This is a genomic window from Cronobacter sp. HA18006, assembly GCF_011605445.1.
Taxonomy (GTDB): Bacteria; Pseudomonadota; Gammaproteobacteria; order Enterobacterales; family Enterobacteriaceae; genus Cronobacter; species Cronobacter sakazakii.
Map to the genome: position 1 here is coordinate 57,672 of NZ_JAANQB010000023.1, position 55,820 is coordinate 113,491.

General features: G+C 55.7%; 58 protein-coding genes and 2 pseudogenes (2 of these 60 cut by a window edge). 32 read left to right on the forward strand and 28 right to left on the reverse strand.

What is annotated here, in order from left to right; all coding sequences use genetic code 11:
• A protein-coding gene (gene coaBC, locus G9X48_RS16620; protein WP_097641143.1) for a bifunctional phosphopantothenoylcysteine decarboxylase/phosphopantothenate--cysteine ligase CoaBC crosses the window boundary here: on the reverse strand, positions 1-886 show its 5' portion. It extends 326 nt beyond the left edge of the window; only the first 886 of its 1,212 coding nucleotides appear in the window; its start codon is at positions 884-886; the stop codon falls past the left edge of the window.
• 182 nt (positions 887-1,068) lie between these two features.
• Between coaBC and radC the strand changes: the two genes are divergently transcribed.
• The 4 genes from radC (at position 1,069) to mutM (ending at position 3,283) form a co-directional block, all read left to right on the forward strand.
• Positions 1,069-1,722 (forward strand): DNA repair protein RadC, encoded by a 654-nt coding sequence (gene radC, locus G9X48_RS16625; protein WP_029464270.1) that lies wholly within the window; start codon positions 1,069-1,071, stop codon positions 1,720-1,722.
• Between the two features lie 214 nt (positions 1,723-1,936).
• Entirely contained in the window at positions 1,937-2,173 is a 237-nt protein-coding gene (rpmB, locus tag G9X48_RS16630; RefSeq protein WP_004388471.1) for a 50S ribosomal protein L28, read from the forward strand.
• A 20-nt stretch (positions 2,174-2,193) separates the two neighbouring features.
• A complete protein-coding gene (gene rpmG / locus G9X48_RS16635) occupies positions 2,194-2,361 on the forward strand; it encodes a 50S ribosomal protein L33 (RefSeq protein ID WP_003024094.1) in 168 nt (55 codons plus the stop codon).
• A 112-nt stretch (positions 2,362-2,473) separates the two neighbouring features.
• Positions 2,474-3,283 carry a bifunctional DNA-formamidopyrimidine glycosylase/DNA-(apurinic or apyrimidinic site) lyase gene (gene mutM, locus G9X48_RS16640; RefSeq protein WP_004388472.1) on the forward strand — a complete coding sequence of 270 codons (810 nt, stop codon included), beginning with the start codon at positions 2,474-2,476 and terminating at the stop codon, positions 3,281-3,283.
• Here mutM and coaD read toward each other — a convergent pair whose 3' ends face one another.
• The 7 genes from coaD to G9X48_RS16675 all read right to left on the reverse strand — a co-directional run bounded on the left by coaD (position 3,284) and on the right by G9X48_RS16675 (position 11,056).
• Complete coding sequence (gene coaD / locus G9X48_RS16645; RefSeq protein ID WP_038879047.1) at positions 3,284-3,763, reverse strand: pantetheine-phosphate adenylyltransferase; 480 nt, start codon at positions 3,761-3,763, stop codon at positions 3,284-3,286.
• A gap of 4 nt (positions 3,764-3,767) precedes the next feature.
• A complete protein-coding gene (locus G9X48_RS16650; protein WP_012126245.1) occupies positions 3,768-4,535 on the reverse strand; it encodes a glycosyltransferase family 2 protein in 768 nt (255 codons plus the stop codon).
• Positions 4,535-5,809: a lipid IV(A) 3-deoxy-D-manno-octulosonic acid transferase gene (gene waaA, locus G9X48_RS16655; protein WP_041460651.1), complete on the reverse strand. Its 1,275-nt coding sequence runs from the start codon at positions 5,807-5,809 to the stop codon at positions 4,535-4,537. The genes G9X48_RS16650 and waaA overlap by 1 nt, the downstream gene beginning before the upstream one ends.
• A 177-nt stretch (positions 5,810-5,986) precedes the next feature.
• The gene (locus tag G9X48_RS16660) at positions 5,987-7,621 is read right to left on the reverse strand and encodes a sulfatase-like hydrolase/transferase (protein ID WP_007894817.1); all 1,635 of its coding nucleotides are present in this window, start codon (positions 7,619-7,621) and stop codon (positions 5,987-5,989) included.
• 22 nt (positions 7,622-7,643) lie between these two features.
• A complete protein-coding gene (locus tag G9X48_RS16665; protein WP_166499966.1) occupies positions 7,644-8,615 on the reverse strand; it encodes a glycosyltransferase family 4 protein in 972 nt (323 codons plus the stop codon).
• On the reverse strand, positions 8,615-9,607 hold the full coding sequence (locus G9X48_RS16670) for a glycosyltransferase (protein ID WP_007894811.1): 993 nt from the start codon (positions 9,605-9,607) through the stop codon (positions 8,615-8,617). Before G9X48_RS16670 ends, G9X48_RS16665 begins: the two co-directional genes overlap by 1 nt.
• Before the next feature lie 159 nt (positions 9,608-9,766).
• Complete coding sequence (locus tag G9X48_RS16675; RefSeq protein WP_004388479.1) at positions 9,767-11,056, reverse strand: O-antigen ligase family protein; 1,290 nt, start codon at positions 11,054-11,056, stop codon at positions 9,767-9,769.
• A 289-nt stretch (positions 11,057-11,345) separates the two neighbouring features.
• Between G9X48_RS16675 and G9X48_RS16680 the strand changes: the two genes are divergently transcribed.
• Positions 11,346-12,452 carry a glycosyltransferase family 4 protein gene (locus G9X48_RS16680; protein WP_237728427.1) on the forward strand — a complete coding sequence of 369 codons (1,107 nt, stop codon included), beginning with the start codon at positions 11,346-11,348 and terminating at the stop codon, positions 12,450-12,452.
• Here the strand turns inward: G9X48_RS16680 and G9X48_RS16685 are convergent.
• From G9X48_RS16685 to rfaD, 5 genes are read right to left on the reverse strand one after another with little or no spacing between them, the layout of a single operon-like run.
• Complete coding sequence (locus G9X48_RS16685) at positions 12,431-13,540, reverse strand: glycosyltransferase family 4 protein (RefSeq protein ID WP_007871911.1); 1,110 nt, start codon at positions 13,538-13,540, stop codon at positions 12,431-12,433. The genes G9X48_RS16680 and G9X48_RS16685 overlap by 22 nt on opposite strands.
• Positions 13,537-14,640: a putative lipopolysaccharide heptosyltransferase III gene (gene rfaQ / locus G9X48_RS16690; RefSeq protein WP_038879036.1), complete on the reverse strand. Its 1,104-nt coding sequence runs from the start codon at positions 14,638-14,640 to the stop codon at positions 13,537-13,539. The genes G9X48_RS16685 and rfaQ overlap by 4 nt, the downstream gene beginning before the upstream one ends.
• Positions 14,633-15,634: a lipopolysaccharide heptosyltransferase RfaC gene (gene rfaC / locus G9X48_RS16695; protein WP_085045725.1), complete on the reverse strand. Its 1,002-nt coding sequence runs from the start codon at positions 15,632-15,634 to the stop codon at positions 14,633-14,635. Before rfaC ends, rfaQ begins: the two co-directional genes overlap by 8 nt.
• Before the next feature lie 3 nt (positions 15,635-15,637).
• Positions 15,638-16,684, reverse strand: a complete 1,047-nt coding sequence (gene rfaF / locus G9X48_RS16700; protein ID WP_007895439.1) for an ADP-heptose--LPS heptosyltransferase RfaF — start codon at positions 16,682-16,684, stop codon at positions 15,638-15,640.
• Positions 16,685-16,696: 12 nt separating this feature from the next.
• Positions 16,697-17,629, reverse strand: coding sequence for an ADP-glyceromanno-heptose 6-epimerase (gene rfaD / locus G9X48_RS16705; RefSeq protein ID WP_004388484.1), 933 nt, complete (start codon positions 17,627-17,629; stop codon positions 16,697-16,699).
• A gap of 228 nt (positions 17,630-17,857) precedes the next feature.
• On the opposite strand from rfaD, the gene kbl reads away from it, so the two are divergent.
• The 3 genes from kbl (at position 17,858) to G9X48_RS16720 (ending at position 21,416) form a co-directional block, all read left to right on the forward strand.
• A complete protein-coding gene (gene kbl, locus G9X48_RS16710) occupies positions 17,858-19,054 on the forward strand; it encodes a glycine C-acetyltransferase (RefSeq protein WP_004388485.1) in 1,197 nt (398 codons plus the stop codon).
• 9 nt (positions 19,055-19,063) lie between these two features.
• Positions 19,064-20,089 carry an L-threonine 3-dehydrogenase gene (gene tdh / locus G9X48_RS16715; protein ID WP_085662014.1) on the forward strand — a complete coding sequence of 342 codons (1,026 nt, stop codon included), beginning with the start codon at positions 19,064-19,066 and terminating at the stop codon, positions 20,087-20,089.
• A gap of 526 nt (positions 20,090-20,615) precedes the next feature.
• Positions 20,616-21,416: a glycosyltransferase family 2 protein gene (locus G9X48_RS16720; protein WP_004388487.1), complete on the forward strand. Its 801-nt coding sequence runs from the start codon at positions 20,616-20,618 to the stop codon at positions 21,414-21,416.
• Between the two features lie 31 nt (positions 21,417-21,447).
• On the opposite strand, the gene G9X48_RS16725 is transcribed toward G9X48_RS16720, so the two are convergent.
• From G9X48_RS16725 to gpmM, 3 genes are read right to left on the reverse strand one after another with little or no spacing between them, the layout of a single operon-like run.
• Positions 21,448-22,389, reverse strand: coding sequence for a divergent polysaccharide deacetylase family protein (locus G9X48_RS16725; RefSeq protein ID WP_097641141.1), 942 nt, complete (start codon positions 22,387-22,389; stop codon positions 21,448-21,450).
• A gap of 3 nt (positions 22,390-22,392) precedes the next feature.
• Positions 22,393-23,652 carry a murein hydrolase activator EnvC gene (envC, locus tag G9X48_RS16730; protein WP_234005266.1) on the reverse strand — a complete coding sequence of 420 codons (1,260 nt, stop codon included), beginning with the start codon at positions 23,650-23,652 and terminating at the stop codon, positions 22,393-22,395.
• Positions 23,653-23,685: 33 nt separating this feature from the next.
• Positions 23,686-25,233: a 2,3-bisphosphoglycerate-independent phosphoglycerate mutase gene (gene gpmM, locus G9X48_RS16735; RefSeq protein WP_097570958.1), complete on the reverse strand. Its 1,548-nt coding sequence runs from the start codon at positions 25,231-25,233 to the stop codon at positions 23,686-23,688.
• Positions 25,234-25,476: 243 nt separating this feature from the next.
• On the opposite strand from gpmM, the gene G9X48_RS16740 reads away from it, so the two are divergent.
• The 5 genes from G9X48_RS16740 (at position 25,477) to cysE (ending at position 28,621) form a co-directional block, all read left to right on the forward strand.
• Positions 25,477-25,908, forward strand: coding sequence for a rhodanese-like domain-containing protein (locus G9X48_RS16740; RefSeq protein WP_004388491.1), 432 nt, complete (start codon positions 25,477-25,479; stop codon positions 25,906-25,908).
• Between the two features lie 20 nt (positions 25,909-25,928).
• Positions 25,929-26,180, forward strand: a complete 252-nt coding sequence (gene grxC / locus G9X48_RS16745) for a glutaredoxin 3 (RefSeq protein ID WP_004388492.1) — start codon at positions 25,929-25,931, stop codon at positions 26,178-26,180.
• Positions 26,181-26,236: 56 nt separating this feature from the next.
• Positions 26,237-26,704: a protein-export chaperone SecB gene (gene secB / locus G9X48_RS16750; protein WP_004388493.1), complete on the forward strand. Its 468-nt coding sequence runs from the start codon at positions 26,237-26,239 to the stop codon at positions 26,702-26,704.
• Entirely contained in the window at positions 26,704-27,723 is a 1,020-nt protein-coding gene (gpsA, locus tag G9X48_RS16755; RefSeq protein WP_004388494.1) for an NAD(P)H-dependent glycerol-3-phosphate dehydrogenase, read from the forward strand. The genes secB and gpsA overlap by 1 nt, the downstream gene beginning before the upstream one ends.
• Before the next feature lie 76 nt (positions 27,724-27,799).
• Positions 27,800-28,621 carry a serine O-acetyltransferase gene (gene cysE, locus G9X48_RS16760; RefSeq protein WP_004388495.1) on the forward strand — a complete coding sequence of 274 codons (822 nt, stop codon included), beginning with the start codon at positions 27,800-27,802 and terminating at the stop codon, positions 28,619-28,621.
• A 63-nt stretch (positions 28,622-28,684) separates the two neighbouring features.
• Here the strand turns inward: cysE and trmL are convergent, their stop codons facing one another.
• The 3 genes from trmL to cpxR all read right to left on the reverse strand — a co-directional run bounded on the left by trmL (position 28,685) and on the right by cpxR (position 31,329).
• Positions 28,685-29,158 (reverse strand): tRNA (uridine(34)/cytosine(34)/5-carboxymethylaminomethyluridine(34)-2'-O)-methyltransferase TrmL, encoded by a 474-nt coding sequence (gene trmL / locus G9X48_RS16765; protein ID WP_007895451.1) that lies wholly within the window; start codon positions 29,156-29,158, stop codon positions 28,685-28,687.
• A 102-nt stretch (positions 29,159-29,260) separates the two neighbouring features.
• On the reverse strand, positions 29,261-30,634 hold the full coding sequence (gene cpxA / locus G9X48_RS16770) for an envelope stress sensor histidine kinase CpxA (protein ID WP_007797501.1): 1,374 nt from the start codon (positions 30,632-30,634) through the stop codon (positions 29,261-29,263).
• Positions 30,631-31,329, reverse strand: coding sequence for an envelope stress response regulator transcription factor CpxR (cpxR, locus tag G9X48_RS16775; RefSeq protein ID WP_007895453.1), 699 nt, complete (start codon positions 31,327-31,329; stop codon positions 30,631-30,633). Before cpxR ends, cpxA begins: the two co-directional genes overlap by 4 nt.
• 148 nt (positions 31,330-31,477) lie before the next feature.
• Between cpxR and cpxP the strand changes: the two genes are divergently transcribed.
• The 7 genes from cpxP to G9X48_RS16810 all read left to right on the forward strand — a co-directional run bounded on the left by cpxP (position 31,478) and on the right by G9X48_RS16810 (position 38,026).
• A complete protein-coding gene (gene cpxP, locus G9X48_RS16780) occupies positions 31,478-31,987 on the forward strand; it encodes a cell-envelope stress modulator CpxP (RefSeq protein WP_004388498.1) in 510 nt (169 codons plus the stop codon).
• A gap of 178 nt (positions 31,988-32,165) precedes the next feature.
• Positions 32,166-33,068: a CDF family cation-efflux transporter FieF gene (gene fieF / locus G9X48_RS16785; RefSeq protein ID WP_004388499.1), complete on the forward strand. Its 903-nt coding sequence runs from the start codon at positions 32,166-32,168 to the stop codon at positions 33,066-33,068.
• Positions 33,069-33,257: 189 nt separating this feature from the next.
• A complete protein-coding gene (gene pfkA, locus G9X48_RS16790) occupies positions 33,258-34,220 on the forward strand; it encodes a 6-phosphofructokinase (protein ID WP_004388500.1) in 963 nt (320 codons plus the stop codon).
• A 165-nt stretch (positions 34,221-34,385) separates the two neighbouring features.
• A complete protein-coding gene (locus G9X48_RS16795) occupies positions 34,386-35,375 on the forward strand; it encodes a sulfate ABC transporter substrate-binding protein (RefSeq protein ID WP_097641140.1) in 990 nt (329 codons plus the stop codon).
• A gap of 104 nt (positions 35,376-35,479) precedes the next feature.
• Positions 35,480-36,247, forward strand: a complete 768-nt coding sequence (locus tag G9X48_RS16800; RefSeq protein WP_097641139.1) for a CDP-diacylglycerol diphosphatase — start codon at positions 35,480-35,482, stop codon at positions 36,245-36,247.
• A gap of 58 nt (positions 36,248-36,305) precedes the next feature.
• On the forward strand, positions 36,306-37,610 hold the full coding sequence (locus G9X48_RS16805; RefSeq protein ID WP_054628457.1) for an SLC13 family permease: 1,305 nt from the start codon (positions 36,306-36,308) through the stop codon (positions 37,608-37,610).
• Positions 37,611-37,633: 23 nt separating this feature from the next.
• Positions 37,634-38,026, forward strand: a complete 393-nt coding sequence (locus tag G9X48_RS16810; RefSeq protein WP_007853015.1) for a hypothetical protein — start codon at positions 37,634-37,636, stop codon at positions 38,024-38,026.
• Here G9X48_RS16810 and uraH read toward each other — a convergent pair.
• Positions 38,011-38,418 carry a hydroxyisourate hydrolase gene (gene uraH, locus G9X48_RS16815; protein WP_007895493.1) on the reverse strand — a complete coding sequence of 136 codons (408 nt, stop codon included), beginning with the start codon at positions 38,416-38,418 and terminating at the stop codon, positions 38,011-38,013. The two genes, G9X48_RS16810 and uraH, sit on opposite strands and share 16 nt — an antisense overlap.
• A gap of 135 nt (positions 38,419-38,553) precedes the next feature.
• Here uraH and hprR point away from each other — a divergent pair, with 135 nt between their 5' ends.
• Together hprR and G9X48_RS16825 are read left to right on the forward strand one after the other, a co-directional pair.
• Positions 38,554-39,234 (forward strand): response regulator transcription factor HprR, encoded by a 681-nt coding sequence (gene hprR, locus G9X48_RS16820; RefSeq protein WP_012126265.1) that lies wholly within the window; start codon positions 38,554-38,556, stop codon positions 39,232-39,234.
• Positions 39,227-40,588, forward strand: a complete 1,362-nt coding sequence (locus tag G9X48_RS16825) for a heavy metal sensor histidine kinase (protein WP_097641138.1) — start codon at positions 39,227-39,229, stop codon at positions 40,586-40,588. Before hprR ends, G9X48_RS16825 begins: the two co-directional genes overlap by 8 nt.
• Here G9X48_RS16825 and G9X48_RS16830 read toward each other — a convergent pair whose 3' ends face one another.
• Entirely contained in the window at positions 40,589-41,239 is a 651-nt protein-coding gene (locus G9X48_RS16830; RefSeq protein ID WP_054625539.1) for a type II CAAX endopeptidase family protein, read from the reverse strand.
• Between the two features lie 131 nt (positions 41,240-41,370).
• Positions 41,371-42,420 carry a glycosyltransferase family 2 protein gene (locus tag G9X48_RS16835; RefSeq protein ID WP_054625538.1) on the reverse strand — a complete coding sequence of 350 codons (1,050 nt, stop codon included), beginning with the start codon at positions 42,418-42,420 and terminating at the stop codon, positions 41,371-41,373.
• A gap of 185 nt (positions 42,421-42,605) precedes the next feature.
• Here G9X48_RS16835 and paoA point away from each other — a divergent pair, with 185 nt between their 5' ends.
• From paoA to G9X48_RS16860, 5 genes are all read left to right on the forward strand, one after another.
• Positions 42,606-43,184: an aldehyde dehydrogenase iron-sulfur subunit PaoA gene (gene paoA / locus G9X48_RS16840; RefSeq protein WP_038879021.1), complete on the forward strand. Its 579-nt coding sequence runs from the start codon at positions 42,606-42,608 to the stop codon at positions 43,182-43,184.
• Positions 43,181-44,134 carry a xanthine dehydrogenase family protein subunit M gene (locus G9X48_RS16845; protein WP_085045736.1) on the forward strand — a complete coding sequence of 318 codons (954 nt, stop codon included), beginning with the start codon at positions 43,181-43,183 and terminating at the stop codon, positions 44,132-44,134. Before paoA ends, G9X48_RS16845 begins: the two co-directional genes overlap by 4 nt.
• Entirely contained in the window at positions 44,134-46,332 is a 2,199-nt protein-coding gene (paoC, locus tag G9X48_RS16850; RefSeq protein ID WP_097641137.1) for an aldehyde oxidoreductase molybdenum-binding subunit PaoC, read from the forward strand. The genes G9X48_RS16845 and paoC overlap by 1 nt, the downstream gene beginning before the upstream one ends.
• 70 nt (positions 46,333-46,402) lie before the next feature.
• Positions 46,403-47,338, forward strand: a complete 936-nt coding sequence (locus G9X48_RS16855) for an XdhC family protein (RefSeq protein WP_097641136.1) — start codon at positions 46,403-46,405, stop codon at positions 47,336-47,338.
• Positions 47,338-47,916: a nucleotidyltransferase family protein gene (locus G9X48_RS16860; RefSeq protein WP_097641135.1), complete on the forward strand. Its 579-nt coding sequence runs from the start codon at positions 47,338-47,340 to the stop codon at positions 47,914-47,916. The genes G9X48_RS16855 and G9X48_RS16860 overlap by 1 nt, the downstream gene beginning before the upstream one ends.
• A 29-nt stretch (positions 47,917-47,945) precedes the next feature.
• Here G9X48_RS16860 and G9X48_RS16865 read toward each other — a convergent pair whose 3' ends face one another.
• On the reverse strand, positions 47,946-48,812 hold the full coding sequence (locus G9X48_RS16865) for an aldo/keto reductase family oxidoreductase (RefSeq protein WP_105629618.1): 867 nt from the start codon (positions 48,810-48,812) through the stop codon (positions 47,946-47,948).
• Positions 48,813-48,888: 76 nt separating this feature from the next.
• Here G9X48_RS16865 and G9X48_RS16870 point away from each other — a divergent pair, with 76 nt between their 5' ends.
• From G9X48_RS16870 to G9X48_RS16885, 4 genes are all read left to right on the forward strand, one after another.
• Positions 48,889-49,506, forward strand: coding sequence for a TetR/AcrR family transcriptional regulator (locus G9X48_RS16870; RefSeq protein ID WP_097641133.1), 618 nt, complete (start codon positions 48,889-48,891; stop codon positions 49,504-49,506).
• Positions 49,507-49,730: 224 nt separating this feature from the next.
• Entirely contained in the window at positions 49,731-50,222 is a 492-nt protein-coding gene (gene tssD, locus G9X48_RS16875; protein ID WP_097641132.1) for a type VI secretion system tube protein TssD, read from the forward strand.
• 9 nt (positions 50,223-50,231) lie between these two features.
• The gene (locus G9X48_RS16880; RefSeq protein ID WP_097641131.1) at positions 50,232-50,747 is read left to right on the forward strand and encodes a DUF2778 domain-containing protein; all 516 of its coding nucleotides are present in this window, start codon (positions 50,232-50,234) and stop codon (positions 50,745-50,747) included.
• On the forward strand, positions 50,731-51,216 hold the full coding sequence (locus G9X48_RS16885) for a hypothetical protein (protein ID WP_097647508.1): 486 nt from the start codon (positions 50,731-50,733) through the stop codon (positions 51,214-51,216). The genes G9X48_RS16880 and G9X48_RS16885 overlap by 17 nt, the downstream gene beginning before the upstream one ends.
• A gap of 142 nt (positions 51,217-51,358) precedes the next feature.
• Here the strand turns inward: G9X48_RS16885 and G9X48_RS16890 are convergent, their stop codons facing one another.
• The 4 genes and pseudogenes from G9X48_RS16890 to G9X48_RS21545 form a co-directional block, all read right to left on the reverse strand.
• A complete protein-coding gene (locus G9X48_RS16890; protein WP_166499967.1) occupies positions 51,359-51,796 on the reverse strand; it encodes a hypothetical protein in 438 nt (145 codons plus the stop codon).
• Positions 51,789-52,232 (reverse strand): hypothetical protein, encoded by a 444-nt coding sequence (locus tag G9X48_RS16895; RefSeq protein ID WP_097641543.1) that lies wholly within the window; start codon positions 52,230-52,232, stop codon positions 51,789-51,791. Before G9X48_RS16895 ends, G9X48_RS16890 begins: the two co-directional genes overlap by 8 nt.
• Positions 52,219-52,878: a nucleotidyltransferase domain-containing protein gene (locus G9X48_RS16900; RefSeq protein WP_097641542.1), complete on the reverse strand. Its 660-nt coding sequence runs from the start codon at positions 52,876-52,878 to the stop codon at positions 52,219-52,221. The genes G9X48_RS16895 and G9X48_RS16900 overlap by 14 nt, the downstream gene beginning before the upstream one ends.
• A 438-nt stretch (positions 52,879-53,316) precedes the next feature.
• A pseudogene (locus G9X48_RS21545) lies at positions 53,317-53,772 on the reverse strand (primase-like DNA-binding domain-containing protein); the annotation flags it as partial.
• Positions 53,773-53,790: 18 nt separating this feature from the next.
• On the opposite strand from G9X48_RS21545, the pseudogene G9X48_RS16910 reads away from it, so the two are divergent.
• Positions 53,791-54,363, forward strand: a pseudogene (locus G9X48_RS16910) (phage polarity suppression protein).
• A gap of 517 nt (positions 54,364-54,880) precedes the next feature.
• Here G9X48_RS16910 and G9X48_RS16915 read toward each other — a convergent pair.
• Positions 54,881-55,820, reverse strand: partial view of an AAA-like domain-containing protein gene (locus G9X48_RS16915; RefSeq protein WP_097641541.1) — the final stretch only. It continues 1,064 nt past the right edge of the window; only the last 940 of its 2,004 coding nucleotides appear in the window; the start codon falls outside the window, past its right edge; its stop codon occupies positions 54,881-54,883.

Sequence of the window (55,820 nt, forward strand, 5' to 3'; positions counted from 1 at the left end):
CATCGCCCTGTTTTTTTATTTTTTCGGAAGAAATCGTCTCGGCCCGGTAGTCCGCCACGGCTGCGCAACCGATGAAAATCTGCTGCTGCTGGGCGCGCTGCTGCACGGCGGCTTCCATCTCCAGCGCGCTCTCGACGTCGATTCTCTCAACCCCTGGCGGCGTCGGCAGGGCGACTGGCCCTGCGACCAGCGTAACGCGCGCGCCGCGGGCGCTCGCCGCTGCTGCAATCGCGAACCCCATTTTGCCGGAGCTGTCGTTGGTGATATAGCGCACCGGATCCAGCCGCTCACGGGTCGGGCCCGCGGTAATCATGATGTTGAGATGTTGCAGATCGTTGACAGGCGCGAAGTGCTTAACGGCGAGCTCCACAATCTCCAGCGGGTCGAGCATACGGCCTGGCCCCACATCGCCGCAGGCCTGGCTGCCGCTGTCCGGCCCCCAGATGCGCAGGCCGCGCGAGGCGAGCAATTCAATATTCTGTTGCGTCGCGATATTACGGTACATCTGCTGATTCATCGCCGGGACGACCGCGACAGGCGACGGTGTAGCGAGGCAAATTGTCGTCACCAGATCGTTCGCCATACCCGCGGCGACACGCGCGATGAGATCGGCGGTGGCAGGCGCAAGAATCACTAAATCCGCCCATTTGCCGAGTTCAATATGGCCCATCGCGGCTTCGGCAGCCGGGTCGAGCAGGCTGTCTGACACCGGGTAGCCGGAAACGGCCTGCAGGCTCAGCGGCGTTATAAACGCTTTTGCGGCTTCGGTCATTGCGACGCGCACTTCCGCGCCGCGCTCGCGCAGACGGCGTACCAGTTCCGGCGTTTTATACGCCGCAATGCCGCCGCTGACGCCCAGAACGATTTTTTTACCGGCAAGGCCCATGGTCTTCTCTTCCTGTCACTTTCTGGAAAGCGGGCATTTTATCACAATCCCAAAACCTGCGCGGCGGTATGAAATTTAAACTTTGCGAGACGTCGCGCAGGGATGAAAACCTGCTGTCGCCAGCCTCTGACCACAAGCGGATAATGGCGGCGCGACACAGGGCAGGGAAGACCATAGTGAAAATGGACAACGGGCCGCGGGAAAAGCTGATGCGTTATGGCGCGGCCGATTTAAGCGACGAAGAATTGCTGGCGATTTTCTTGCGTACCGGGACGCCAGGCATGGATGTTATGACGCTGGCAAAACGGCTGCTGGCGCATTTCGGTTCGCTCTACGGGCTATTGTCGGCGGATATCCGGCCATTTCGGGATATCGGCGGCGTCGGCATGGCGAAATATGCGCAGCTTAAAGCCATCGGCGAACTGGCGCGCCGCTACTATCGCTCGCGCCCTTGCGAAGAGACAGCGCTGTTGAGCCCGACCATTACGCGCGACTTTCTGGAAAGCCAGCTTGCAGAGCAGGAGCGCGAAGTGTTTCTGGTGATTTTTCTCGACAGCCAGAACCGCATCATCAGGCAGAATACGCTGTTCACCGGCACGCTCAGCCATGTGGAAGTGCATCCACGTGAAATCGTCCGTGAAGCGGTGCGGCTCAACGCCGCCGGGATTATCCTGGCGCACAATCACCCTTCCGGGCGCGCCGAGCCCAGCCGGGCGGATAAAATGGTGACCGAGCGCATCGTGAAAAGCTGCCAGCTGGTGGACATTCGGGTACTTGACCATCTGGTCATTGGGCGTGGAGAATACGTTTCTTTCGCCGAACGTGGGTGGATATAAGCCAGACGTGGCGATCCTTAGCGATCTTTATCTGTTCGGGACTTGAGCAGACGGCCCCGGCAGCGTATACTACGCCACCTTTGAGAATCTCGGGTTTGGCATGTGGGCCTGGCAATGCGAGTTCCATTGAACCGCCAGACTGGGCCATCAGGCCTGACGAGGCTGCCAACACCCTATACGAAGCTCGAGCTAATTTGATTTTTGGAGAATAGACATGTCCCGAGTCTGCCAAGTAACTGGCAAGCGTCCGGTGACCGGTAACAACCGTTCCCACGCACTGAACGCGACTAAACGCCGTTTTCTGCCGAACCTGCACTCTCACCGTTTCTGGGTTGAGAGCGAAAAGCGTTTCGTTACTCTGCGCGTATCTGCTAAAGGTATGCGTGTAATTGATAAAAAAGGCATCGATGTAGTTCTTTCTGAACTGCGTGCCCGTGGCGAAAAGTACTAAGTACTTAGAGGAAATAAATCATGGCTAAAGGTATTCGCGAGAAAATCAAGCTGGTTTCTTCTGCTGGTACTGGTCACTTCTATACCACCACGAAGAACAAACGTACTAAGCCGGAAAAACTGGAACTGAAGAAATTCGATCCGGTTGTCCGTCAGCACGTTCTCTACAAAGAAGCTAAAATCAAATAAGATTTTTGTCTGATTTGTACAAAAACCCCGCTCCGGCGGGGTTTTTTGTTTTCCGAACCGCCCTCATATCTTCTGTTACGCTCCCTGTTAATGAACTCACGCGAGAGACGCTATGCCTGAATTACCTGAGGTGGAAACCAGCCGTCGCGGGATTGAACCGCATCTGGTTGGCGAAACAATATTGCACGCCGTTGTGCGTAATGGCCGCCTGCGCTGGCCGGTGTCCGACGAAATCCACGCGCTAAGCGATAAACCCATTCTCAGCGTGCAGCGTCGCGCCAAATACCTGCTGCTCGAACTGCCGGATGGCTGGATAATCATCCACCTTGGCATGTCCGGCAGCCTGCGCATCCTGCCGGAGGAGCGCCCGGCCGAGAAGCACGATCATGTTGACCTCGTGATGAGCAACGGCAAAGTGCTGCGCTACACCGATCCGCGCCGTTTCGGCGCCTGGCTGTGGACGCGTGAACTCGAAGGCCATAATGTGCTGGCGCATCTGGGGCCGGAGCCGCTAAGCGATGCCTTTAACGGCGCGTACCTGCGTGAAAAATGTGCGAAAAAGAAAGTCGCGATTAAGCCCTGGCTGATGGATAACAAGCTGGTGGTGGGTGTCGGCAACATCTACGCCAGCGAGTCGCTGTTTGCGGCCGGGATCCACCCCGATCGGCTGGCTTCGTCGCTGTCAGAAAAAGAGTGCGAACTGCTGGCGCAGGCGATCAAAGCGGTGCTGTTACGATCGATTGAGCAGGGCGGCACCACGCTTCGCGATTTTCTGCAAAGCGATGGTAAGCCCGGCTATTTCGCGCAGGAGTTGCAGGTCTACGGGCGCGAAGGCGAACCGTGCCGGGTGTGCGGCACGCCGATTCTGGCGGGGAAACATGCCCAGCGCCGCACCTACTGGTGCCGACGCTGTCAGAAGTGATTAACGCAGCTTTTCGAGCAGCGCCTGATGAACATGCGCAGGCAGGAAGTGGGAGACGTCGCCCTGGTGACGCGCCACTTCCTTCACCAGGCTTGAGGAGATAAACGACCACTCCTTCGACGGCATCAGAAAAACGCTTTCAAGCGTTGGCATCAGATGACGGTTCATATGCGCCAGCTGCATCTCATATTCGAAATCGCCCGCGGTACGTAAACCGCGCACCAGAACATTTGCCTGCTGCGCCTGCGCAAAGTTCGCCATCAGATCGCTAAAGCCGGTCACGCTGACATTTTGCAGATGCGCCGCGGCTTGCTGCGCCAGCGCTACGCGTTCATCCAGCGAAAACATCGTCTTTTTATGCGGGCTGGCCGCGACCGCCAGGATCAGCTCGTCAAACATGCTGGCCGCACGGGTGATGATATCGAGGTGACCGTTGGTTATCGGGTCGAAAGTACCGGGGTAAATCGCGCGAGTGGTCATAGCGTTACTTTTCCGTAAAGCCGCGGTTCAGCGCCCACAGCTCGGTATATTTGTTGAAGGTGTACTGCGCGTTAACAACCGCCAGCAGCCAGCCCTGGCGGCCATCCAGCACGCCGGCGCGCAGGATAAGCGTTTTGCAGAATGCCGCCAGCGTGCGCCCGAAAATGCCAGGCACCGAAACCTTTTTACCTTGCTGATGGCGCTCCTGCGCCCAGGCGGTGGCGTAATTGAGCTGTTTGCGCTGGAAGCTCGCGAAATCGCGGCAGGTCAGGTGCAGCAGATCGCCGGAAAGTGTCACCACGCGCGCACCTGGCGCATCGAGCGATTCATGCACCTGATTGTCATTATAGCGATAGCGCTCGCGCGCATAGAGGCGGGTGACGCGATCGGGATACCAGCCGCTGTGGCGCATAAAGCGGCCCAGAAACAGATTGCGGCGGGCGATGCTGTACACCGCCTGCGGGTCGGGCTGCTCCAGCACCTGACGAATCGCCTGCGCCAGCTCGGGCGTTACGCGCTCGTCAGTATCGATCATCAAAATGTAGTCGCCGCTGGCGTATTGCTGGGCACGCTGACGCTGAATGCCGTAGCCCTGCCAGTCGCTTTCGGTAAAGACTTTTGCACCGGCGGCGGTGGCCACGGCGACCGTGTCATCACTGCTGCCGGAATCCAGCACCACAATTTCATCGGCCCAGGCCACGGAAGCGAGACAATCCGGCAGCAGCGACGCCGCGTTTTTGGCGATCATCACCACCGAGAGGCGTGCGCGCATCAGTGGCTCCGCTGCGGAAGGTAAGGCTGCAGTAACTGCAACAGGCGCTGTAGCGCGCCCTGATTCTGGTGCAGCACTTCCACCGCGTGACGGCCATACCAGAGGCGATAATCTTCGTCAGTCAGCAGTGTGGAAATCTCTTTTACCAGCGAATCGGCGTCGGTCACGGTGATAAGCCCGTCGGCTTCCTGCAATTTGGCGCAGATATCTTTGAAGTTAAAGGTATGCGGACCCATCAGCACCGGAATGGCGTGCGCGGCAGGCTCCAGCGGGTTGTGGCCGCCGCGTTCGACAAGGCTACCGCCGACAAACGCCAGATCGGCGATGCCATACAGGAGCATCAGTTCGCCCATCGTATCGCCAATCACCACCTGCGTGCCGCCGGATGGAATTTCGCCGGTACTGCGCATCGTAAAGCTAAAGCCTGCTTTCTGTACCATATCGCGCGCATCTTTGAAGCGCTCCGGGTGGCGAGGCACCAGAATCAACAGAAGATCGGGAAACGTTTCCAGCAACTGGCGGTGCGCCTGCAGAATAATCGCCTCTTCACCGTCGTGAGTGCTGGTCGCGATCCAGACCTGGCGACGCGGTGCCCACTGGCGGCGCAGCGTAATCGCGCGTGCCGCAAGCTCAGGCGTTACGGAGATATCGAATTTCAGGCTGCCGGTGACCGCCAGCTGGTTGCGTTTCAGACCCAGCGCGGTAAAACGGCTGGCGTCTTCATCGTTTTGCGCGGCGATGAGCGTAATTTTCGCAAGCAGGCGGCGCATAAACCCGCCAAGCTTTTGATAGCCTTTAGCGGAGCGTTCGGAAAGGCGGGCATTGGCGATAACCAGCGGAATTTTGCGCTGATGCAGCGCGGAAATCATATTCGGCCACAGTTCGGTTTCCATGACGATCACCAGTTTCGGGCGCACGGTTTCCAGAAAACGGTTCATGGCGCAGGGCAAATCGTAAGGCAGATAAACGTGATGCACGTCTTTGCCGAACGCCGACTGTACGCGCTCAGAGCCTGTTGGCGTCATCGTGGTAACGGTAATCGGCAGCGACGGATAGCGGTGGCGCAGCGCGCGCACCAGCGGAATGGCCGCAAGGGTTTCGCCCACCGACACCGAGTGCAGCAGGATACCGTCCGGCAACACTTTTCCCTGACAAAAGCCATAGCGCTCCCCCCATCGTTTGCGATAGGCAGGGGCTTTACGGCTGCGGAGTAAAAGCCGCACCCAGACAAAAGGCTGTATCAGGTAGAGCAGAGCGGTATACAACGATTCCAAGCTAATATCCGTTATTTTCTTTATCGGCGGGCAAATTCTAAGCATTTCACCGGGGTAAAGCTATTGTTTTGGCGCCAACAGGAGAGTTTTGCCTGCGTGAAGTATACAGATAAGCCTGGAGAGGAAGAAGCGGGCGGCGGCCACCGCCCGCAGTGTCAGGATCTGACAGGAAAAAGATCAGTGCGCAGGCGGTGCTACTGCATCCAGATGGTAGGTAATACGTTCCGAAAGACCGCGAATGTCGCCCCCCGTAATGAAAAAGCTGTCATCGGTTTGATTCGGGTTCGTTACAGTAAATCCGAGCGCTTTGTTAATCAGTGTCGCCAGTTGGTAGTGGTTACGCGGGGGTTGCGTGGTGAGCGCATTCAACCGATAAGCCGGATCGTTGCTGAAATAGATAAAAGGCACCTGCGCAATAGGCATCTCTACCACTGAGTGACCAAACAGGCCGCCATCGCCCACACGTTCACCGTGATCCGAAGTAATGAAGACCAGAACGGGTAACTTCGATTTTGCCATCACGGTGCGGATAGCTGATGCCAGTTCTTTATCGTAATAGCGTACCGCGTCGTCGTACTCGTTTTTCTTTTGCGCGACATCATCGCTAAGCTTCGGTGTGGAGAATTTTGCAAAACCCTGCGGAATGTTTCTTTCATAGGGAATATGCGGCGCGCGACTGTTAAGCACCATCAAAAATGGCTTCGTGTAATCCACAGGTGAGGCTTCTACAGAAGGCGTCAGTACGCGATCGGCACCGACATCCGGCGCCGGGCGGATCTGCGTATCTTCCCAGTGATCAATATTATGAATACCGATCCAGTTGCTCAGGCCTTCCAGCCCTTGCGCGGAAATAAATGCCGTCTGATAGCCTTGCTTTTTCGCATTGGCGAACAGATTTGCTGCTTTTGATTTGTAAGCAAAATAGTTATCCGGCTCGCGCAGGTTATTCACCAGCATGGGAATAGCAACACGTGTCGACACCGCATTGGAAATCAAAATGCTTGAGGAGCCCTGATACTGTTTCATCAGTGCGGAAAGCTCTGGTGTGGTATCACGTTCGTAACCCAGGGCGCTGACATGATGAGGGTTCAGACTTTCGCCAATCGCCAGAATGACGGAATATTTACCTTGCTGATAACCCGGTACCGGCGTCACCTGATACGGCTCGTAATGCGCTATTTGCTGATTTTCGCCGGAAATCGCCTCCGGAATGAGACGAATGGAGCTAAAGCTCATCGCAGAGAGGCCGTTACGTAGCAAAGAGTGGCGCAGATCCGGGTTAAATTTATACATCTGCCCGTTAATCGCTTTGTAAAACTGCCCGCCAAACATCACTACAATAATCAGCAGGCAAGGCAAGGCTTGCCACTTTTTCCATTCCGGTGCCAGGCGGCGTGCTGCAAAGAGCGAGAACAGCACGGCTACCAGCATAATAAGAAAATAAATCCCTAACGAACTGAGGCTGTCGCTAATGCCGCTGGCGATATCTTTGGTTTCGACGAAAGCGAGCCAGACTTCGCTTGGGCCATAAAACTGCCCGTAGAAGGTGTAATAAATCGCCTCGCTGATTTGCACGATAAAGGTTACTGCGAGCAGCAACCGCGTAACGAAAAAGCGGGCGCTGGCAGCCGCCAGTAACGCAATAATGAGGTATAACGCCATATCATCCGCTTTAGGGCGATAGACATTATCTTTCATCAGGATGGCGATTTCTGATAGTGAAAACAGAACAAGAATTATCGCTGCCAGTACCAGCGTGCGCACGATATTACGCGGCGACACCGGACGAGCTCCAGAAAGAATAGAGAGCATGAAAAAGAACCTTAGGCCGTCATTACATCTTTTTGGTTAAAGGGCGAATGGCTTTACCGAACGCAAAGCGAAGCGCACGTAAGGCCGTGGGGCGCTGGTGAACGCCTTTCTGCCAGATCTCCTCAAACAGGCTGTACCAACGCGCCGCAACAGCCTGACGAGAATAAACCTCAAGGCGTTTCTCACCCTGCTCCAGCATACGCCGGAAGAGCTCAGGATCATTTTTCAGACGCATAATGGCGTTGAAAGCCTCGTCCGGCGTTTTGGCAATCAGGTAGTCCAGCTCGCTTTCGCGGATAGCGTTGAAGGAGGGTTCGTCATCGCAAATCATGACGGTTTTTCCGAGCCAGCCGTTAATCAGTTTACTGGCAGGCTTACGCGCCAGTTTATGATCGTGTGATTTCCTGAAGCTAAGGCACACGTCCACATCGCGATAATCGGTCCAGTTATTGAACGAGATACGCAGCGTAATGCCCTGTTCCGCAAGACGCTGTTTGAAGGCATCGCTGCCAAATTCCGCCGGGAAGCTATCGACACGGCCAAAATAAGCGACCGTGCGGACGTCATTATCGGTGCGTTCGCGTGGTTGTACGCCAGGCTGTGGCCAGTACGGCACAAAAACTCTGTTTCCGCGATTTTTGAATTGCGGATTTTGCTCTACAACATAGTCTGAGCCGATAACCGGCGGGCGGTCAGCACGTGCAACAACGGTGAGCCCTTTCCAGGGTTTTACGCGCGAGCCGAAATCGTCGTTATGCATTAAATTGATGGCATCGGGGCGGCACTCAGAACCAAACGACACCTCTACCCGCTCGGGATAGTAATAATTCAGCGTCAGGGCCGTCTGGAAAGTCCAGCCGCCGCGCCCACCGCAGTAAAAGCGCTCGGGAATGGTGTCCGGGTTGACGCGGGCATCGACAAGCGACTGAAAATCGGGGTAGTTTTTAGCGATAAAATCGCTACGTGAAACGGCATATAGTTTAATTTTATTCATCAGGAAATTGTCGTAACTAATTTTTTAAGACGGAAGTAGCGACGACCCAGACGCCAGCGCTGTTTAAAGCCGCGCGCGTTCTTCCAGATCATCTCCCAGATGCCCCGATCGAAAAGCTCGCGCGTGATTTCGCGTTTCTTCGCAGGATCTTCAATATTATTAATGCTATGTAAGATCCCAAGCCCTTCTTTGGCTATCTGCCAGTGACACGCCGGAACACGTTTCACCTGTTCGGGATAACGTTCATTAATGGCGTTCAGCATCTCAAGGATTTTCATGTAGTGACGAGCTGAACGCATGCGCGTGTCATCGGTGCCCGGCGTATGGGAAACCGAGGCGGCGTGGATCAGGTAGTCATACAGCGTTTCGTCGATATATTGCACCCGCTGCGCCGTCAGCAACACTTCGGTGGTCCACGGAATATCCTGATGACGCAGGCCATGTTCGAAGCGGAAACCATGACGTTTGATGAAGTCGTGGCGATAAATATTCAGCCAGGTGACATGCAGGAATTTGCGTGAGTTCAACGCCATTTGCAGCCAGGCAGGGCCATCCAGGACGCCGGTAGACGTCAGTCGATCCGAGGGGAAAATCTTCTTCGCCGGACGACCGTCATCATAAATGTATGTACCGTTACAGGTCGCGACATCCAGATTATTTTGCGTGGCGATATCGAGCAGGCGCGGATAAAGCGTCGGGTAGATAACGTCGTCGATATCCGGAAACGCCAGGTATTGGCCTTGCGCCAGTGCCAGTCCGGTATTACGCGCGGCGGATACGCCCTGATTTTCCTGTTTTACATGCTGAAAACGCGGAAATTGCGCGCGGTAGCTTTCGGTGATTTCAGCGGAGCGGTCGGTCGACCCGTCGTCCACGACGATGAGCTCAACGCTTTCCAGTTGCTGGCTTTTAATGCTGTCAAAAAAGGCGCTCAGGAACTTCTCGCCGTTATAAACCGCGACAATGATACTCAGAAGGGGGGTATCAGACATGCTTTCTCCGTGGGATACCGGGTCTTACAGATAAACACTTTTCACCTGGCGTAACGGCGTTTCGACAGCATGTGATGTCAGAAGTTCGCCAGACCATTGCGCCGGTGGCTGCCTATTATCTATGAAGCGATAAAGAAAGCTACCGGCGCGAGCCTGCGTTTAAGAAGGGTTAGTTGACGCTTCTGGCGGCGTGCGCAGGGCGCAAATCCCAATTAACAGCCCTGTCAGCATCATATACTGCTCCAGATAATGGTCTTTAAGGTTATGGTCAACCAGGGTACGGGAGAAGAAACCAATCGTAAACAAGAGCAAGAAAAGCCCTGGCATCGTATTACCGTGGCGGTATTCACGCCAGCCGATATACCAGCACATGACCAGTAATATCAGCCAGCCTGCGATGCCCGCGATACCATTCTGTAACCCGAATTCAATAAGTCCATAATGACTGTGCGGGATATCAATACGCTGATTATTAGTGTCGTGACGTAAAAGGTAATTAAACGCCTCTTTACGCGGCCCCATGCCGAACGGATGTTCTGCGACCAGTTTCCAGCCCTGATGGAAAAAGCTGGCGCGGCAGCCATTGGAATGGTTGATCGGCTTGCCTAAGTCATTAACGGGATGTTTTCCGGTGGCTCTGTTGTAACAGAAGCTATTGAAGGAGGCATTCCAGCCCGTCTCGGCGTCATCTTCCAGGCTGCCCCAGCGCGGGTCGGTTTTCCATGAAGTCACCACCAGCGCGCCTGCCACCACGACGATAGCCAGGAAAATGCTACCCACCTTAATCACGTTGCTACGCCGCATCTTATGCAGGCTTAGCAGGAGAAAAGTCGAAAAGAGGCTGCCTACCAGGCCGATCGTGCCCCAGCGGGTGTCGACCAGTGCGGTGCATAGCAGATTGGCGAGCAACATCAAAACCAGAACCGGCGATTTTAGCGTCATAAAGCGCTGATGCAGCAGACTGCGCGTCAGTAACTCCGCCAGCAAGAAGCCGGTTATCATATTGACCTGGAAGCTCATGCGGGTGCGGTTAAACACAATTCGCGTCTCGCCCCAGTGAATGACTCCGTCACGCCAGTACAGATAAAGCGAGTCCAGTAAATGGATCAGGATAACGCCCCAGAAACACAGGATCACCGCCGTGAACAGCCTGGCGGCAGTAAGTGAAGGGAATCTGTCCTGTAAAACCGGCATCAGCAGGATGCCCGAGGTAAAAAGTAAAACGGGCCTGACCCATTGCCCGTCCCAGGTTCCGATCATTTCTTTAATATCAGGCGCAACAATAAAACCGTTGATTAAAATAAAGAACGTCAGTAACCAGATGAACAGCATCACCGGTTTGATTTTAGGTATGTTTAAATGCTGACGAGCTGAAGACGACGTAAAAAACAGGCCAACAGTGAGCGCAATAGAAAGATAGATAAAGACGTTGCGATGGAAAGGTAACATTCCATTCGGAATAGGCCATACAAAGCAAAGCGCCAGTACGGATACGAACAAAAGCCCGGACAAAGCATTACGTTTAGTGTTCATAAAAATTAACAACTTGTAAGGACAGTTTGCTTAACATGTGGTCTTAAAAATTCAGAAATATCTCGTAAGACTCTGCGAAAAAACAATAAATTGCACGGCAAAGTAGCACAGATAATATCTATAAAGAAGGATAATGTTTGTAAGTATTCATAAAGCCAAAGGTATAATTGTGCTGCCGGACACGCTGGCTAATAACAGGAAGATTATGCATATCGTTCATACCGAAGCAGACGGCGGAAAGGGTGGTCAGCCGCTGCGCATTATTAACGAATCTCTCGGCATGCAGGCGCGCGGCCATCAGGTCACTATTGTCTGCCCTGAAGAGGTACCGCTGAACGCGCTGGCGCGGGACGCTGGCCTGACGGTCGTCAATCTGCCTGTCGGTCGTAAAAAAATTCCCAATCTGCTGCGCCTGCGTGCGTGGCTGAAACATGAGGCGGGGCATATTGACGTTATCAATAGCCACAACTCCGTTGACACCTGGCTTGTCGCGCTGGCCAGCGCGACGCTGCGTAACCCGCCGCCGCTGGTGCGTACCCGTCACGCTTCCGGCAAGCCGCGAAATAACCGTGGGACGCGATGGTTGTTTGGCACCGCCTGCGCGCATGTGGTGACGACCGGTGAAGCGTTGCGCCATCAGCTTGAAGAGATCGGCGTACCGCTTTCTCACAGCACTTCTGTGCCAAGCGGCGTCGATACCGCGCGGTTTAAGCCGGGCGATAAACACGCGGCGCGTCAGGATTGCGGACTGAGTGAAGACGATTTCTGGCTCGGCGTGGTCTCGCATTTGCGTCCAAACAAAGGCCATAGCGTGTTGTTACAGGCGCTGGCGCAAATCGATAATCCGCATATCCGGCTGGCGATTGTTGGCGAAGGGCCGCACCGCGCCGCGCTGGAGCAGGAAATTGCCGCGCTGGGGTTGCAAACACGTGTGGTAATGGTCGGGCATCAGCGCGAGCCGCAGAAGTGGTTTCCGGCGTTTGATATTGCACTGAGCCCGTCGCACGATATGGAAGGCGTGCCGCAGGGCGTTTTGCAGTCGCTGGCGTCGCGCGTTGCGACCATCGCCACGGACGCAGGCGGCACGGCGGATGCCGTCATTGATAATCAAACCGGATTATTAGTCGGCCAGCGGGACGCGCAGGCGTTAAAAGGCGCCATCATGCGGCTCTATGACGACGCGGCGCTGCGCGAGCGGCTGGCGCAGCAGGGTTATGAGTACCTGTGCAGCCATTTTACGCGTGACTGTATGCTGGATGCGATGGAGCAGGTGTTCCGAAACGCCAGCCGTCAGGCCAGCAGTTCACGATAAAGCGCATTGAGTTCCTGGGCCATTCTTTCCAGCGTCCAGGGCTCTGCGGTGCGCCGCGCGGCGCTGATGTAATCTTTCCCGGCGGCGCGCCCTGTCAGCCACTGACCAATCGCCTCGCTATAGCCGGGCGCATCAAGCGCATCACGCACCCAGCCATTCTCGCCTTCCTGCACCCATTCCGCTGCGCCGCAGCCGTGGCTCGTTAACAGCGGCAGGCCGCAGGCGAGCGCTTCCACGCAGACATTGGGGAACGGATCGTAGAGCGTGGGTAAAATCAGGGCATCAGCGCTGCCATACACCGTTTTGATATCCGCGATCGGGCCGAGAAATTTGACGCGCGCCGCGACGCCAAGCTTGTGCGCCAGCGCTTCGAAACGGCGCGCGTGTTTATCGCGTCCGGCCACCAGCAGCCAGACGGTGGGGTGGTCAACTATCGCTTTCAGCGCTACCGCAACGCCTTTACGGGCAAATCCGGAACCGACGTAAGCGAGTACCGGCGCATCAGCCGGAACACCCAGCTCGCTTCGAAGTGAGTGCTCACGTACTGAGGGGTGAAACACTGACGTATCAACACCGTTATAAATCACCGTCAGTTGATTATCCGCCAGTCCGAAACGGCGGGCGATATCGTCGCGCACCATTCGGGAGTTACAAATCACTTTGCGAAGTTTCGGATGCATAAACATCTCGCGCTCCGCTTTGAGAATGTAACGATGATATGCGCTAAAGGACTGCGCCCAGCGTGCCAGCGGCGACTGAATGCGATGGTATTGTTCAAGCCAGGCGGCGTGCACACCATCGCCGGCGCGGAAAATCGTGGCACCCGGGATACGCTCGTGACTTTGCACGATATCAAATGCCGCAAACTGCGCGGCGGCGGCGGCGGCAAAACCGGCCTCACGCGCTTTACGATTGCGAAACGGCGGATCGACCGTCAGCGTCTGCCAGCCCGCGCCGCTTTCCCACTGGCGGGCAATCAGCGTGATATCCAGCTCGCCGCTTTGCGACAGCACATTCAGCGCGCGCGAAACAAAGCGCTCCGCGCCGCCGTTAGGGTTCCAGGTCTGTCTGACGATGGCCAGCTTCATGCAGGCGTTTCCAGCAGCAGAGTATCGATAGCGCTCAGCACCTGTTGAGGCGTTATGGCGGTGATGCAGTCAGAGACGCCGCTGTCGCCGCAGCCTGCTTTACCGCAGGGCTGACAGGTAAAGCCTGCGGTGATAACGCGATGCGATACGCCCCAGGGCGACCACTTAATGGCACCGGTCGGCCCGAAAATCGCGACGGTCGGCGTGCCGACGGCGCTTGCCAGATGCATCGGCATTGAATCGACGCCGAAGTAAATCCGGGCGTGTTTCATCAGCGCGCCAAGCTGTTTCAGATTCAGCTGACCGCTCAGATCAAATACTGGCTGTGTCAGCGCAGCGCGAAGTTTATCCATATACTCTGTTTCTTCGCGGGACGGCGCAGCGGAGAGGATAACCGGCAGTCCACGGCTCGCCAGTGCATCGATGGTAGCGGCCAGCGCGCGGGTATCCCAGGATTTAAACATCCAGCGCGAGGTGGGATGCACCAGAATGTAGTCGCCGCTTTTCAGGCCAAACGCGGCCAGCTTATCCTGGATAAACGCTTCTGCTTCGTCGCCGGGCACAAACAACGTGCGTTTGTCGTCGCTGGTGGCCGGATGAATACCGATACGACGCAGCGCGTCGAGGTTCACTTCCACCATATGACGTGTGTTGTCCTGAATCGCCGGATAGAGCGTGGTGAACGATTTTACCCAGCGGCGGCGCGCGAAGCCGCTGCGTTTGTCCGGGCGAAAGCCCACAGAGACGCGTGGTTTCAGCAGGCGCGCCAGACGAGCGCCGTGCCAGTGTTCGGTCAGGTTAATCAGCACGTCATACTGGCGGGCTTTGAGGGTTTTCACCAGTCCCCGGTAAAGCTGAAACTGCTTAAGAAGCCCCTGTTTGCGCCAGTTGCGGCCAATGGTGTGCACCTGGTCGATATGCGGATGGCTGGTCAGCATCGCCTGGGTGTCGTCATATACCAGCGCATCCACTTCTGCCTGCGGGTACGCTTTTTTCAGCACCGTGAAGCAGGGAGAGGTCAACAATACGTCGCCGTGGTGGCGCAGCTTAATGATCAGAACGCGCTTTGGCGGGCGTTCAGGCGTGAATAAGTCAGGCATGGGCACTCTCTGAAACGGATGTTTCCCCGCAAAGCCAGGGACGCAGTTGTTCAAAAACGGTAGCGGCGGGCAGATCGGCAAGCTTCAGCGAATCCACCGGACGACAGACAAACTGGTTTTTCCCGTAGCCCCCAATCAGCCCCGGATCGGTCGGCCCGTAGAGCGTGACGTTCGGGCGATCGAGCGCGGCGGTGAGATGGCTCAGGCCGGTATCTACCGACACCACAAACCGCGCGCCCGCCAGCTGGTGGGCCACTTGCTCAAGCGTCAGGCGTGGGAGCACCTGCACATAATTAAAACCTTCAGCAAGCCGTTTGGCCCGCGCTTCTTCGTGCGGCGCGCCCCACGGCAGACGAATCTGCAGACCCGTCGGGCCCAGCAGTGCGATAAGCTCGCGCCAGTGCGCTTCCGGCCAGTGTTTTTCATCGCGCGTGGTGGCGTGCAGGAACACGACATAACGCCCGGCGTCGTCCGCAGGCTGGCGCAAAAAATGCTGCGCGATGGCGTAATCGCCCTGGGCTGCGGGTTTTGCATAGCCGAGGCTTTTCGCAAAGAGTTCGCGGGTGCGCTCCACGGCGTGCTGCGCTTTCGCAATATGGTGACGGCGGTGATAAAAAAGACTGGCAAGCGGCTCGCGCGCCGTCTGCCAGTCCATGCCATGCTTAACGCCGCGTGCCAGGCGCGTCACCAGGGCGGCGCTTTTGACCAGCCCCTGCGCGTCGATCACCGCATCGTAATTTACCGCCCGCAGCGCGTCGCGAAAGGCGCGGCGCTCGGCTTTGACCGGCGCGGAAAACCACGCCTTGCGCCAGCGACGGATCGCCACCGGCAGCACGCGTTCAACCGCCGGATGCCATGAAGGGATCTGCGCGAAGCCTTCTTCCACGACCCAGTCGAATCGGATATCCGGCATCGCCTGCATGGCGTCGGTTAACGCGGGCAGCGTATGAAGCACATCACCCATTGAGGAGGTTTTCACAACAAGCACCCGCATCCGTCAGGCTTCCTCGTTCAGCAGCAGTTCGTTGAGCGTCTCCAGAACGCGGGCAGGCGTAATGTCGATAAGACTCTGGTGGTAGCCTTCGGCGGCGTCGCCTTTACGCACTTTATGGTAGCCGGTGATGAGACGAATCACTTTGGCCTTATGCGACAGCGGCGGCGTGAAATCCGGGCTGCTCGGGCCGTAGAGCGCCACCAGCGGGCGATCGAGCGCGGCGGCCACGTGCATCAGGCCGGAATCATTGGTCACCACGGCCTTACAGGCGGCAATCAGCACCACGGCCTGCTCAAGCTGGGTTTCGCCCGCCAGATTACGGCACCACGCCTGCTGTTCAACACTCAGCGCCGCGAGGATTTCATTGCCCGCTTCGTGATCTTTCGCCGAGCCAAACAGCGCCACCTGGTAACCTTCGTCAATCAGCTGTTTTGCCAGCTCTGCGTAGTGATAATGCGGCCAGCGTTTCGCCGGGCCAAACTCCGCGCCGGGGCAGAAGCCGATTATCGGGCGCTCGGCGGAAAGCGCGAACTGCGCGCAGGTCTGGCTTTTTTCCGCGTCCGTGACCAGCAGTTGCGGCCAGAGTAAGGGCTGCGGCAAATCTTTTGCCGACTGCATCACGCCCTTATCGTAGGCCAGCGCGACATAACGCTCGACCATCAGCGGCCATGCCTGTTTATCCAGCACACGAACATCGTTAAGCAGGCCGTAGCGCATCTCGCCGCGCCAGCCGGTGCGGTGCGGGATACCTGCGAAAAACGGCACCAGCGCCGATTTGAATGAGTTTGGCAGCACGTACGCGCGATCGTAGCGGCGTTCACGCAGGCTATGGCCCAGTCGACGGCGCTCGCCAAGCCCCAGCGCGCCGTGGCCGAGCGGCATGGGGATCGCCTCATTCACCTCCGGCATACGCGACAGCAGTGGACGGCACCACGCGGGTGCCATCACATCAATCACCGCCTGCGGATAACGGGCCCGGAGCGTGCGATAGAGACTTTGCGACATCATCATGTCGCCCACCCATGACGGGCCGATCACCAGTATTTTCATGCATCAGCCTGCTTATGCGTCGCGGTTCAGCCAGGCCATATATTCCGCGACCCCTTCGGCAACGGTTTTAAACGGCTTGTCATAGCCCGCAGCGCGCAGGTTAGTGAGATCGGCCTGAGTAAACGCCTGATAGCGGCCTTTAAGTTTTTCCGGGAACGGGATGTATTCGATGCTGCCTTTTTTATGGAAGGCCAGCGCGGCATCCGCTACGGCCTGGAACGACTCCGCACGGCCGGTGCCGCAGTTGAAAATGCCGGATACGCCGTTCTGCCAGAACCACAGGTTTACTGCGGCCACGTCGCCCACGTAGATGAAGTCGCGCTTGAAGTTTTCGCTGCCTTCAAACAGTTTCGGGCTTTCGCCGTTGTTCAGTTGCGTATTGAGGTGGAACGCCACGCTCGCCATGCTGCCTTTGTGGCCTTCGCGCGGTCCGTAGACGTTAAAGTAACGGAAGCCGGTGATCTGCGAGTTCGCTTCCGGCAGGATCTGACGAACGTATTCATCGAACAGGAATTTCGAGTAGCCGTATACATTCAGCGGCTTCTCATATTCGCGTGATTCGATAAAGTCAGAGGTGCGACCGCCGTAGGTGGCGGCGGAAGAGGCGTACAGGAACGGAATTTCGCGCTCCAGGCAGTAGTGCAGTAGCTCTTTGGAGTACTGATAGTTGTTGTCCATCATGTACTTGCCGTCCCACTCGGTGGTGGAGGAGCAGGCGCCTTCGTGGAACACGGCTTCAACCTCGCCGAACTCCTCGCCAGACATGATCTGCACCTGGAAATCTTCTTTATCCATGTAATCGGCGATATTCAGATCCACCAGGTTGACGAACTTGGTGCCGTCTTTCAGGTTGTCCACCACCAGAATGTCGGTATAGCCGATGTCGTTCAGAGCCTTAACAATGTTGCTGCCGATAAAACCCGCGCCGCCGGTAACGATAATCATAAGCCTGTCCTTCAGAATGTGAGCCGGGAAAAATCTCCGGCGTGAATAGTATCAATCATACCATCACATTGGTTGCCCTACAGCCATTGGCCGTTTCAGCCGAAGCAAGTTTGCCCGTCTCGCGTGATTTATGCTGCAAAACAAAGAATCGGTGCTTCGTCATCTCGTCTCTGTCCATAGCTTTGGGTAATAATATGTGCCGAACTGGCTCATGTCTGGAGAATTGCAATGCGAGGGGATTTTTACCAACAGCTTTCCGCCGATTTAGAAACGGCGCGCGCCGAAGGCTTGTTTAAGGAAGAACGAATCATCACCTCCGCCCAGCAGGCGGATATCCAGGTGGCAGACGGCAGCCACGTCATCAACTTTTGCGCCAACAACTATCTTGGTCTGGCGAATCACCCTGAGCTTATCGCCGCGGCGAAGCAGGGCATGGACACTCACGGCTTCGGCATGGCCTCGGTGCGCTTTATCTGCGGCACCCAGGACAGCCACAAGCTGCTCGAAAATAAGCTGGCCGCGTTTCTCGGCATGGAAGACGCCATTCTTTACTCTTCCTGCTTTGATGCTAACGGCGGGCTGTTTGAAACGCTGCTCGGCGCGGAAGACGCGATTATCTCCGATGCGCTGAACCATGCTTCCATCATCGACGGCGTGCGCCTGTGTAAAGCAAAGCGTTTCCGGTACGCCAATAACGATATGCAGGAGCTGGAAGCGCGTCTGAAAGAGGCCCGTGAAGCGGGCGCGCGCCATATTCTTATCGCGACAGACGGCGTGTTCTCGATGGACGGCGTGATCGCCAACCTGAAAGGCGTGTGCGATCTGGCGGATAAATATGACGCGCTGGTGATGGTGGATGATTCTCACGCGGTCGGTTTTGTCGGCGAAAACGGGCGCGGTTCACATGAATATTGTGACGTGATGGGCCGCGTGGACATTATCACCGGCACGCTGGGCAAAGCGCTTGGCGGCGCGTCCGGCGGCTATACCGCGGCGCGCAAAGAGGTCGTCGAATGGCTGCGTCAGCGTTCACGCCCGTATCTCTTCTCAAACTCACTGGCACCGGCGATTGTCGCGGCGTCCATCAAAGTGCTGGAGATGGTGGAATCCGGCGCTGATCTGCGTGCGCGTCTGTGGTCCAACGCGCATCTGTTCCGCGAGAAGATGACGGCGGCGGGCTTTACGCTGGCGGGCGCCGATCACGCCATTATCCCGGTAATGCTGGGCGATGCCGTTATCGCGCAGGAATTCGCCCGCGAGCTGCAAAAAGAGGGCATTTACGTGACCGGCTTCTTCTATCCGGTGGTGCCGAAAGGCCAGGCGCGTATTCGCACCCAGATGTCGGCGGCGCATACTCCTGAACAAATTGAACGTGCGGTCGATGCGTTTACCCGCATCGGTAAACAGTTAGGCGTGATTGCCTGAGGGCGTGAAATGAAAGCATTATCAAAACTGAAACCGGCAGAAGGCATCTGGATGACCGATGTGCCGCAGCCGGAAGTGGGTCATAACGATCTGCTGATCAAAATTCGCAAAACCGCGATTTGCGGCACCGACGTGCATATTTACAACTGGGATGACTGGTCGCAAAAAACCATTCCGGTGCCGATGGTTGTCGGCCATGAATATGTTGGCGAAGTGGTCGGCATTGGCCAGGAAGTGAAAGGCTTTAAAATTGGCGATCGCGTCAGCGGCGAAGGCCACATTACCTGCGGCCACTGCCGTAACTGCCGCGGCGGGCGCACGCATCTGTGCCGCAACACCGTTGGCGTGGGCGTCAACCGTCCGGGCTGTTTCGCGGAATATCTGGTGATCCCGGCGTTCAACGCGTTCAAAATCCCGGACAATATCTCTGACGACCTGGCTTCCATCTTTGACCCGTTCGGCAACGCCGTACATACGGCGCTCTCGTTTGATCTGGTCGGTGAAGATGTGCTGGTGTCAGGCGCGGGCCCGATCGGCATCATGGCGGCAGCAGTAGCGAAACATGTCGGTGCGCGTAACGTCGTCATTACCGATGTGAATGAGTATCGCTTGTCGCTGGCCCGCAAAATGGGCGTTACCCGCGCGGTGAACGTCGCGAACGAAAGCCTGCAGGACGTGATGAACGAACTGGGCATGACGGAAGGCTTCGATGTGGGCCTTGAGATGTCCGGCGCGCCGCCGGCATTTCGCACCATGCTGGACACCATGAACCACGGCGGACGTATTGCGATGCTGGGTATTCCGCCCTCCGATATGTCCATCGACTGGAACAAAGTCATTTTTAAAGGGCTCTTCATCAAAGGTATTTATGGCCGCGAGATGTTTGAAACCTGGTACAAAATGGCCGCGCTCATTCAGTCTGGCCTGGATCTGTCGCCGATTATCACCCATCGCTTCACCATCGATGACTTCCAGAAGGGCTTTGACGCTATGCGTTCCGGCCAGTCCGGGAAGGTGATCCTGAGCTGGGATTAACCCTTAATTACGGCGCCTGATTATTCGGGCGCCGCTACTATTTTCAGTGGTTATGCTTTATAAAAGCGAATTGCTACCGTCTGCCCCGATTTTTATAACTCCCTTTTTACACGCAATATCACGCCAATACCTGACTCTCTTTGTAAAAGAGCGGTGGGCTTTTTTTTGCATGTATTTAAAAGTGTCGTCAGAAAAAATAAAATACAATCCGCGTCTTCATGTCTATTCTGTTAGAACAAAAGTCCACGAAATAGGGCCTGCGTATTTCGAGCGTTTTGTTGTTGGTAATTCCTCTGCTAGTCGTTATCTACGTTACGCAAGCTCGCTATTGTTGAGCCAATCTCTTATCGCTGCAGGCCCGTGTACGCGCCCTTTATCGCCATGACAGGCTGTTCGTCTGCGTAGACAGAAAAAAATATCGTGGCTGATTCTGGACTTACGCCACATTTGCGCACTTTTTCTTTATCGTTTTTGCCTGCCGTGCCTATATTGTTTGTTCAGGCCTGGTTAAATGTTGTGAATCACTATGCTTAAACTCTCCGTTTGCGTTCTGACCTGCAACTCTGCGCGCTTGCTGCGTGAAGTGTTACCACCATTGTTGATTATTGCTGATGAAATGGTGGTGCTGGATTCCGGCAGCCATGACGACACCGTGGCGATTTGTCATGAATATGGCATTACGCCGCATTTTCACCCTTATGCTATGCACGGCCAGCAGATGAATCATGCGATTAGCCTTGCCTCGCATGACTGGGTGCTCTGTATGGACAGCGATGAAATCCTCGATGATGAAACCGTCGATTTTATTCTGGCGCTGAAAGCAGGTGACGAACCGCGCCCTGATCAGGCCTGGCGAATTTCCCGCTACTGGCATGTACTTGGCGAGCCTGTGCGCACCATTTATCCCATCTCCTCGCCTGATTTCCCGGTCCGGCTTTTTAACCGTCGTTCGGCGCGATTTAACGATCGCCCTGTGGATGACAAAGTGGAAGGGCAGTTACAGACGGTAAAAATTCCCGGCTATGTTCGTCACGATACGTTTTACTCGTTGCATGAAGTTTTTAATAAATTAAACAGTTATACGACGCGGCTGGTGAAATATAAAAAAGTGCGTCCGTCGCTGCTTCGCGGTGTGATAAGCGCGATCGGCGCGTTTTTTAAATGGTATCTGTTTAGCGGAGCCTGGCGACAGGGTCGGGTGGGGCTGGTAACGGGCTTATATGCCACGTTTTACAGCTTCCTCAAATACTTCAAAGCCTGGTATGCGCACGGCGATAAAAAAAAGGTGCCGGTAAAAAAACATTCTGACTCACCGCTCCCTCGATAATAAAAAACCCGCCTTCCGGCGGGTTTTTTATTCAGGACTGTTTGCCCCATCCTTGCCATTGATGACGCAAATAACTCACCAGCGGGCTCTGGCTGACGCTTTCGCCGATCACCGTAAAGAAACGCGTGGCATAGACCGGCTCAGGCTGGCGTTTCGGCTTGCAAAGCTTCACACCACGGAACGGGTTACGCGGCGCGGTCGGCACGGTCTGTGAAGGCGGCGCGACGTTTGGTCTTGATGTATCCACCTGCGGCTCGTTCAGCAGGCTGCTCGCGCGCACCAGCGTAATATCGGGCGGCAGATTGTAGAGCATTTGCTGGAGCACGCGTACCGTTGACGGGTGAGGGTGCCCGATAGCAATCGCCGAGCCGTTACGGCGCGCCAGCGCGACCGCGCGGTTAAACTGATAACGGATATCCGCGTCGTTCTGGGTGTCGTCCAGAAAGACTTTACGCTTGATGACTTTCACGCCGGTGCCTGCGGCGGCGCGCATGGCCTGGCTGTTACTGATGGTCATGCTATCGAGGAAAAAGAGATTGTAGTGCGCGAGCGACGCCATCACTTTCTGCATACCTGGAAGACTTGATGTCATCGCGCTGCCCATATGGTTATTCATGCCGATGGCGTAAGGCACGCTGTTTACCGCTTCGCGAATAATACGCGCGATTTCATCAGCGCTCATGTCCGGGCGCAGCGTGTCTTTTTCCAGCGGTTGTTTGCTGAGCGGCGCCATCGGCAGGTGAATGAGCACGTCATGTCCCTGATTATGGGCTTTAGTCGCCATTTCGCGGGCGTGCGGCGCATTAGGCAGCACGGCGACGGAGACTTCTGCAGGCATCGCCAGCACCTGGTTTTCGGTGCCCGGGCGATAGCCGAAATCATCAATCACGATAGCGAGTTTGCCGGCAAGGGCGGGAGCGGCGAGTGCCAGCGAACCGGCGAGAGCAAAAACAAGACGACGCAACTGAAGCAAAACTTATCTTCCCAACCACGGTTGTGGATTGACCGCCTGACCCTGACGGCGAATTTCAAAATAGAGTGAAGGACGACCCTGACCGCCGCTGTTACCCACCAGCGCGATGGGCTGACCGGCGCGGACCTGCGCGCCCACGTTCACCAGCGCGCTCTGGTTGTAACCGTAAAGGCTCATGTCGCCTTTTCCGTGCTCAACCACCACGACCAGACCATAACCCTGCAGCCAGTCGGCAAGGATAACGCGCCCGTCGGCGATGGCTTTCACCTCGGTGCCTTCGCTGGCACCGATAACGATGCCCTTCCAACGTAGTTCACCTTGCAGCTGTTCGCCATAACGGTGCAGCAACGGGCCGCGTACCGGCCAGAATGCCTGACCGTTCGGCGAGCCGAGCCCGCCGGTGCGCGCCATCAGTGAACGTTCGCTGTCGGAAGGTTTATAGGTGGTGCCTTTGCGCGAGGCCTCTTTCTGACGGGAACGAACCTGTTCAGCTTCACGCGCCTCGCGTTCGGCGCGCGCTTTGGCCGCCGCTTCCGCACGGGCGATGCGATCGCGCAGGCGCGATTCGTTGGCGCGCAGCTCGCTTAGCTGCTGCTGCCCTTCCTGAATGGAAGAATCCAGCGCGCCAAGGGTTTTCTTACGTTCGTTGCGGGCCTGCTCCAGCTTCGCCTGTTGCGCCTGCTGCTCGTAAAGCAGCGTCTGCTGTTGCGTCTGCTTCTCTTCAAGCTCCGCTTTTTGCGTGGCGACTTCTTCGCGGGTTTGCTTGAGCTGGGCGATGGTTTCCTGTCGCGCCTGGTTAAGATAGCCGAAATAGGCCTGTAAACGCTGGCCGCGCTGGCTCTCTTCGCCGCTCAGGATCAGCTGAAGGCCGCTGTGTTGCCCCTGACGGAACGCCGCATCAAGCTGGGCCGCCAGGTTGCGTTCCTGTGCCGCTTTTTGCTTCTCAAGCTTTGCGATGGAGTCGTTCATCTGGGCAATCTGGCGATTGAGATCCGCCAGCGTATTCTGGGTTTCGCGCAGTTTGCGGCTGGCGGCGGCGATCGCCTGTTCCTGGCTTTTCAGCTGGGCGAGCAGTTTCGCGCGCTGCTGCTGTTGCTGGCGCACGGCGCGCTCTTTGGCGGCGATATCATCCTGTATGGATTTAAGCTGATCGCGGTCATCCGCGTGGGCGGAAAGCGGGCATAACAATACGCCAGCGCTGAGCGCGCTGGCGTAAAGCAGGGGCTTAAGTGAGAACCGAAACGGCCTGTTGCCCCATGTCATTGAAAAAATCGCCTTTCCCTTCATGGGGAGGGATTATTCCACGATGAACAGCGGCTTGCCAGTCATCTCTTGCGGGATTTCCATCCCCATCAGCGTCAGCAGGGTCGGCGCGATATCAGAGAGCTTGCCGCCGTCCACGGCTTTCACGGCTTTATTGCCCACGTAAATCAGCGGCACCGGCAGGTTAGTGTGCGCGGTGTGCGCCTGGCCTGTTGCCGGATCGCGCATCTGCTCGGCGTTGCCGTGGTCAGCGGTGATAAGCATCTGACCGCCTGCGGCCTCAACGGCGCGGGTCACCTGCGCGATGCAGTTATCCAGCGCTTCCACCGCCGCAACAGCCGCGTCGAATACGCCGGTATGCCCGACCATATCGCCGTTCGGGTAGTTGCAGATAATCGCGTCATATTTGCCGCTGTTAATCGCGCCGACGAGTTTTTCGGTAAGCTCGGCAGAACTCATTTCCGGCTGCAGATCGTAGGTCGCGACTTTCGGCGAATTAATCAGAATGCGATCTTCGCCCGGGAACGGCTCTTCCACGCCGCCGTTAAAGAAGAAGGTCACATGCGCGTATTTCTCGGTTTCGGAGATGCGCAGCTGGGTTTTGTCATGTTTCGCCATCCATTCACCGAAGGTGTTCAGCAGCGAGGCTGGCGGGTAAGCGCAGGCGGTGCGGATATCCGCTGCATACTCCGTCAGCATGACAAAATCCGCGAACTTCACGACTTTTTTACGGCTAAAGCCTTCGAAATCGCGGTTTACAAACGCGCGGGTTATCTGGCGCGCGCGGTCGGCGCGGAAGTTCATGAAAATCAGCGCGTCGCCATCTTCCATTGCGGCAGACGCTTCGCCTTCACCACGAATTACGGTCGCTTTAACGAATTCATCGTTTTCATCACGCGCGTAGGCGGCTTCAAGGCCGGCCACCGCGTTTTGCGCTTCATATTCGCCTTTCGCCAGCGTCAGCAAGTCATACGCCTGCTCCACGCGGTCCCAGCGGTTGTCGCGATCCATCGCGAAATAGCGGCCAATGATAGAGGCGATGCGGCCTTTACCGACTTCGGCAAATTTCGCCGCGAATTTCTCAAGCGACGCTTTTGCGCTGCGCGGCGGCGTATCACGGCCGTCCAGGAACGCGTGCAGATAGATTTTCTCTGCGCCACGGGCGGCGGCCAGTTCAATCATCGCCAGGATATGATCTTCATGGCTGTGTACGCCGCCCGGCGACGCCAGGCCCATAATGTGTACGGCTTTGCCTGCAGCGACGGCTTTATCCACAGCGGCAGTCAGCACCGGGTTTTCAAAGAAAGTGCGCTCTTTGATTTCCACATCCAGACGCGTGAGATCCTGATACACGATGCGACCGGCCCCCAGGTTGACGTGACCGACTTCCGAGTTGCCCATCTGACGGTCCGGCAGGCCGACTTCAAGGCCAGAGGCATCAATTAAGGTGTGCGGACGGTTGGCCCACAGGCTATCCATCACAGGCGTTTTGGCGGCGGAAATAGCGTTATCCTGGCTATCTTCACGGTAGCCATAGCCATCCAGAATCACTAATACGACAGGTTTTTTAGTAAGCGACATTGCAGAACCTCATGCGTCAAAGACGAAAAAATTGGCGTAATTTTACTACACCGCCTGAGGGCAAATAGCCGCAGAAGATCAAAGAACAGGCCGGAGCGTGCAAGCGTGACGGCGCATTTCATTCTTTTTTTCGTAACGCGCCGCAGAAAACACACAACCTGCCTTGTACTGGCTGTAATTGACACAGCGCGCAGGTATACTCCACACCTGGTTTTTTTACTGAGTCGGGAGTTTGACCCCCCCATGCAAGAAATTATGCAATTCGTTGGCCGCCACCCCATACTTAGTATCGCGTGGATTGCGTTACTCGCGGCGGTGATTTACACCACTTTCAAAAGCCTGACCTCTAAAGTGAAGGTGATTACGCGTGGTGAAGCGACGCGTCTTATCAACAAAGAAGATGCCGTGGTAGTGGATATCCGCCAGCGCGACGACTTCCGCAAAGGCCATATCGCCAGCGCCATGAACGTGCTGCCTGCCGATATCAAAGCCAACAACGTGGGCGAACTGGACAAGCATAAAGCGAAGCCGGTTATCGTGGTTGACGGCAACGGCCTGACGGCACAGGAATCAGCGACGGCGCTGACGAACGCCGGGTTTGAACAGGTGTATGTGCTGAAAGAAGGCGTCGCCGGCTGGAGTGGTGAAAACCTGCCGCTGGTGCGTGGTAAATAATTTTCATAAGAGGTAACGACATGGCTAATATCGAAATGTATACCAAAGCAACCTGCCCGTATTGCCATCGTGCGAAGGCCCTGCTGAACAGCAAAGGCGCCGCTTTCCTCGAGCTACCCATTGATGGCGACACCGCCAAACGGGAAGAGATGATTCAGCGTAGTGGCCGCACCACTGTACCGCAGATCTTTATCGACGGTCAGCACATCGGCGGCTGCGACGACCTGCATGCACTGGATGCGCGTGGCGGACTCGATCCTCTGCTGCGCTAGTGCGCTTTAGCCGTGACGGCACATTTAAGGACATTACATACAAAGGGTTTTCGCTCATGTCAGAACAAAACAACACTGAAATGAATTTTCAGCTTCTGCGCATCTACACCAAAGACATCTCTTTTGAAGCACCGAATGCGCCGCACGTGTTTCAGAAAGACTGGCAGCCGGAAGTGAAACTGGATCTGGATACTGCCTCCAGCCAGCTCGCTGACGATGTCTACGAAGTAGTATTGCGCGTGACGGTCACCGCGTCGCTGGGCGAAGAGACCGCTTTCCTTTGCGAAGTGCAGCAGGCAGGTATTTTCAATATTTCCGGCATCGAAGGCACCCAGATGGCGCACTGCCTCGGCGCTTACTGCCCGAACAGCCTGTTCCCGTACGCTCGCGAATGCATCACCAACCTGGTTTCCCGCGGCACTTTCCCGCAGCTGAACCTTGCGCCGGTTAACTTCGACGCGCTGTTCATGAACTATCTGCAGCAGCAGGCTGCTGAAGGTGCGCCAAACCATCAGGATGCCTGATGAACACCATTAATGCGTCAATGACAGTCATCGGTGCCGGCTCCTACGGCACCGCTCTTGCCATCACACTGGCAAGAAACGGCCATCACGTCGTGCTGTGGGGTCATGACCCTGCGCATATCGCGACGCTACAGGCTGACCGCTGCAATGCGGCTTTCCTTCCCGATGTGCCTTTCCCGGATACGCTTCATCTTGAGAGCGATTTAGCCACAGCGCTTGCCGCCAGCCGTAATATTCTGGTGGTGGTGCCAAGCCATGTGTTTGGTCAGGTGCTGCGCCAGATTAAACCGCTGATGCGCCCCGATGCCCGGGTGGTATGGGCGACCAAAGGCCTTGAAGCGGAGACGGGCAGGCTGTTGCAGGATGTGGCGCGTGAGGCGCTGGGCGATGAGATTCCGCTTGCGGTTATCTCCGGGCCGACGTTCGCCAAAGAGCTGGCGGCAGGGCTGCCAACGGCGATTTCACTGGCGGCGACGGACGAGACATTCGCAGACGATCTCCAGCAGCTTCTGCACTGTGGCAAAAGTTTTCGCGTTTACAGCAACCCGGATTTCATCGGCGTGCAGCTTGGCGGCGCGGTGAAAAACGTTATCGCTATCGGTGCCGGGATGTCTGACGGTATCGGCTTCGGCGCGAACGCCCGTACCGCACTGATTACGCGCGGGCTTGCGGAGATGTCTCGCCTGGGCGCAGCGCTCGGCGCGGACCCGACCACCTTCATGGGCATGGCGGGCCTTGGCGATCTGGTGTTGACCTGTACTGACAACCAGTCGCGCAACCGCCGTTTCGGCATGATGCTCGGCCAGGGCGCTGATGTGCAGAGCGCGCAGGAGAAGATCGGTCAGGTGGTGGAAGGCTATCGCAACACCAAAGAGGTGCGCGAGCTGGCGGCGCGTGTTGGCGTGGAAATGCCAATAACCGAGGAAATTTATCAGGTACTCTATTGCGGAAAAAATGCGCGCGAGGCAGCATTAACGCTGCTGGGCCGTACCCGCAAGGATGAGCGAAGCAGCCAGTAAGGACGAGCGCCCGTAATGATTGATGCGTGCCGACAAACTGTTTTGTCGGCCGCTGTTTGTTTGTCTGGAGAAAGCAATGCCGTGTGAAGAACTGGATCTGGTGTGGAAGAATATTAAAGCCGAAGCCCGTCAGCTGGCCGATTGTGAGCCGATGCTGGCCAGTTTTTACCATGCGACATTGCTTAAGCACGAAAATCTGGGTAGCGCGTTAAGTTACATGCTGGCGAACAAGCTGGCGTCGCCGATTATGCCTGCCATCGCCATTCGTGAAGTGGTGGAAGAGGCGTACCGGGCAGACCCGGAAATGATTGCCTCCGCCGCGTGCGATATCCAGGCCGTCCGCACCCGCGATCCGGCGGTGGATAAATACTCCACGCCGCTGCTCTATCTCAAAGGTTTTCATGCCCTGCAGGCCTACCGTATCGGCCACTGGCTCTGGAAGCAGGGGCGTCAGGCGCTGGCGATTTTCCTGCAAAATCAGGTGTCGGTCTCTTTTCAGGTTGATATTCATCCGGCGGCGACCATTGGCCGCGGGATCATGCTCGATCATGCGACCGGCATTGTGATCGGCGAAACCGCCGTGGTGGAAGATGACGTTTCTATTCTGCAATCCGTGACGCTGGGCGGTACCGGTAAAACCAGCGGCGATCGCCACCCGAAAATCCGCGAAGGCGTGATGATTGGCGCGGGCGCGAAAATTCTTGGCAATATCGAAGTCGGGCGCGGCGCGAAAATCGGCGCGGGCTCGGTGGTGCTTCAGCCGGTGCCGCCGCACACCACGGCGGCTGGCGTCCCGGCGCGTATTGTCGGTAAGCCTGAGAGCGATAAACCGTCGATGGATATGGATCAGCATTTCAACGGCATCAACCACGGGTTTGAGTACGGCGATGGCATCTGAGCCTGCAAGGTTTGCATTAAAAAGCCGCGCGGTGCGCGGCTTTGTTGTTTCTGACGGTGGCGTTTAGCTGCGCAATACCGCGCCTGGATAACCAAGCTGCCGCCAGGCCTCGTACACCACGACGGAAACCGCGTTGGAGAGGTTCATGCTGCGGCTGTCCGGCATCATCGGGATGCGGATCTTCTGCTCTTGTGGCAGTACGTCCAGAATTGAGGCGGGCAGACCGCGGGTTTCCGGGCCAAACATCAGATAGTCGCCGTCCTGATAGCTGACCGCGCTGTGCGCAGGCGTGCCTTTAGTGGTGAGCGCAAACAGACGCTGCGGCTTTTCCGCTTCCAGAAACGCGGCATAGTCGGCATGGCGCATCACGGCGGTAAATTCGTGGTAATCCAGCCCGGCGCGGCGCAGGCGCTTATCATCCCAGGTAAAACCCATCGGTTCAATAATATGCAGGCGAAAGCCTGTATTAGCGCAAAGACGGATGATATTACCGGTGTTGGGCGGAATTTCAGGTTCAAACAGGACGATATTCAGCATACGGCTCCCCTTGTGCAGAGGCGCGCAGAATAACAGAATTGCCGGTGGGTAAACACTGCGGACGCAGGATAAACAACGCCCTCCCGCAGGGGGAGGGCGACCTCAGGAGCGGTGATAAAGCGGCAGCCAGAGCGTCAGGCGCAGGCCGCCCAGCGGACTGTCGTCTGCCTTCACCCAGCCGCGATGCTGCTGAACGGCGGTTTCAACGATAGCGAGACCGAGACCCGTACCACCGGATTCGCGGTCGCGTGCCTCGTCAGTGCGATAGAACGGACGGAAAATCTGTTCCCGATCGGCCTGGCTGACGCCCGGACCGTCATCATCGACATTAATCGTAATCCCTTCTTTATCCACGGCAAAACTCACGGAAATCTTGCTGTGCGAGTAGCGCAGCGCGTTGCGCACGATATTTTCCAGCGCGCTTTCCAGCGCGTTCGGGTTGCCATAAAGCAGCCACGGGCCCGGCGGATACGTTACTTCAAATGATTTACCCATCTGCTCGGCTTCAAACGCGGCGTTATCAAGGACTTCGCCCCAGATCTGGTTCGCTTTCATGGTCTCGCTCACCAGCGCGTTTTTCTGCTGGTTACGCGACATCACCAGCAGATCGTTAATCATGCTGTCGAGCCGGTGCGCTTCGGTTTCGATGCGCTCCAGCTCTTTGCTCTCTCCGCTGCGGCGGCGCAGCAGCGCGGTGCCCAGTTGCAGACGCGTAAGCGGCGTGCGCAGTTCGTGGGAGATATCAGAAAGCAGTCGTTGCTGAGTCGTCATCATCCGTTCAAGCGCCGTCACCATCTGGTTAAAACTCGCGCCTGCGGCGATAAACTCCTGCGGCCCGGCTTCCAGCTCCGGGTGCTGGCGCAGGTTGCCCTGAGCCACTTCATCGGCGGCGTTTTTAAGCTTACGCGCCGGGCGCGCCAGGCTCCACGCCAGCCACAGCAGCAGCGGCGAGCTGACCAGCATCGTGACAATCAGCAGTAGCAGCGGGCGGTCGAATAGAAGGTTAATAAAATCGGACTGCGAATTGCTCGCCGGGCGGATTAGGTAAAGCTGGTAATTATCTTCGCCGTCGCGCACGGAAAACGGCCCGACCAGCTCCACGCGGCCATATTTTTTCTTCTGCGGATGATCGGAGTTATCAGACTGGCCGATAAAGTTGCGAATGATCTGCATTTCATTGCGCTCAGCGCCGATCACGCGCCCTTCGCTGGTAACCAGCAACAGCCGCTGCCCCGGCGGTGCCCATTTGTCGATAGCGCGGAACAGCCGCCGCCACCACATCAGATCGTTGGGCGGGTCGCTTGCAAGCTCAGCTTCGACGTGCTGCTCAATCATCGTGCCCTGACGCTGCTCGCTCTCCAGCAATTCCGTCATTTGACGGCTGTCGAGCTTAGGCAGCATCAGGACCAGCATTAACACCAGCGCCAGCGTCAGCCAGAAAATGGCGAAGATGCGGGCGGTAAGACTGCCTATCATGAAGCGGAAACCATCAGATAGCCGCGTCCGCGCAGGGTTTTAAACCACGGATGGCCGTCTTTGCGCTCCGGCAATTTACGACGCAGGTTAGAAATGTGCATATCGATCGCGCGATCGAACGGCGTAAGGCGTTTGCCGAGCACTTCCTGGCTTAAATGTTCGCGCGATACCACCTGGCCCAGATGCTGCGCGAGCAGATAGAGCAGGGTGAATTCGGTACCGGTGAGCTCCAGCGTCTGTCCATCGAAGCTCGCCTCCTGGCGGCCCGGGTTTAAGCAGAGCGCGTCCACTTCCAGCGTCGGCGAGCCGTTATCGCTGTTCTGCTGCTGTTCGCTCCAGTGCGAGCGGCGCAAAATGGCGCGAATACGGGCCACGAGTTCGCGGTCGTTAAACGGTTTTGGCAGGTAATCATCCGCGCCCAGCTCAAGGCCGAGTACGCGATCCAGCTCGCTGCCGCGCGCGGTCAACATAATGACGGGTGTCTGGTGTGTCTGGCGAAGCTCTTTCAAAGTATCAATGCCGTTTTTCTTCGGCATCATCACGTCGAGCAAAAGCAGGTCGATGCTGTCATCCAGGAGGTCAAGCGCCTGTTCGCCATCATGGGCTACGAGGACGTTAAACCCTTCCATGTCGAGCAATTCCTTTAACAGGGACGTCAGCTCGCGGTCATCATCAACTAACAGGATTTTATTCATTTTCAGTACCTCCGAGGCAGAAATTACGTCATCAAGGCGCGCTAATCCATGACTTTACGTTGTTTTACACCCCCTGACGCATGTTTGCAGCCCGAATCGTAGACTGGATTTCGTTGAACCGCAGCACATAAGTTTCCAGGAGTCAGTGATGCGCAAAGTTACCGCCGCCGTCATGGCCTCAACGCTGGCTGTCGGTGCGTTAACCAGCCAGGCAGCATCGGTCCCGACGGACGAAAGCTGGCATCCGGCGGACATGCTGACGCAGCGCAACAGTGTGCAGAGCCATATGTTTGACGGTATTAACTTAACAGAGCATCAGCGCCAGCAAATGCGCGATTTGATGCAGCGAGCGCGGCATGAGCAGCCCCCTGTTAATGTTAGCGAAATGGAGGCCATGCACAGGCTGGTCACCGCAGAAAATTTTGATGAAAACGCTGTGCGCGCTCAGGCGGAAAAAATGGCCCAGGAGCAAGTGGCTCGCCAGGTCGAAATGGCGAAAGTAAGAAACCAGATGTATCGCCTGTTAACGCCCGAGCAGCAAGCGGTTTTAAACAAGAAACACCAGCAACGCATGGAACAGTTCCGTGAGGTTGCACAGATGCAGCGCCAGTCCGCGCTGCCGCTTTTAAGTAGCAGTACCCGTAGTAGTAACCAGTAACAACCCTGTTTTCCTTGCCATAGACACCATCCCTGTCTTCCCCCACATGATGTGGGGGTTTTTTTTTGCCCTTTTTTCACGGTGCTGTAACGTTCACTGCCTTCATGCGTCAGACGAATTTCATCAAACTCCAGCGAACGGTTAGTTATACTGGCAACATGCCTTCGCAGGAGTCGTTATGAATCATGATTATGGCCGTCTGGTGAGCCGGGCGGCGCTGGCCGCAACGCTTGTGGCAACCTTACTGCTGATCATTAAAATTTTCGCCTGGTGGTATACCGGCTCTGTCAGCATTCTTGCCGCTCTGGTGGATTCGCTGGTAGATATCGCCGCGTCGCTGACCAATCTTTTAGTGGTGCGCTATTCGCTTCAGCCTGCCGATGAAGAACATACGTTTGGTCACGGAAAAGCGGAATCGCTGGCGGCGCTCGCGCAAAGCATGTTTATTTCCGGCTCGGCACTGTTTCTTTTCCTGACCGGCATTCAGCATCTGATTACGCCGGAGCCGATGCGCGCGCCGCTGGTCGGCATTGTCGTGACGGTGGCCGCGCTTATTACCACGCTGATGTTAGTCACATTTCAGCGCTGGGTGGTGCGTAAAACCCGCAGCCAGGCGGTGCGGGCGGATATGCTTCATTATCAGTCTGATGTTATGATGAACGGCGCTATTCTGGTGGCGCTGGCCCTCTCCTGGTATGGCCTGCACCGCGCCGACGCGCTGTTCGCGCTCGGGATTGGCGTCTGGATTTTATATAGTGCGTTACGGATGGGCTATGAAGCGATACAGTCGCTGCTCGACCGGGCTCTGCCCGATGACGAGCGCCAGGCGATAATCGACATTGTCGCCGCCTGGCCCGGCGTTCGTGGCGCACACGATCTGCGCACGCGGCAGTCAGGGCCGACCCGCTTTATCCAGCTTCATCTTGAAATGGAAGACAACCTGCCGCTGGTTCAGGCGCATCTTATCGCCGAACAGGTGGAGCAGGCGATCCTGTCCCGGTTTCCGGGGTCGGACGTCATTATTCATCAGGATCCATGCTCAGTCGTTCCGCGTTTCCAGCAAGGGCAATTTGAGCACTAAGCATTCGTTGTAAAGGCGTGGTTCGGTCAGGCATTTTTTGTATATATCACCCCCACGCGGGCTGACCTGAATCAATTCAGCAGGAAGCTGTTGATATACTATTTGCAGCAATAGTCGATCACCTGTCGCGCTTGCGCAGGCGGTTTCCGGCGAAAGTATTCCTTTTGCATTCTACGTTCAGAGGTAGTCATGATTAAGAAAATCGGTGTGTTGACGAGTGGCGGTGATGCGCCAGGCATGAACGCCGCCATCCGCGGTGTTGTCCGCGCGGCGCTGACGGAAGGTCTGGAAGTGTTCGGCGTTTACGACGGCTATCTTGGCCTGTATGAAGACCGCATGATCCAGCTCGACCGCTACAGCGTTTCCGACATGATCAACCGCGGCGGCACCTTCCTCGGTTCCGCGCGCTTCCCGGAATTCCGCGAAGAACATATCCGTGCCGTGGCTATCGAGAACATGAAGAAACGCGGGATCGACGCGCTGGTTGTCATCGGCGGTGACGGCTCCTACATGGGTGCCAAACGCCTGACTGAAATGGGCTTCCCGTGCATCGGCCTGCCGGGCACCATCGATAACGACGTCGCAGGCACCGATTACACCATCGGTTACTTCACCGCGCTGCACACCGTGGTTGAGGCGATTGACCGTCTGCGCGACACCTCTTCTTCCCACCAGCGTATTTCCATTGTGGAAGTGATGGGGCGCTACTGTGGCGACCTGACTCTGGCGGCGGCCATCGCGGGTGGTTGCGAATTTATCGTTCTGCCGGAAGTGGAGTTCAACCGCGAAGATCTGGTGGCAGAAATCAAAGCCGGCATCGCGAAAGGCAAGAAACACGCTATCGTTGCGATCACCGAGCACATCTGCGACATCGACGAGCTGGCGAAATACATCGAAACCGAAACCAAACGCGAAACCCGCGCGACGGTGCTCGGCCATATCCAGCGCGGCGGCTCGCCGGTGCCTTATGATCGTATCCTGGCATCCCGTATGGGCGCTTACGCCATCGAACTGCTGCTGCAGGGCCACGGCGGCCGCTGCGTCGGCATCCAGAACGAAAAAATGGTGCATCACGACATCATCGACGCTATCGAAAACATGAAGCGTCCGTTCAAAGGCGACTGGCTGGAGTGCGCGAAAAAGCTCTACTAAGCCTCTCGGTAAACGCCCGGTATGCTAACGCGCCCGGGCGTTGTTTTACTCTGCGTTATTCCCCAAAGTTATAGCCAATTTTTTTTTATTCTTTAGTCCACGCCGCGCTTTCTGGCACGCTGCTTTTATCGAAATTCACATCTGAAAATTTAAAGAGAGCGTGCGATGAACAAGTGGGGCGTGGGCATTACTTTACTGTTGGCTTCGGCAAGCGTACTGGCGAAAGACGTGCAGTTGTTAAACGTCTCTTACGATCCGACGCGCGAATTCTATGAGCAGTACAACAAAGCGTTCAGCGCGCACTGGAAAAAAGAGACCGGCGATAACGTCGTGGTCCGCCAGTCGCATGGCGGTTCCGGCAAGCAGGCGACCTCGGTCATTAACGGTATCAAAGCGGATGTCGTGACGCTGGCGCTGGCCTATGACGTGGACGCGATCGCCGAGCGCGGCCGTATCGATAAAAACTGGATCAAACGCCTGCCGGACAACTCCGCGCCGTACACCTCCACCATCGTGTTCCTCGTGCGCAAAGGCAATCCGAAGCAAATCAAAGACTGGAACGATCTGGTGAAGCCGGGCGTGTCGGTCATCACGCCGAACCCGAAAAGCTCCGGCGGCGCGCGCTGGAACTATCTGGCGGCCTGGGGCTACGCGCTGCATCACAACAACGGCGATCAGGTCAAAGCGCAGGAATTCGTCAAGGCGCTGTATAAAAACGTCGAAGTGCTCGATTCCGGCGCGCGCGGCGCGACCAACACCTTTGTTGAGCGCGGCATCGGCGATGTGCTGATCGCCTGGGAAAACGAGGCGCTGCTGGCCGCCAACGAACTTGGCAAAGACAAATTTGAAATCGTGACGCCGAGTGAATCTATCCTCGCCGAGCCGACTGTTTCGGTCGTCGATAAAGTGGCGCAGGAGAAGGGCACCCAGGCGGTGGCGGAAGCCTACCTGAAATATCTCTACTCGCCGGAAGGCCAGGAGATCGCCGCGAAAAACTTCTATCGCCCGCGCGATGCGCAAGTCGCCGCGAAATATGAAAGCACCTTCCCGAAACTGAAACTCTTCACGATTGATGATGTGTTCGGCGGCTGGACCAAAGCGCAGCAAACGCACTTTGCGAACGGCGGCACGTTCGATCAGATAAGCCAGCGTTAAATACCCCGGCCACACGGATGTGGCCAGCTTTCCTCCATAATAAACCCCCGCTTCGTCCCGTTTTACGCTACCCTTTGCGTTTTCAGCGTTAACAGGGGAGACGCATGAAACGAGCGCTATTGATCACCGTTGCGCTTATCGCAGTACTGGCATTAACCACGCTGGTGGCGTGGCGATATCTCTTTCCACACGATCCGGACGCGTTAAGACACATCGTTATGCAGCAGTGCCTGCCCGGCGAGCGAGAACGCCAGGAGCCGGCCCCTTGCGCCCAGGTTAATCTCCCGGCAGGTTATGTCGTCCTGAAAGACATCAACGGTCCGCTGCAATATCTGCTGATGCCGACGTGGAAAATCAACGGCATCGAAAGCCCGCTCCTGCTTTCCGATAACACGCCCAACTTTTTCTGGCAGGCATGGCAGGCGCGCCGCTGGATGAGCGAAAAACGCGGTAGCCCGGTGCCCGACAGCGCGGTTTCACTGACCATCAACTCCAGGATGGGCCGCTCGCAGAATCATTTTCACATCCATATTTCCTGCCTGCGACCGGACGTGCGTGCGCAGCTTGATGCTGCGATGAACGTCATCGGCAGCCGCTGGCAGCCGTTTCCGGGCAGTCTGCGCGGTCACGACTATTTAGCGCGCCGTGTTTCCGGCGAAGAGCTGTCACGCCGCTCGCCGTTCATGATGCTGGCGGAAGAGGTGCCGCAAGCGCGTGAGCACATGGGGCGCTATTCGCTGGCGCTGGCGCCGCTTAAAGATGGCGCGTTTGTCCTGCTCGCCACGCAACGTCAGTTATTGCCGTTCAATCTGGCGCACAGCGAAGAGCTTCAGGATCACGACTGCGCGCTGCTTCATGAAGGCACGTCATAACATTTACTTAACGGCAGGTGCGCCGTAGACTTGCTGAAAATTTCATCAGGAGACAGGTATGTCCGTCTGGCTTGCGCACCCGCTGCTCTTACCTTCACTCATTATTCTGCTGACCATCGTTCTCTGGGCGACGTCCCTGCTGCCGGAATTCATCACGGCGCTGCTCTTTTTCGCGGTGGCGATGATAGCCAAAATCGCGCCGCCGGAAGTCCTGTTCGGCGGTTTTGCGTCGTCGGCGTTCTGGCTGGTGTTCAGCGGCTTCGTGCTGGGCGTGGCGATCCGTAAAACGGGGCTTGCAGACCGGGCAGCGCGCGCGCTGTCGGCGCGGCTGACCGATTCCTGGTGGCAAATGGTAGCGAGCGTGGTGCTGCTCAGCTATGCGCTGGCGTTCGTCATGCCGTCGAACATGGGGCGCATCGCGCTGCTGATGCCCGTCGTGGCGGCGATGGCGAAACGCGCCGGTATCGAAGAAAACACCCGCGGCTGGTACGGCCTGGCGCTGGCGGTGGGCTTTGGCACGTTCCAGCTCTCTGCCACCATTTTGCCCGCCAACGTGCCGAATCTGGTGATGAGCGGCGCGGCGGAAGGCTCCTTCGGCATCCATCTCAACTATCTGCCGTATCTGCTGCTGCACACGCCGGTGCTGGGGCTGCTCAAGGGCGCGGTGCTGATTGCGCTTATCTGCTGGTTCTTCCCCGGCAAGCCGCAGCCGCCGCGCGAGTTGCCCGCCGCGACGCCGATGAGCCGCGCGGAAAAGCGCCTCGGCTGGCTGCTGCTGGTGGTGCTGGCGCTGTGGGTTACAGAAAGCTGGCACGGCATCGGCCCGGCGTGGACGGGGCTTGCGGCGGCGGTTATCACGCTTTTGCCGCGCGTCGGGTTTATCACTGGCGATGAGTTCGCAAGCGGCGTCAACATGCGCACCTGCATCTACGTGGCGGGCATTCTGGGGCTGGCGACCACCGTGACCCACACGGGCATAGGTAACGCGGTCGGCGCGGCGCTGATGCAGGTCATGCCGCTCGATCCGGCGCACCCCTTTACCAGTTTCGCCGCGCTTACCGGCATCACGACGGCGCTTAACTTCATCATGACGGCCAACGGCGTTCCGGCGCTCTATACCACGCTTGCGGAGAGCTTTTCGCGCAGCACTGGTTTCCCGCTACTCTCGACCATCATGATTCAGGTACTGGGATATTCCACGCCGCTGTTGCCGTATCAGGCGTCGCCCATCGTGGTGGCGATGGCGCTGGGTAATGTTCCGGCGCGCGCGGGCATGAAGCTCTGTCTGGCGCTGGCGATAGTCACCTTTCTTTTCCTGTTGCCGCTCGATTACGGCTGGTTCCGGCTGTTGGGTAAACTCTGAAGCAACACGACGCGGAGGCCATTATGGCGACGATGCATTTTGCGGTCTGGTATTCCACGACGGACGACGTACAGGCGCTGCGGGAGGCGCTGCCCGCGCCCGGCTGCGAGCGCCATTTTTTGCAGGATTTCGGCTTCGCGCAGGGGTACGCCGACGACGCGATCGCGCTCTGGTACGGCGCGACGCCTGGCGAAAAAGGGTCGATACACCCGCATAATCCGGCGCTCGACCCGCACTTCGCGTTTTTAACCCGCGCGGCGGGGGAACAGCTGTGCGAGCGCGGCGTCAGCGAGATCCGCTTCCTGTACGCGTTGCCCGATGTGGACTACTACGGCGAGACCGAATCCTCGCCGCTGCTCGTCTTTCTCGGCAATATTCTCTGCTGCCCGCCGCCTGGGTTTCAGCTGCCGCGATAGGTGGAATAGCCGTACTGGCTCAGCAGCAGCGGCACATGGTAATGCTCGTCGGTGTTATCGATATGGAACACCACCGGCACTTCCGGGAAGAAGCTGGATTGCTTGTGCGAGGCAAAGTAATCGCCGGTTTCAAAAATCACGCGGTAGTCGCCTGCGGCAGCAGGCGCGTCCGGCCAGAGCGCCTTAATGCGGCCATCTTTATCGGTCGTCGCCTGGTTCAGCGGCTCCCACGCATTCCCCTGTTTTTTCTCCAGTTTTACCACCACGCCCGGCGCGGGTTTGCCGGTCTGTTCGTTCAGTACATGCACGCTCAGTAAATTCGCCGGCGCGGCAAGCGCGAGGCCTGGCAGGGCGAAAAGGGCAGCGGCGGCAAGCGTTTGAAAACGGTTCATTATCATTCCTCCTTAAGTGGTTGTGCACTCATCCTGCCACCTGCGCGGGCGAAAACGCCTGACGCGAAGATGACAGTTTTGTCATCCTGCGTATCGCTGCTGGGCAGCGCCCGCGTTCTTTGCGAGACTGTCGCCATGAAACTGCTGCTGATTGAAGACAACGACAAAACCCGCGCGTGGCTCGAAAAAGGGCTGCGGGAGGCGGGGCTGGTGGTGGACACCGTCGCCGACGGGCGCGATGGCCTGCACCTGGCGCTGGAGCAAGACTACGCGCTGATCATCCTCGATATCATGCTGCCGGGGCTCGACGGCTGGCAGGTGTTGCGCGCGCTGCGCACCGCCAAAGCCACGCCGGTGCTCTGCCTGACGGCCAGAGATGCGGTAAGCGATCGCGTGAAAGGGCTGGAGCTGGGGGCCGATGATTATCTGGTGAAGCCCTTTTCCTTCGCCGAGCTGCTGGCGCGCGTGCGGGCGCAATTGCGCCGCCATGCGCCTGCCGCCGCGACGCTACAGGTGGCGGATCTGACGCTTGATACCGCGCGTCACGCCGCCAGCCGCGGCGGCGAGCGGATCGCGCTGACCCGCCAGGAATTTACGCTGCTGTGGCTGCTGGCAAGCCGCGTCGGGGAAATTTTACCGCGCACGCTGATCGCCAGCGAAGTCTGGGGGATTAACTTTGACAGCGAAACCAACGTGGTGGATGTCGCCATCCGTCGCCTGCGCAAAAAAATCGACGATCCGTTCCCGCTCAAGCTGATAGAAACCGTGCGCGGCATGGGTTATCGCCTCAATGCACCGGAGCAGAGCGATGCGTAGTCCGTCGTTAACGCTGCGCCTGACGCTCATCTTCACGCTGCTGGTGGCGTTTGCCTGCGGCGTCACTGGCGTGTCGCTCTACCGTTCGTTAAGCGCCGAGCTTCTCTGGCGCGATGACCAGACGCTGCTGAACCGCGCCTCACAGCTGCGCCAGCTGCTGACGGACGGCGCCGAGCCGCGCCAGCTGCCGCTCTATTTCAACCGGATGCTGGATACGCGCCAGGATCTGCTAATGATAAAACGCGCGGAGGGCGAGACGCTGGTGAACATCAACCAGGCGGGTGTCACCCTGCCGACGCTTGCGCCGGTGCCGCCGGGGCGCGGCGTTAACGAGCAGGCGCTGCACCGCTGGCAGCGGCCTGACGGCGTCTCTATCAGCGCGCTGGCGCTGACGGCGAGCGATGCGCGCGGCCCGCTCATCATCACCGTGGCGCGCGTGGCGCAGGAGCGCGCGCAGATGCTGGCCCAGTATCGCCGGGAGAGCCTGATGGTGTGCCTGCTGGCGACGCTCGCCGCCGCGCTGCTCAGCCCGTGGCTTATCCGCCGTGGCCTGCGCGCCATCGCCCGTCTCAGCGAGGCCACCGCGCGCACCGGCAGCGAGACGCTGCAACAGCCGCTCAGCCTGGAAACCTTACCGCGCGAGCTGCTGCCGCTCGGCGAGGCGCTCAATACCATGCGCCACCGTCTGGCGGAGGATTTTGCTCAGCTGACGCGCTTTGCTGACGATCTGGCCCACGAACTGCGCACGCCGGTGAATATTCTGCTGGGGCAAAATCAGGTCGCGCTGCAACGCCCGCGCAGCGTGCAGGAGTATCAGAGCCTGCTTGCCGGAAATATCGAAGAGCTGGAACAAATGACCCGGCTGATTGAAAACATTCTGTTTCTCGCCCGCGCCGATCATCAAAACATCGCGCTGAAGCGCGAAAGGCTGGCGCTTGAGCCGTTTATTCATCAGCTGACCGATTTTCTGGAGCCGCTGGCGGAAGAACAGGAGATAACGTTTAACGTTCAGGCTCAGGGTGATATTTTCGCCGATCGTCTGCTCCTCCAGCGAGCGCTCACTAACCTTCTGACCAACGCGCTGCGCCACGCGCCTGCTGGCAGCGAGGTGCGGATTACCGCCGTTCAGGAGGCCGGAGAAACCGTGCTCAGCGTCGCCAACCAGGGCGCGCCGATTGCGGAGGCGGAAAAACTATTTCTGCGTTTCTGGCGCGGGGATAACGCACGCCACACGCCCGGCACCGGGCTTGGGCTGGCGCTTACAGAGGCGATCGCGCGCCTGCACGGCGGGGAAACGGCAGTAGATCATGAGGCGGGCTGGAACCGCTTTCGTCTGCGGTTCCCGGCGGCCTGATCAGGCGAGCTTCAGCGCCGCCATCATGCCGATAATATTGGTCGCCGAATGCAGGACGATGGGTGCCAGCAGGCTGCCGGTGTGAATACGCACCTGGCAGAGAATTATCGAGAAAACAAACAGCCAGACGAAGGTGGTGGGCATCTGGTACTGCGCGTGGCCGATGGCGAAAAACAGCGACGTGCCGACCATCGCGACCGTCTGGCCGGTTTTCCCCCAGCCGATGCCCGCATTCAGCAAAAAGCCGCGGCAGATAACTTCTTCAACGACAGGGGCCAGCAGGCAGATGCAGATAGCCGTCAGCGCAAGATTAAAAGATGACATCTGCGAAAGCGTCGCGCTCCACGGCTCCTGCCTGCCGAACAGCCCGTGAATGAGGGAGAGCGCCAGCAGCGCCAGCCCCGGCCATACCAGCGACTGCACGCTCAGCCCGCCCGCAGGCAGCAGGCCGAAGCGCCTCTGGTAACGCTGCCAGCAAAACAGCGCGAACGGCAGCCAGAACACGAAATAGAGCAGCGGCGTGGCGAGCCCGGCGCGGTAAATGCTCATATAGCCCGGCAGCATCGACACCACCAGCGGCAGCATAAACCAGGCCAGCCCGACGGCAATACAGAGCAGAGTATGTTGAAGTCGGTCGGCGGGCGCGTTCATCGTGACGTCCTTGTGGCTGAGGAAAGGAGAGCGGGCCATTCCCGCTGCCGCGGATTATACCTGGCCTTTCTCCGCCGATAAGCTTTTTTGTGGTGGCCGAAGCGGGATCCGGAAAGCGGAAAAGGCGTGCGTCAGGCGTTCAGCCGCGCCAGTCCTGCCCGCGCGGGTGGGTAATCGCCGCACTGCGTATAACAGGCCTGCGCCTCTGTCGTCATGCCGGAGATTTCCAGGATCACCCCGATGTTGTACCAGGCCTTAAAACTGGTCACGCCCGCTTTGCTGCTCTGCGGCATGCGGGTGCAGTGTAAGAAGGTGTCTACCGCCGCCTGTAGCTGGCCGTTATTCATCAGGACCAGCGCCTTAAGAAACATAAAATCGGCGGAGGTATACCAGCGCTCGTAATCAAGAATGTTCATGGCCGCCGCGTAATCGCCCTGATTAATCAGCGCATAGCCCAGCGTTTCGACCATCTCTTCGACATACTCCAGCGCCACGTTCGGCTTATAACTCAGCGCCTTGCGAAACGCCTCTGACGCTTGCCTGTAGTCGCGTTTGAGAAAATGGCTTTTGCCTAGCTGAAACCAGAGATACGGGTCGTCCGGCTGCGTCTGCAACGCCCGCTCCAGCAGGCGGATGTTGCGGGTAATTTTATCCGTCTCCTGCAACACCGCTTTTTTGTAGCCGACGTGATCGAGCGTCACAGGAACCGGGAACATGTCGCCCGGCGCGTGGCCCTCGCGCGGCGTCACCTGCTCATGGATCACTCCCTGATAGTGATAACGCGCCTTCGGAAACAGGCGCGACACGCGCTCGCGCAGGGTGGTTACGCCGTCGCCTTCGTCAATGTAGTTAATCCGCTCCACGCGCCCGACGCCGTCCGGGTGCGCGTGGATAAGCGCCTGTAGCGCCGGGATATCCACCGCCGTTATAGATTCATCGGCATCAATCACCAGCACCCACTCGTGACGAGCGTACTCCAGCGAGGCGTTGCGCGCCGCCGCGAAATCATCCACCCACGCGAAGTCATACACCTTGTCGGTAAAGCGTTGCGCGACGGCTCTGGTGTCGTCCTGCGATCCGGTATCGACAATCACAATATCGTCGAAATGCGCGGCGACGGAGGCGAGGGTGTCGGCAAGGTGCTTTGCCTCGTTTTTCACGATCATGCAGATGGAAATCATAGCGTCAGGTTCAGGCGGCTTCGGGGAAATTCACGATACCAGAGGTATCGGCGGCGGGCGGCAATTTTTTAGCGGCGCCTGCCAGCGCGTCAGCGCCGTCTATTATTAACTCTCCGTTATAAAAAAAGCCGCGCGGCATCGTAGCGGCAACACTCTTTTCACTTTGACAATACTGGAGGCCTGGCATGAGCAACCACGGCGATGAAACACACCACGGGCATCTGCGCGATGCAGGCGGCCCGCCGCCGCAATATGTCCCGTTGAGGCTGACGGTGAATGGCGAAACCCGGCAGCTGGAGGTGGACACCCGCACGACGTTGCTGGACGCGCTGCGTGAGCATCTGGCGCTGACGGGCACCAAGAAAGGTTGCGATCACGGCCAGTGCGGCGCGTGTACGGTCATCATTGACGGACGGCGCGTGAATTCGTGTCTGACGCTGGCGGTGATGCATCAGGATGCCGACGTCACCACCATTGAGGGGCTCGGCTCGCCGGAGAACCTGCATCCGATGCAGGCGGCGTTTGTGGAGCATGACGGTTTTCAGTGCGGCTACTGCACGCCGGGGCAGATCTGCTCCTCGGTCGCGATGCTTAAAGAAATCGAAGCGGGCATTCCAAGCCATGTGACGCACGATTTAGTCTCGCCCCCCGAAATGACCGCCGACGAGATCCGCGAGCGCATGAGCGGCAATATCTGCCGCTGCGGCGCGTATGCCAACATTCTTGCTGCGATCGAAGATGTCGCCGGGAGTGAATCCTCATGAAAGCTTTCACTTACGAACGCGCCGCGACGCCCGCAGAGGCGGCGGCCAGCGCGCAGCGCACGCCGGGCGCAAAATTCATCGCGGGCGGCACAAATTTGCTCGATCTGATGAAACTGGAGATAGAAACGCCGGTACATCTGATAGACGTTAACGGTCTCGCGCTGGACACAATTGAGCCGACAGAAAACGGCGGTTTGCGGATTGGCGCGCTGGTGCGCAACACCGATCTGGCGGCAGATGACCGCGTGCGCCGCGACTACGCCGTGCTTTCACGCGCGCTGCTGGCCGGGGCGTCCGGGCAGCTACGCAACCGGGCGACGACCGCCGGAAACCTGTTGCAGCGCACCCGCTGCCCCTATTTCTACGATACCAACCAGGCGTGCAATAAACGTAAGCCCGGTAGCGGCTGCGCCGCCATGCAGGGTTACAGCCGCCAGTTAGCCGTGGTGGGCGCGAGCGATGCCTGTATCGCCACGCACCCGAGCGATATGGCGGTCGCCATGCGCCTGCTGGATGCGGTGGTGGAAACCATCAACCCGAACGGCCAGGCGCGCCGCATTCCGGTCGCGGAGTTTTACCGCGCGCCTGGCGATACGCCGCATTTGGAAACGGTGCTGGAGCCTGGCGAATTCATCACGGCCGTCACGCTGCCGCCGCCGGTGGGTGGAACGCACATCTATCGCAAAGTGCGCGACCGCGCCTCTTACGCGTTCGCGCTGGTGTCGGTGGCGGCGATTGTGCAGCCGGACGGCACCGGGCGCGTGGCGGTGGGCGGCGTGGCGCATAAACCCTGGCGGCTCGATGCCGCGGATGCCCAGGTGCCGCACGGCGCGCAGGCGGTGTATGACGCGCTGTTCGCCGATGCGCAGCCGACCGCGGAAAACGCATTCAAGCTGGTGCTGGCGAAACGCACCATCGCCTCGGTACTGACGCAAGCGAGGGCAGGCTGATGAAATTTGAAAAACCGGCAACAGAGAACCCGATCGACCAGCAGAAAGTGGTCGGGCGGCCGCGCGATCGTATCGACGGCCCGCTGAAAACTTCAGGCCAGGCCACTTACGCCTATGAGTGGCACGATGAAGCGCCGAACGCCGCTTATGGTCACGTGGTAGGCTCCGCCATCGCCAAAGGGCGCATCGTCGCGATGAATATCCAGGCGGCGCAACAGGCGCCCGGCGTGCTGGCCGTGGTGACGGCGGAAAACGCCGCCCTGCCCGGTAAGGGCGACATGAACGCCGCAACATTACTGGGCGGCCCGGACATTGAGCATTATCACCAGGCTATCGCGCTGGTGGTGGCCGAAACCTTCGAACAGGCGCGCGCGGCCGCCGGGCTTATCGCCGTGGAATATGAAGAAGCGCCGGGGCATTACGATCTGGCGCAGGAAAAACCGTCGGTGACCACGCCGCCGGACGATACGCCCGATAAAATCGTTGGCGATTTTAATAGCGCTTTTGAAAGCGCCGCCGTGCAGCTCGATGCCACGTACACCACGCCCGATCAAAGCCATATGGCGATGGAGCCGCACGCGTCCATGGCCGCGTGGGAAGGCGATAAACTCACGCTCTGGACGTCCAGCCAGATGATTAACTGGTGGCGCGGCGATCTCGCCAAAACGCTCGGTATTCCTGTTGAAAATATCCGCGTGCGTTCGCCGTTTATCGGCGGCGGCTTTGGCAGCAAACTCTTTCTGCGCAGCGACGCGGTGCTGGCGGCGCTCGGTGCCCGCGCAACGCAACGCCCTGTGAAAGTGATGTTGCCGCGCCCCTTTATTCCCAACAACACCACGCACCGCCCGGCCACGATCCAGCGGGTGCGCATCGGCGCGCACAATGACGGGCGCATCACGGCCATCGCCCATGAAAGCTGGTCCGGCAACCTGCCGGGCGGCCCGACGGAGACGGCAACCAACCAGACGGAGTTGCTCTACGCGGGCGCAAACCGCCACACCGGACTGCGGCTGGCGGAGCTGGATCTGCCCGAGGGCAACTCCATGCGCGCGCCTGGCGAAGCGCCGGGCATGATGGTGCTGGAGATCGCGATGGATGAGATGGCCGAAAAACTCGGCATCGATCCGGTGGAGTTTCGCATTATCAACGACACGCAAGTCGACCCGGCGCACCCGGAGCGCTTTTTCTCGCGCCGTCAGCTGGTGGAGTGTCTGCGAACCGGGGCGGCGCACTTCGGCTGGCATCAGCGCAACCCACAACCGGCGCAGGTGCGCGAAGGCGACTGGCTGATTGGGCTCGGTATGGCGGCGGGGTTTCGTAATAACCTCGTGACCAAATCGGGCGCGCGCGTGCATCTGGACGCGCAGGGCCACGTCACCGTGGAAACGGACATGACGGATATCGGCACCGGCAGCTATACCATCATCGCGCAAACCGCCGCTGAAATGATGGGCGTGCCGCTGGAGCGAGTGACGGTGCGCCTGGGCGATTCCGATTACCCCATCTCTTCCGGCTCAGGCGGGCAGTGGGGCGCGAACAGCTCCACGGCGGGCGTGTACGCGGCGTGCGTCAAACTGCGCGAAGCGGTCGCCAGTAAGCTCGGTTTTGACCCGAACCGCGCTGAATTCTTCGATGGCAATGTGCAGAGCGACGGGCGCATCGCGGCGCTCGCCGATGCCGCCGCTGACGGCACGCTGACGGTTGAAGACACCATGGAATATGGCGATCTCGATAAACAGTTCCAGCAGTCGACCTTCGCCGGACATTTTGTGGAAGTGGCGGTCGAGGCGAACACCGGTGAAGTGCGCGTGCGCCGGATGCTGGCGGTCTGCGCCGCCGGGCGCATTCTCAATCCGAAAACCGCGCGCAGCCAGGTGCTCGGCGCGATGACGATGGGGCTTGGCGGGGCGCTGATGGAAGAGCTGTTCGTTGATACGCGGCGCGGCTTTTTCATAAATCACGACATGGCGCTCTATGAAGTGCCGGTTCACGCCGATATCCCGACGCAGGAGGTGATTTTCCTGGAAGACACCGACCCGGTGTCGTCACCGATGAAAGCCAAAGGCGTGGGCGAGCTGGGCCTGTGCGGCGTCAGCGCCGCCATTGCGAACGCGATTTACAATGCCACCGGCGTGCGCGTGCGTGATTACCCCATCACGCTGGATAAGCTGCTTGAAGGGCTGCCAGAGATGGCATAAGGACGTGACGGCTGGCGGCCACGCGTCGCCAGCCGCACCCGATCGCCGTTTAACAGAAGGATGAGAAAAGGTGCTGCAACAAACCCTGCTGACAGAACAGGCGCGGCCTGAGGCGGCGTTTCTGACCGATGACAGCACCGCGATTTTGCGCTTTGCGGCGCAGGCGCTGCGCGCCGGCATGGCCGCCGCGCTGGTCACGCTGGTGGAGATCCGCGGCGGCTCGTCACGGGCGCTCGGCGCGCAGATGGCCGTGCGCGACGATGGCGCATATTGCGGATTTGTCTCCGGCGGCTGCGTGGAGGCGGCCGCCGCTTTCGAGGCGCTGGAGGCGATCGCCTGCGGCGAAGACCGCCTGGTGAAATATGGCGACGGCTCGCCCTATTTCGATATTGTGCTGCCGTGTGGCGGCGGCATTACGCTCGCGATCCACCCGTTACGTGAGGCGACGCCGCTGCTGGCGGTGCTGAACGCCCTTTCGCAGCGCAAAGCGGCCGGGCTGCGTTATCACCCTTCCTCCCAGACGCTGCAAAGCGTGCTGCCGGTACAAAAGACCGGCTGGCGCGACGACGCCTTTGACGTGCGCTACACGCCCTGCACGCAGGTCATTATTTTTGGCCGCTCCGTGGAGGCCGAGACCACCGCCACAATCGCGCGGGCGGCAGGTTACGACGTGCTGATGAATGACGGCGTCAATCCGCAGACTGCTTGTGCGCAGATGGACGCCGATACCGCCGTCATCGTGCTTTTTCACGATCTTGATCGCGAGTTACCGGTGCTTGAGGCGGCACTTTCTGACGCGCCGTTTTACATCGGCGCGCTCGGCAGCCAGCGTACCCATGCCGCACGCACCGCGGCGCTGCGCGAGCGGGGCTTTAGCGAGCAGGATATCGCCCGCATTAAAGCGCCGATTGGGATCTTCCCGAAAGCCCGCGACGCGCAGTCGCTGGCGCTGTCGATTCTGGCTGATGTTGCGGCGGTGCGACTCAACCGGGAGGCCGCAGTCTGATGCCCGAAGCACAGCCGGTCATCATTATTCTCGCCGCCGGAAAGGGCGAGCGCTTTCGCGCGGGCGGCGGAACCACGTACAAGCTGGAGGCGCTGCTGGCGGGCAAACCGGTGCTACAACACGTGCTGGCGGCGGCGCAAGCTTCTGGCCTGCCGTGGCATCTGGTCAGGCCGCAAGGCGGCACCCGTGGCATGGGCGAGTCCATCGCGCTCGGTGTGAAAGCCACGCCAGACGCCGCAGGCTGGCTGATTCTGCCGGGCGATCTGCCGCTCATAACGGCCGCGTCGCTGCAACGAGTGGCCCAGGCGCTGAACGAAAAGCCCGTCGTGGTGCCGTACTATCAGCAGCGTCACGGCCACCCGGTCGGCTTCCGGCGGGAGTATTTTGATTCTCTTACCCTGCTTACCGGCGATGAGGGCGCCAAAGCGGTTGTGCAGGCGGCAAGAGCGTGCGCAGATGTGTTTTCGCTTGCGTTAAACGACCCGGGCATCGTGCAGGATATCGATGTGCCTGAGGATTTAGCAGCGGCGGAACACGATAAAAATAACGCCGTACAGATTTTACGAACACGCTGGTGAAATGCGTAAAATCTGACGGCGTTTCGCGCTTACGCGTCCAGCTTATTTAACGCGTCGAGGGTTTCCTGAGAGAGCGTTAATTCCGTGGCTTTGCTGTTTTCATGGAAATGCGCGACTGACGACGTACCCGGAATTAATAAAATATTCTCGGACCGGTTTAACAGCCAGGCGAGCGCCACCTGCATCGGTGTCGCCGATAATTGCGTTGCGATAGTCTCAAGCGTTGAGGACTGCAACGGTGAGAATCCGCCTAACGGGAAAAACGGCACATAAGCAATCCCGGCGGCGGCCAGTTCATCAATTAACGCCTCATCGCGACGGTGAACGATATTATACATATTCTGCACGCAGCTTATCGGCGTTATCTGCCGCGCCTGCGCAACCTGTTTATGCGTGACGTTACTTAAACCGATATGTTTAATCAGCCCCTGTTCTTTTAATTTCACCAGAGCTGTAAGCGGCGCTTCGATAGATCCTTCCGCCGGGCCATGAACATCAAACATCACGCGAAAATTGACGACATCCAGCGCGTCGAGCTTCAGGTTGCGCAAATTATCGTGAACGGCTTGCGTTAATTCTTCAGCCGAAAATGCCGGGTTCCACGAGGCATCATTTCCGCGTGTCGCACCGACTTTAGTTACAATCATCAGGTCGTCGCGGTAAGGGTATAACGCTTCGCAAATCAGTTGATTCGTAATGTGCGGCCCGTAAAAATCGCTGGTATCAATATGATTAACGCCCGCCTCAACGGCCGCGCGTAATACGCTGAGGGCCGCGTTTTTATCTTTCGGCGGGCCAAATACGCCTGAGCCTGCGAGCTGCATTGCGCCATATCCAAACCGTCTGACTTCACGGCTGCCGAGTTTATACGTACCGCTTTTTTCAATAGTGTTCATGACGACCTGCTTGCTGTATCGGTGTGAAGGAAGTATTAGTATATGAAGCATCCTTCAGTTTAAGAATTCGCATTCCATGAAGACCACCGCAGCACCGCTCAGCCCGCGTAAAACCCCGATCCAGCGCCGTTCCGTGGCGACGGTGGAGGCGCTTCATACGGCAACTATTCAGGTTTTAGTGACCGAAGGACTCAGCCGTTGCACCACCACGCGCGTGGCCAGCCGCGCAGGGATGTCGGTCGGGAGCCTTTATCAGTATTACCCTAACCGCGACGCGCTGCTTTCCGGCGTGCTGGAATTACACTTAACCAAAATTGCCGATGCGCTTGAAACCGCGTGTATTTCCGTGCATGGCAAACCCGTCCGGGAAATGGCGGATGCGATAGTGCAGGCCTATCTGCAACTGAAATTAGCGAATCCTGAGGAATCAAAAGCGCTGTATGGCGTGGCGGCAGAGCGTGATGGTGCCCGGTTAATGGGCGTGATGTATGAGCGAATGGTGAATGATATTGCGCAAACACTTATTACCGCGCCGGATAATACCTTCCCCGACCCGGTATTCACCGCCCATCTGGCGCTGGGTGTAATTAGCGGGCCGACTAAGGCGTTTCTCGAAGGGTTTATTCCACACGACTATACCGGGCAATTTCAGATGCATTTGTCGCGGTTGTTAGGGGGTTATTTGAAGGGATGAGATGAATCATTAATTATGAAAGTGTATTAATTTATGGTTGATATCAAAACTATGAATACCTACTGCATTTTTTAATCTTCATCAAAGATAACTTAATTAAATAACAACTCCTTTTTACTTCTTGTGTCGTATAGCGGTAAATAACCGTTATTGTTGTCGTGTTCTATTCAATGACCCAATGAAAAGCTTTATGTCATCGATATGATTTAATAAAGGAGTTCATTATGGCTGTCCCGGCACATTTATGGCTTTATGACGCCTCAGGCGCGTTAATTTGCGGTGGCTCAGAGGTGATGGGCCGCGAGGGGAGTATAGAGGTTCAGAGCTTTGGTCATGGTTTGTCTGTGCCTTTCGACGGGAATACCGGCAAACTAACAGCAACACGCGTTCATAATCTGATGAACATAGAAAAGGAATTTGATAAATCCTCTCCTTATCTTTATCGTGCAGTCGCCACCAGTGAAAAACTACAGCGAGCTATCATTCGCTGGTATCGAATCAACCACGCGGGTATGGAAGAAGAATTTTTCCAGATGATACTGGAAGATGTAAGAATTACTGGTATCCATCCCAATATGCAAAACTTTAAACACCCGGAAGGGTTGCTTTCCACGCCGGGGGAGTCCGTAGGGCTGATATACAGCAAAATAACCTGGAAATACCTGAACGGGAATATCCAATACACGGATGCCTGGAACAGCCAGATGTATGCTTAGGATAGCGCTATGATCAATTGTGAACTTAACTACAATGATAAAACCGCAGACGGCAAACTCTTATTGCGTTGCGCTGGTGTCGGCGTTTTTCCTGTGTTTTCTGGGCTTGGCAGTTATAAAAATGTGCTTGAGTTTTCAGACAGACGTAACGGGCCTATTCCATTGGGGAAATACTGGATAGTCGATCGTCCACGAGGTGGACCGTATTCGAGATTTCGGACATGGCAAAAAGAAAGATCCACAGGTAATGTCTACGATGAATGGTTCGCTTTGTTTAGGCAAGATGGGTTCCTTGACGACACAACTGTTGTCGGAGGGACATCCCGTAAAAGTTTTAGACTTCATCCCTTAAGAATGGATGGGACTGGCGTTTCGGATGGGTGTATAACCTTTTATAAAAGAACTGATTTTTATACTTTGAGAACAGCATTGTTAAATACAATGAAATATGTTGTTTACTGTAACGGACTTGAGGCCTATGGCGATATTAATGTTATAGGAATGCCTTATGCCAACACGTTTTAAATCTTTTATGAAAAAGATATTGCAATTAATGATATTAATTGTTATCCCCACGGTAAATATAATTTTTATGGAAACAGGTACCTATGGTGGTGGACTACCGCCGCTCTTTGTAATGGTTTCACTGCTTTTCTTTAATATTTTCTTGTGGGGCTTAATCATCAGACTAATGAGAATCTGGTCATGGTATAAACTCATTAAAGGAAGCGTTTATTATTTTTGTTTTCTGGTTATCATTATTTTTTCTGATGTTGGATATTATTCTGGGTACCTGGCCTGGTATCTTGTAAGCCATTATTCGTCCGCGGAAAGGTTTACAGAAATTGAAAGTCAGATCGATTTTTTAGAGGGATTGTTTTTTGTCAGCTCCACAACGGTTATGGCGTTAATTATTTCAGCTGCGCTTATCGCTGTGGCGGGTAAAATAATGAATAAAAGACAAGCCATCAAATGGAAGTTCAGAAGCGACTGATCACAACGCGGGAAGGCATTTTGGCGGAAGATCACAGGACTGCCTTTTTATCTAAGCATATAATAAATATGATTTTAGTCTCTGTCATCATATAAGTTTATACATATTTATATACATTTTCATTATACACCTTTGCAGTTAGTCAAAATACAATCGCAAAAAGGCTCACAACAGCTAAGCAGCAGTATGGGCCCCATATCAACCATCTTTTACAGAGGAAGATTTCACTCCTAAAATCGTCGAAACTAGTTTCCGTGATATTTATTTTTATTCCCTCATCGGGTAAATACAACTCTGAGCCTTCTAAGAATGTATTTAAGCTATTTTCTATTTCATGTGAGCGTTCAATCATTTTATATTCAATTATTCTTATTCCACATTCAAAAATAAATATAGGGATTAAAATTATAATACTTATTGCTATAATTATTGTACTATGATTTGTAAAGGCATAACTCAGTAACGCGCCCCAAATCGTAATCCCCCACATTCTAACTTTCCATGCTGTTTCTGCGTTATTTTTAGCAACTGACTGAGTCAATTCCCATGCCTTTAAATGTATGTCTTTTTCGTTACTCATCATTACCCCAGTTATGTTTTATAGTTGTTAAGAAATACATTAACGCTTCCTTATTAGCATTCTTGGTTGTATCGAGAGATATTATCTCAAGAATAAAAGGGATCATGAAGTTTACAACGAAATCTATAATTTCACCATTGTCATCTGTATAGGTTTTATTGCTCAATGGATACTTCGTAGTCAGGCTTTCTCGAAGAGCTTTGACTATTTTTTGGTATTTTTTATCTATTTTGACTTTTGACACATTAATTGTTCTTAATGTGGTTGTTAAGTTCCTGAAATCTTTACCATATACATGGCTAAAGGTTTGTTCAACTAAACTCTCATAGAGAAATTTAAATCTTTTTCTTAGGTCGCAAACATTGCTTTCTTGTGAATTATCGAATGCATAAAATAATTCTGAAAGATTATTGTACATCTCATCATTGATAATCATTAACATTCCTTATGAAATCGTAAGAGCATTTTATTAATTCTCTTGCTTTTGAAGAGTTAGGGCTCACTTTTAATGCAATGTCTAATTCTCTAACACTATAATCATAGAATTCTTGTAATATAAGTAACTGTTCTGATTTTCTATCATCCGCCGCATTCAGGACTATGCATTCTTTTTTATTAAATTCATAGATTCCTTGGTTTGCTAAGTTAAAGATACAATAGTTTTTTAATAGTGGGTAAATGTTAACTAATGCCGATAAATAATATCCATTTAAAAAATCAAGTTTTTTGTAAGATGCAATCTCTTTTTGGATTTTATTTATCTCTTCCTGAAAAGATTTTTTTACAACGAATGATTGACAAATTTCACTCCATTTTAAAGCATCTCCATCAATTAGCCTTCCTTGCTTAAAAATGTGATAAAGAAATAGACTACCTTTCTCATGAAATTTCCAGAGCATATCGCTGTCATATGAAATAAAATTTACCGGAAGTTGAGGGAGATTAATTGATGCTATATTTTTTTTTGCTTTGTCTTCTGGATAGTTACAGAGCAATATATCTATATCGCTATTTTTATTGTAGTCACCCCTTGCGACAGAGCCAAATAGAACGGCAAATGATTCCTCTTCATAATTGAGCATAATATTTCTCTTTGTATTCTTCTTAGGAAATGCTTAATAAAGAATGGAATACAACATATCAGACGTAGCAATATAATGCTAGCTTGTTTTTGCATAATAAATGCAAGGGAAATTATTACAATGCGTTATTAATGTTAACCTAATTAAAATATTAATCTCTTCTCTTCGGTAACTTTATTCTCACTGTGCAATTGATCGATAAATGTTATTTTATAGAATGAATGACAATAGTTTTTTGCATTAACTGTTTACTCTGTTCATTATTCATATTTATGCAATAATTTCATTGTGTTAAGTGATGAATAGACGGTGAAGGGTGAACAGTTGATTGTTTACCTGACGAGAGCATCAGGTATAAAAAGACTGGTAGCTGCCGGTCTGAGTGGATTATGTCGCTGCGGGCTCGTCGCATTTCGGTAGCCAGTCGCCGTAGTTTTCCTATATCAGCGCCAGATTCGTCTGTATCCCCTGCTTTGTGTGCCGCTTCTCTTAATTCAGACCATACTGTTTCAGCATCATAGGCAGCTCCAGCCCGAACATTTTCAAGCTGAGCTCGTTCCTGTGCCTGTTAGCCTCCATATAGGCCAGATACGCGTGATACAGATATTTACGGTAATTACACGGGACGATGCTGACGTTCCCCATAAACATCCCGTTGGTCTGCAAGAGCATTTCCAGATAGCCACAAAAATTAAACGTCGGGTCAGCATCGCGCTTGATGCTGAGCGCTTCATCGGAGTTCTGTTGCGACTGGAGCAGTGCGCGTGCGGTCATCGGGTCGCTGAACTTCTGCATAAGCTGGCGCACGATAACAGCCAGCCCGCGCGCAATTTTATCCCTGAGCTGTGGATCGCGTACCTCCGAGGCAATCTACTCGGGGAAGTGGATAATTAGACATCAGGAGAAGCTTACATGATCACACTGACGCTACAGAAAGCCTTTGAGGCCTGTCAGACAAATAAATCCGCCTGGCTGCAACGCAGGGAAGAACTGAAGCAGGCCGAACAGGCATACCGTGAACAGCTTGCCGGTAAGGGCCACAGCGGCCGGAGCCTGCAAACGCTGCGCGGGATTATCGACGTGAAAAAGTGGTAAATAAATCAGGTTGCCGGGCGTTATATCCGCTCGCATGAAGAGGTGCAGCGCATCAGTATCCGCATCCGGCTGAATGATTTTATGCAGGCGCACGGCGCGGCGCTGGCCGCCGCTCTTGCCCCGGAACTGATGAATTATTCCGGGCAGCATTCCGCCATTCAGCGCTGCGCCATGCAGCATTCACTCGATTATCTGCGTGAGGCGCTACAGGTCTGGCTCTCCGCCGGAGAAAAAATTAATTATTCCGCACAGGATGAGGACATTTTAACGGCCATCGGATTCAGACCCGACGCGGCTTCGCGCGATGATAACCGTGAAAAATTCACACCCGCACAGAACCTGAATTACACCCATCGCCGTGCAGAACTGGCCGCGCATCAGAACCGTTAACCCTCTCCGAAAATCCCGCCATTTTCCCGCAAAAAGCCATGCATGCATAAGGTGCATGGTTTTGCATGCGTTTTACCGACACCGAATCCCCAGTCTGCGCGAGCACTGGCGGGCCATGAGGCCGTTGATGCACCTGCATTAAAAGCGCCCCGTTAAGCGGGCAGGCGGGGCGGGGAGAGCATTGCGCGAGCACGCAGATTAATTTTTTAATTATCGAAGCACACAACATCGACAGTATATGCTTAAAACAAAAATGTAGGATAAATGGTTTAAGAAAATAAACAGTAGGTTTTAGGGAGGAGTAAAGAAGAGTCTATTCAATTTTAATTAAAAATCAAGAGGCTATGCTAATTATTTGGCGTTCAACTGATTTGGATTGCTATGTTTTTTATAATTAATAATAGGTTGGGTAATTACATGCTAAGATTTGGCTTTGCAAAGTTGTTTTCGTAAAAAAAAAGCCACTGTTAAGCGGCTTTCATGGTCTAACTAGTCATGATCTTTATTATAACTGCTCTCACTCTAAATAATTGTCAACTTTCCTCTGCAACCAATCAATAGTTATCTCAAACAAACCCATGTCGTCATCACTAATATCATTGGCATGAGCGTCACCTCTTGTTGAGTTTATAATGGTCATATATTGAGAGAATTTACTTTTTTCATTGTTGAAAACTTTTTCAAAATCAGACCAGTTTTTTTCAATTAGTTTTCTTAAATCCTCGAAATATAGTTTGGATCTGAATATGTCACTGAATTTTAACAATGAAAGTTTTTTTTGCCTATCGGGTGGAGATATAATGGCTAAAAATATTTCTTTGGCCTTGTCTGGGCCGTGTTTATATTTTAATGTATGACTTATAAGCTGTCTTAAATCAGTTTCAAGTTTATTTCTTCCTTCACAAAGACGATGCCATTTTTCTTCTCTGGTTGTTGGCAGCAGTCGGATGCGACTTTGCGTGTTTATATAGGACGAAATGGTTTTAATTGTGAAGTGAAAATTTTCAGCATCACGTTTAACAAGGCCATAACCAATTAAATGTTCTACTAATTTTTCTGACATGCCGAAAAATTCGGCAAATGTTTTTTGATCTCCTGCTGCCAGATATTCAATGAGCTGGTATTCATCTGGATATCGTTCACGTAAAACAGTTATGATAAGGTCTAGATAATCAATAATACTATTATTTATCTCTTCTCTTTTTCTCTCATATTCATATTTGGTAATAGAAATGCTTTTTAAGCCTTTCTTTTCCTTGAATAAATAGCTGCAAACTTGTCTTATTATAAATGGGTGCCCTCCGAAATCATCTGTTAGATAGGTATAAATTTCATCATCAAATCTCATCCCCATATAATTTCCGATTGTACTCACCATTTCCTTTACCTCATTTGCGTCAAAGAAAGGGAGATATGATGGAGAGATAAATCTATATATAGGATTGTCGTAAGTGTTA

Coding starts and splice junctions, on each gene's coding strand:
- tssD (WP_097641132.1), top strand. CDS start 49,731: ATGGCTGTCCCGGCACATTTATGGCTTTATGACGCCTCAGGCGCGTTA.
- kbl (WP_004388485.1), top strand. CDS start 17,858: ATGCGAGGGGATTTTTACCAACAGCTTTCCGCCGATTTAGAAACGGCG.
- G9X48_RS16800 (WP_097641139.1), top strand. CDS start 35,480: ATGAAACGAGCGCTATTGATCACCGTTGCGCTTATCGCAGTACTGGCA.
- rfaF (WP_007895439.1), bottom strand. CDS start 16,684: ATGAAAATACTGGTGATCGGCCCGTCATGGGTGGGCGACATGATGATG.
- cpxA (WP_007797501.1), bottom strand. CDS start 30,634: ATGATAGGCAGTCTTACCGCCCGCATCTTCGCCATTTTCTGGCTGACG.
- G9X48_RS16805 (WP_054628457.1), top strand. CDS start 36,306: ATGTCCGTCTGGCTTGCGCACCCGCTGCTCTTACCTTCACTCATTATT.
- G9X48_RS16810 (WP_007853015.1), top strand. CDS start 37,634: ATGGCGACGATGCATTTTGCGGTCTGGTATTCCACGACGGACGACGTA.
- paoC (WP_097641137.1), top strand. CDS start 44,134: ATGAAATTTGAAAAACCGGCAACAGAGAACCCGATCGACCAGCAGAAA.
- tdh (WP_085662014.1), top strand. CDS start 19,064: ATGAAAGCATTATCAAAACTGAAACCGGCAGAAGGCATCTGGATGACC.
- G9X48_RS16890 (WP_166499967.1), bottom strand. CDS start 51,796: ATGAGTAACGAAAAAGACATACATTTAAAGGCATGGGAATTGACTCAG.
- G9X48_RS16650 (WP_012126245.1), bottom strand. CDS start 4,535: ATGCGCGCACGCCTCTCGGTGGTGATGATCGCCAAAAACGCGGCGTCG.
- G9X48_RS16675 (WP_004388479.1), bottom strand. CDS start 11,056: ATGTTACCTTTCCATCGCAACGTCTTTATCTATCTTTCTATTGCGCTC.
- G9X48_RS16825 (WP_097641138.1), top strand. CDS start 39,227: ATGCGTAGTCCGTCGTTAACGCTGCGCCTGACGCTCATCTTCACGCTG.
- coaD (WP_038879047.1), bottom strand. CDS start 3,763: ATGACCACTCGCGCGATTTACCCCGGTACTTTCGACCCGATAACCAAC.
- G9X48_RS16835 (WP_054625538.1), bottom strand. CDS start 42,420: ATGATTTCCATCTGCATGATCGTGAAAAACGAGGCAAAGCACCTTGCC.
- rpmB (WP_004388471.1), top strand. CDS start 1,937: ATGTCCCGAGTCTGCCAAGTAACTGGCAAGCGTCCGGTGACCGGTAAC.
- hprR (WP_012126265.1), top strand. CDS start 38,554: ATGAAACTGCTGCTGATTGAAGACAACGACAAAACCCGCGCGTGGCTC.
- G9X48_RS16830 (WP_054625539.1), bottom strand. CDS start 41,239: ATGAACGCGCCCGCCGACCGACTTCAACATACTCTGCTCTGTATTGCC.
- G9X48_RS16740 (WP_004388491.1), top strand. CDS start 25,477: ATGCAAGAAATTATGCAATTCGTTGGCCGCCACCCCATACTTAGTATC.
- G9X48_RS16720 (WP_004388487.1), top strand. CDS start 20,616: ATGCTTAAACTCTCCGTTTGCGTTCTGACCTGCAACTCTGCGCGCTTG.
- grxC (WP_004388492.1), top strand. CDS start 25,929: ATGGCTAATATCGAAATGTATACCAAAGCAACCTGCCCGTATTGCCAT.
- fieF (WP_004388499.1), top strand. CDS start 32,166: ATGAATCATGATTATGGCCGTCTGGTGAGCCGGGCGGCGCTGGCCGCA.
- rfaQ (WP_038879036.1), bottom strand. CDS start 14,640: ATGCCTGACTTATTCACGCCTGAACGCCCGCCAAAGCGCGTTCTGATC.
- radC (WP_029464270.1), top strand. CDS start 1,069: ATGGACAACGGGCCGCGGGAAAAGCTGATGCGTTATGGCGCGGCCGAT.
- mutM (WP_004388472.1), top strand. CDS start 2,474: ATGCCTGAATTACCTGAGGTGGAAACCAGCCGTCGCGGGATTGAACCG.
- cpxP (WP_004388498.1), top strand. CDS start 31,478: ATGCGCAAAGTTACCGCCGCCGTCATGGCCTCAACGCTGGCTGTCGGT.
- G9X48_RS16680 (WP_237728427.1), top strand. CDS start 11,346: ATGCATATCGTTCATACCGAAGCAGACGGCGGAAAGGGTGGTCAGCCG.
- uraH (WP_007895493.1), bottom strand. CDS start 38,418: ATGAACCGTTTTCAAACGCTTGCCGCCGCTGCCCTTTTCGCCCTGCCA.
- G9X48_RS16660 (WP_007894817.1), bottom strand. CDS start 7,621: ATGCTCTCTATTCTTTCTGGAGCTCGTCCGGTGTCGCCGCGTAATATC.
- trmL (WP_007895451.1), bottom strand. CDS start 29,158: ATGCTGAATATCGTCCTGTTTGAACCTGAAATTCCGCCCAACACCGGT.
- gpsA (WP_004388494.1), top strand. CDS start 26,704: ATGAACACCATTAATGCGTCAATGACAGTCATCGGTGCCGGCTCCTAC.
- G9X48_RS16845 (WP_085045736.1), top strand. CDS start 43,181: ATGAAAGCTTTCACTTACGAACGCGCCGCGACGCCCGCAGAGGCGGCG.
- rfaD (WP_004388484.1), bottom strand. CDS start 17,629: ATGATTATCGTTACCGGCGGCGCGGGTTTTATCGGCAGCAACATTGTT.
- G9X48_RS16900 (WP_097641542.1), bottom strand. CDS start 52,878: ATGCTCAATTATGAAGAGGAATCATTTGCCGTTCTATTTGGCTCTGTC.
- cpxR (WP_007895453.1), bottom strand. CDS start 31,329: ATGAATAAAATCCTGTTAGTTGATGATGACCGCGAGCTGACGTCCCTG.
- rpmG (WP_003024094.1), top strand. CDS start 2,194: ATGGCTAAAGGTATTCGCGAGAAAATCAAGCTGGTTTCTTCTGCTGGT.
- cysE (WP_004388495.1), top strand. CDS start 27,800: ATGCCGTGTGAAGAACTGGATCTGGTGTGGAAGAATATTAAAGCCGAA.
- paoA (WP_038879021.1), top strand. CDS start 42,606: ATGAGCAACCACGGCGATGAAACACACCACGGGCATCTGCGCGATGCA.
- G9X48_RS16870 (WP_097641133.1), top strand. CDS start 48,889: ATGAAGACCACCGCAGCACCGCTCAGCCCGCGTAAAACCCCGATCCAG.
- pfkA (WP_004388500.1), top strand. CDS start 33,258: ATGATTAAGAAAATCGGTGTGTTGACGAGTGGCGGTGATGCGCCAGGC.
- G9X48_RS16665 (WP_166499966.1), bottom strand. CDS start 8,615: ATGAATAAAATTAAACTATATGCCGTTTCACGTAGCGATTTTATCGCT.
- G9X48_RS16860 (WP_097641135.1), top strand. CDS start 47,338: ATGCCCGAAGCACAGCCGGTCATCATTATTCTCGCCGCCGGAAAGGGC.
- G9X48_RS16895 (WP_097641543.1), bottom strand. CDS start 52,232: ATGATTATCAATGATGAGATGTACAATAATCTTTCAGAATTATTTTAT.
- G9X48_RS16865 (WP_105629618.1), bottom strand. CDS start 48,812: ATGAACACTATTGAAAAAAGCGGTACGTATAAACTCGGCAGCCGTGAA.
- G9X48_RS16795 (WP_097641140.1), top strand. CDS start 34,386: ATGAACAAGTGGGGCGTGGGCATTACTTTACTGTTGGCTTCGGCAAGC.
- rfaC (WP_085045725.1), bottom strand. CDS start 15,634: ATGCGGGTGCTTGTTGTGAAAACCTCCTCAATGGGTGATGTGCTTCAT.
- secB (WP_004388493.1), top strand. CDS start 26,237: ATGTCAGAACAAAACAACACTGAAATGAATTTTCAGCTTCTGCGCATC.
- gpmM (WP_097570958.1), bottom strand. CDS start 25,233: ATGTCGCTTACTAAAAAACCTGTCGTATTAGTGATTCTGGATGGCTAT.
- envC (WP_234005266.1), bottom strand. CDS start 23,652: ATGACATGGGGCAACAGGCCGTTTCGGTTCTCACTTAAGCCCCTGCTT.
- G9X48_RS16670 (WP_007894811.1), bottom strand. CDS start 9,607: ATGTCTGATACCCCCCTTCTGAGTATCATTGTCGCGGTTTATAACGGC.
- G9X48_RS16885 (WP_097647508.1), top strand. CDS start 50,731: ATGCCAACACGTTTTAAATCTTTTATGAAAAAGATATTGCAATTAATG.
- G9X48_RS16685 (WP_007871911.1), bottom strand. CDS start 13,540: ATGAAGCTGGCCATCGTCAGACAGACCTGGAACCCTAACGGCGGCGCG.
- G9X48_RS16880 (WP_097641131.1), top strand. CDS start 50,232: ATGATCAATTGTGAACTTAACTACAATGATAAAACCGCAGACGGCAAA.